Raw genomic sequence first — 55,840 nt, 5'->3', positions numbered from 1 at the left:
GATTTCTATGATGTTTGGAAGATTTACAGAAAGAGCACAGAAAGTATTAGCTTTATCTCAAGAGGAAGCGATTCGTATTGGGCATAACAATATTGGAACAGAACATATTTTACTTGGGCTTGTACGCGAAGGTGAAGGAATTGCAGCAAAAGCGTTGATTGCTCTTGGATTAAGCCCGGAGAAAGTTCAAAAAGAAGTAGAAGCGTTAATTGGACGCGGAACAGAAGCTTCTCAAACCGTACATTATACACCGCGTGCTAAAAAGGTTATTGAGCTGTCTATGGATGAAGCTCGTAAATTAGGTCATTCTTACGTTGGAACAGAACATATTTTACTTGGTTTAATCCGCGAGGGTGAAGGGGTAGCAGCACGTGTTTTAAATAACTTAGGTGTTAGCTTAAATAAGGCAAGACAACAAGTATTGCAACTTCTTGGCAGTAATGAAGCAAGTTCAGGTCATCAAGGTGGTTCTTCAACAAATGCAAATACACCAACACTTGATAGCTTAGCACGTGATTTAACAGTTGTTGCACGTGAAAATCGTTTAGACCCTGTTATTGGACGTGGTAAAGAAATTCAACGTGTAATTGAAGTTTTAAGCCGTAGAACGAAAAACAATCCTGTATTAATTGGGGAGCCTGGTGTAGGTAAAACGGCAATTGCAGAAGGATTAGCACAACAAATCGTAAATAATGAAGTTCCTGAAACTTTAAGAGATAAGCGTGTTATGACACTAGATATGGGTACAGTGGTAGCCGGAACGAAATACCGTGGTGAATTTGAAGACCGTTTGAAGAAAGTAATGGATGAAATCCGCCAAGCAGGAAATATCATTCTATTTATTGATGAACTTCATACATTAATTGGTGCAGGTGGAGCAGAAGGTGCTATTGACGCATCGAACATTTTAAAACCATCTTTAGCTCGTGGGGAATTACAATGTATTGGAGCGACAACGTTAGATGAATATCGCAAATATATTGAAAAAGATGCAGCTTTAGAGAGACGTTTCCAACCAATTCACGTTGATGAGCCAAGTTTAGATGAATCAACTCAAATTTTGAAAGGTTTACGTGATCGTTATGAGGCACATCACCGCGTATCTATTACAGATGATGCAATTGATGCAGCTGTAAAGCTTTCAGATCGTTATATTACAGATCGTTTCTTACCAGATAAAGCAATTGATTTAATTGATGAAGCTGCTTCAAAGGTTCGCTTACGCTCTTATACAACACCACCAAATCTAAAAGAGCTTGAAGTGAAGCTTGAGGAAATTAGAAAAGAAAAAGATGCAGCTGTACAAAGTCAAGAGTTTGAAAAAGCTGCTTCCTTACGTGATATGGAACAACGTTTACGTGAGAAGTTAGAAGATACGAAGCGTCAATGGAAAGAGCAACAAGGAAAAGAAAACTCAGAAGTGACAGTAGAAGATATTGCAAATGTTGTTTCTACGTGGACTCGTATCCCGGTTTCTAAGCTTGCACAAACAGAGACTGATAAATTATTAAACTTAGAATCGATTCTTCACGATCGTGTTATTGGTCAAGATGAAGCGGTAGTAGCTGTGGCGAAAGCTGTTCGTCGTGCTAGAGCAGGTTTGAAAGATCCGAAACGTCCGATTGGTTCATTTATTTTCTTAGGACCAACAGGTGTAGGTAAAACGGAGCTAGCAAGAGCGTTGGCAGAATCTATGTTCGGTGATGAGGATGCAATGATTCGCATCGATATGTCTGAGTACATGGAGAAGCATTCTACTTCTCGTTTAGTTGGATCTCCTCCAGGATATGTTGGATATGAAGAAGGTGGACAATTAACAGAAAAGGTTCGCCGTAAGCCATATTCAGTTGTCTTATTAGATGAAGTAGAGAAAGCTCATCCTGATGTGTTTAACATTTTACTACAAGTATTAGAAGATGGTCGCTTAACAGATTCTAAAGGGCGTACAGTTGATTTCCGTAATACAATTGTTATTATGACATCTAACGTTGGTGCAGAAGCGTTAAAACGTAATAAACATCTTGGATTTAACGTACAAGATGAGAGCCGCGATTATTCAGATATGAAAGGTAAAGTAATGGATGAACTGAAAAAGGCATTCCGTCCAGAATTCTTAAACCGTATTGATGAAATTATCGTGTTCCATATGCTTGAGAAAAAACATATTCAAGAGATTGTAACACTTATGGTAAATCAGTTAGTAAATCGCTTAAAAGAGCAAGAAATTGAATTGCATTTAACAGAAGGAGCGATTTCGGCTATTGCTGATAAAGGGTTTGACCGAGAGTACGGTGCTCGTCCGCTTCGTAGAGCAATTCAGAAACATGTAGAAGATAGACTATCGGAAGAACTTTTAAAAGGTGCTATTGAGAAAGGACAAAAAGTTATCTTTGATGTTGAAGGAGAATCATTTGTCATTCATAGTGCTGAAAAGGTAAAATAAGTATAGACAAACTAAGAGGGCTACGAGATAGCCCTCTTTCTTGTACGATAAGGATAAATTGTTTATAGATGAAAGTGAAGTGAGATATAAAACGATATGGCTAAAAAGAAAACAAAATTCACATGTCAAGAGTGTGGGTATCAGTCACCAAAATATATGGGGAAATGCCCTGGATGTGGTCAATGGAATACGCTTGTTGAAGAGATGGAACCGGTTGTATCATCAAGGCGCCTTAATTATGCGAATGCAATTCAAACAGAAGTAACAAAACCAAGACGTCTAACAGAAGTGGAAACAAAGTCTGAGGCGCGTATTGAAACAAAATTTCAAGAATTTAACCGTGTACTTGGTGGCGGGATTGTAGATGGATCCTTAGTACTGATTGGTGGAGACCCCGGGATTGGAAAATCAACGTTACTATTACAAATATCATCACAATTAGCGGATTCTTCATATGATGTCCTATATATATCGGGTGAAGAATCAGCAAAACAGATTAAACTGCGTGCGGATCGTTTACATGTAAATGGTAGTAATCTATTTGTTGTATCAGAGACGGACTTACAGCGAATTGCAACACATATTGAAGAGGTGAACCCAGCCTTTGTTGTTATTGATTCTATTCAAACAATACATCTACCTGAAGTAACATCAGCACCGGGAAGTGTGGCACAAGTTCGTGAATGTACAGCGGAATTAATGAAACTTGCAAAAACGAAAGGAATCCCTATTTTTATCGTTGGACATGTGACAAAAGAGGGAGCGATTGCAGGACCTCGTATGTTAGAACATATGGTCGATGCAGTTCTTTACTTTGAAGGAGACCGTCATCATACATACCGCATTTTGCGAGCAGTAAAGAATCGTTTTGGTTCTACGAATGAAATGGGTATTTTTGAAATGAAAGAGCTTGGCCTTGCAGAAGTATTAAACCCTTCTGAAATTTTTCTTGAGGAAAGACCAGTTGGGGTTGCAGGATCAACAGTGGTTGCCTCAATGGAAGGAACAAGACCAGTTTTAGTAGAAATACAAGCATTAATTTCCCCTACTAGTTTTGGAAACCCTCGAAGAATGGCAACGGGAATTGATCATAACCGTGTATCGCTTATTATGGCAGTGCTAGAAAAAAGAACAGGCTTATTATTGCAAAATCAGGATGCATATTTAAAAGTAGCAGGTGGTTTGAAGTTAGATGAACCAGCAATTGATTTAGCTGTCGCTTTAAGTATAGCTTCAAGTTTTAGAGATAAATCTACGGCACCAACCGATGCAGTAATAGGAGAAGTAGGATTAACTGGAGAAATAAGAAGGGTATCAAGAATTGAACAACGTGTACAAGAAGCAGCTAAATTAGGATTTCAACGCGCTATTATTCCTAGAAAAAATTTGGGAGGATGGACAATTCCAGATGGGATTGAGGTAGTTGGTGTATCTAATTTAGGAGAAGCACTTCGTTTGACATTAGGAGGCTAGGCTATGGAAGAAAACAAGCAACGTGTCAAAAGTATGATTAATATTTTACAACTTGTGGCCCCGGGAACACCACTGCGCGAAGGGATAGATAATGTACTTCGCGCACAAACAGGGGGATTAATTGTTCTTGGATATAATGAGCAGATTAAAAGTATTGTTGATGGAGGTTTTCATATTAATTGTGCATTCTCTCCAGCTAGTTTATATGAATTAGCAAAAATGGATGGGGCACTTATTTTAAATGAAACGGGAAGTAAAATTTTGATTTCGAACGCACAGTTAGTTCCAGAGTCATCTATTGACTCTATTGAGACAGGTATGCGCCACCGAACGGCGGAGCGTGTAGCAAAGCAGACAGGCAGCCTTGTTGTGGCTATTTCACAAAGACGTAACGTAATTACGCTATATCAAGGGAATTTACGTTATACACTAAAAGATATAGGCGTTATTTTAACAAAGGCGAATCAAGCTATCCAAACGTTAGAAAAATATAAGGCTGTATGGAATGATGGGATTACGAATTTGGGCATTCTAGAATTTGAAGAGGTTGTTACAATGTCCGAGGTAGTCCATGTTTTACATAGTGTTGAAATGGTACTACGTATTAAAAATGAAATATTGAGCTATATTCATGAATTGGGAACAGAAGGTAGGTTAATTCGTTTACAACTTACGGAACTATTAGCCGACTTAGAAGCAGAGGCAGCGCTATTAATTAAAGATTACTATCAAGAAAAAACACAAGACCATCATCAAATTTTGAAAAAGTTACAAGAACTTGCGAATACACAACTTCTAGAGGACAGTGATTTAGTTAAATTGCTTGGATACCCAGGACAAACGAGTTTAGAAGAAAGTGTGACGCCGAGAGGATACCGAATCACAAGCAAAATTTCGCGTGTTCCACCACTTATCATTGAAAATTTAATTAATCGATTTAAAACTTTGCAAGGTGTTTGTCGTGCAACTATTAATGAATTAGATGATGTGGAAGGAATTGGAGAAGTCAGGGCGAAGAAAATACGAGAAGGCCTAAAAAGAATTCAAGAGCATCTCTATATGAGTAGACACAATTAAGAATATTACATTGATTCCATAATATAACGACACTAGAACATTTTTGGTATATGATATGATATATTGGTAAATAAAACTATTTATAAAAAAACACGTCCGCTTTTGCATTCGGCGTTTTGATTAGCGAAACAATGGTTAATAATGAGTAGGAGGTGGTTGGATGTTAAAACGGATTGTACAGCTCTTCTTTTTAGTAATCGGGGGAGCGTTAGGGATTTACTTAATCCCAAAAGTTATTAATGTATTAGACATCGGTGCCGTTCCTTTATTGGAAGGATCGTATGTTCGTGCAATTATTGGTGCAATTATTTTATTTTTAACAACATTTTGGCTTGTAGATTATATTGTTCAACTTATTAAGCATATTGAAGAGGCTCTTGTAAAAGCGCCTGTAGCAGATGTTTTGTTTGGTACATTAGGTTTAATCTCTGGGCTTATTGTTGCGTATTTAATTTTAATACCAATTCGTGAATTTACAATTCCAGTTATTAGTACAGTGTTGCAAGTGTTCTTTACTCTTTTACTAGGATATTTAGGATTCCAAGTAGGGTTTAAAAAGAGGAATGAATTGCTAGGATTATTTACATTACCACAACGTGGGAAGAAGAAAAATAATAATAGTGAGAATGAAGAACCAGAAAATGAGGTAGAAGAATCTTTAGCGCATTGGAAAATTCTCGATACAAGTGTAATTATCGATGGACGTATTGCTGATATTTGCCAAACAAAGTTTTTAGAAGGAACAATTGTCATTCCGCAATTCGTGTTAGAAGAACTTCAGCACATTGCCGATTCTTCTGATGCTTTAAAACGTAATCGTGGTCGCAGAGGATTAGATATTTTAAATCGTATTCAAAAAGAGATGCCGATCCCGGTAGAAATTTATGAAGGCGATTTCGATGATATTCAGGAAGTGGATAGCAAACTTGTAAAGTTGGCGAAAATCACTGGTGGAACGGTAGTAACGAATGACTTCAACTTAAACAAAGTCTCTGAATTACAAGGGGTAACGGTGTTAAACATTAATGATTTAGCTAATGCAATTAAACCTGTTGTACTCCCAGGTGAAGAATTAAGTGTGTATGTTGTAAAAGATGGAAAAGAACAAAATCAAGGTGTAGCATATTTAGATGACGGCACGATGATTGTAGTAGAAGATGGTAGAGAATATGTAGGCTCACAACTCGATGTACTCGTTACGAGTGTGTTACAAACGTCGGCTGGGCGCATGATTTTTGCCAAACGTAAATTATTAGAAAAAGCATTATAAGTAGAGGATTATTAATATGTATACATTAATTATTCCAGCAGCTGGTCAAGGAAAGCGGATGGGTGCTGGCAAAAATAAGTTGTTCTTACTTATTAATGAAGTACCGATTATTGTGCATACGTTACGTGCTTTCGAACAGGATAAAGCATGTAAAAATATTATTATGGCAATTAACGAAGAAGAGCGTCCGTATTTTGAAGAGTTAATGCAAAAGTATCCGGTTGCAAAGCCAGTACAATTTATTCAAGGTGGAGCTGAAAGACAAGATAGTGTATATAATGCGATTCAGCATACGAGTGATGTTGAGTATGTTCTTGTACATGACGGTGCGCGCCCGTTCGTAACGAATAAAGTGATCCAAGATGTATTAACTGCAGCAGAAAAATATGGAGCTTCCATTTGTGCGGTGCCAGTGAAAGATACTGTTAAGAAAGTAGAGCAGGGTGTTGTTGTCGAAACGGTAGAAAGATCTCAACTTAAAGCTGTTCAAACACCGCAAGGGTTCTCTGTTTCTCTTTTGTTAGAAGCTCATAGAAGTGCGAAGCAGAGTTGTTTCCTTGGTACAGATGATGCAAGTCTCGTAGAACGTATCGGGAAGCAAGTAGGTGTAGTAGAGGGGAGTTACTATAATATTAAAGTGACGACCCCAGAGGATTTACTAATTGCTGAAAGTTTTCTTCACGTTCAAAAGAAATGATAGCAATGATTATAGCGAAGAGAAGCTCGGCAAAGGCCGGGCTTTTCTTTATAAGGATAGCGATATAATATAGAATCATAAAGCTCAGTAGTTTAGCTCGAGGAGGATGTAAAAAATGTTTCGAATTGGACAAGGTTTTGATGTGCATGAATTCGCGGAAGGTAGACCGTTAATTATTGGCGGAATTACAATTCCACATGAGAAAGGATTAATCGGTCACTCTGATGCAGATGTATTGTTACATACAATCGCGGATGCGTGTTTAGGTGCAATTGCAGCAGGAGATATTGGGAAACATTTTCCTGATACAGACCCTGCCTTTAAAGATGCTGATTCAGCTGTATTATTGCAAAAGGTTTGGGAGTTTGTGCGTGAACAAGGTTATGAATTAGGGAATTTAGATTGTACAATTATTGCTCAAAAGCCAAAAATGGCACCACATATTGAAAGTATGCGCAAACGTATTAGTGAGCTATTAGAAACGTCTATCGATAATATCAATGTAAAGGCAACAACAACAGAAAAATTAGGATTTACAGGTAGAGAAGAAGGAATTGCTTCTCAAGCAGTTGTTTTATTACAGAAAAAATAATGGTTTTTAATTCGTAAGATGGATAATCACATTTTTTTGGTGTACAATTATAGAATGTGTTGACATTAAGAATGGAAGGTGTACCAATTATGGAAAAGCAAGTGAGAGTGCGCTATGCGCCAAGTCCAACAGGACACTTACATATCGGAAATGCGCGTACGGCATTATTTAATTATTTATTTGCTCGTCATCAAGATGGTAAGTTTATTATTCGTATTGAAGATACTGATGTAAAACGTAATGTTGCTGGTGGAGAAGAAAGCCAATTAAAATACTTGAAATGGCTCGGTATGGACTGGGATGAAGGTGTTGATGTTGGTGGTGAATTTGGACCATATCGTCAAACAGAGCGTTTAGATATTTATAAAAAGTTATATGAAGATTTATTAGAGCGTGGTTTAGCTTACAAATGTTATATGACAGAAGAAGAGCTAGAAGCAGAACGCGAAGGGCAAATTGCTCGTGGTGAAACACCTCGTTACGCAGGTAACCACCGTGATTTAACTGAAGCGCAAGTGAAAGAATTTGAAGCTGAGGGACGTATTCCAAGTATTCGTTTCCGCGTACCAGCTGACCGTGATTACACATTTAAAGATATTGTAAAAGATGAAGTTGCATTCCATTCAAATGATTTCGGTGATTTCGTTATCGTGAAAAAAGATGGAATTCCAACTTATAACTTTGCAGTAGCAGTAGATGATCACTTAATGGAAATTACACACGTACTTCGTGGTGATGACCATATTTCAAACACGCCAAAACAAATGATGATTTATGAAGCTTTCGGTTGGGATATTCCGCAATTCGGTCATATGACTTTAATTGTAAATGAAAGCCGTAAAAAATTAAGTAAGCGTGATGAATCTATTATTCAATTTATTGAGCAATATAAAGAGCTTGGATATCTTCCAGAAGCAATCTTTAACTTTATTGCACTACTAGGTTGGTCGCCAGTAGGAGAAGAAGAAATCTTCTCTCAAGAAGAGTTTATCAAAATGTTTGATGCAGCTCGTTTATCAAAATCACCTGCATTATTTGATTCTCAAAAACTAAAATGGATGAACAACCAATATATGAAAAAGCAAGATTTAGATACGGTGGTAGAATTAAGCTTACCGCATTTAGTGAAGGCTGGACGTATAGGTGAAACTTTAAGTGAACAAGAACAAGCTTGGATTCGTGATGTAATTGCGTTATATCATGAACAAATGAGCTTTGGAGCTGAAATTGTAGAGCTTTCTGAAATGTTCTTCAAAGATCATGTTGATTATGAAGAAGAAGGACAAGAAGTATTAAAAGGTGAACAAGTACCAGAAGTACTTCGTGCATTTGCTGGTCAAGTAGAAGCACTAGAAGCTATGGAACCGGCAGCAATTAAGGCGGCTATTAAAGCAGTTCAAAAGGAAACAGGTCATAAAGGTAAAAACTTATTTATGCCAATCCGTGTTGCAACTACTGGTCAAACACACGGTCCAGAGCTTCCTAATGCTATTGCACTTCTTGGAAAAGAAAAAGTTTTAAATCGTCTTCAAAAAGTAATTGGTTAACATTTTCTAGGTTTAGAAATATAATAAGTATACTTAAAACCTAATAAGGAAAAGCGACGAGAAGGAGAAGTAGAAAATCAGGCTTTTTACAGAGAGAACCACCTTAGGCTGGAAGTGGTTTATAAGCGGATTTTTGAAATGCCCCTTCGAGTCTTCTGCTGAACAGCAAATTGTTTTGCGAAACGTCTTAGGACGTAAAGTAAGCAGAAGCGGTGTACACCGTTATCAGAGATGAGTTTGAGGCTTTTTTTAGCCTAAACAGAGTGGAACCGCGCTTATAAGGCGTCTCTGTCAATATGACAGAGACGCCTTTTTTTATACCGTAAAATTGGGTATGAGTATAAGTTTTATCCACGTGTATAAAGATTTAGGGGGATAAGTAGGGAGTTAGTTCACTCGAAAAAGCAGCCCATAAAGGGGAGGGAACGTCGATGTTTAAGAGGCTTCGGGAAGATATTGAAGTCGTTTTTGAACAGGATCCAGCGGCAAGAAGTTATTTCGAAGTCATTTTGACTTACTCTGGATTACATGCAGTTTGGGCCCATCGAATTGCACATGCTTTTTATAAAAAGAATTTCTTCTTTATTGCACGTTGGATCTCACAAGTTAGTCGTTTCTTTACTGGCATTGAGATTCATCCAGGAGCAACAATTGGTCGTCGTTTTTTCATTGACCATGGAATGGGAGTTGTAATTGGAGAAACGTGCGAAATTGGTGATAATGTAACGATCTATCAAGGAGTTACATTAGGTGGTACGGGTAAAGAAAAGGGAAAGAGGCACCCTACAATTCAGGATAATGTATTAATTGCCACAGGTGCTAAAGTACTGGGTTCTATTACAGTTGGAGAGAATTCTAAAATTGGAGCAGGTTCTGTCGTATTAAAAGAAGTCCCTGCACATTCTACAGTTGTAGGTATACCTGGCCGAGTCGTTATTCAAAATGGCGTAAAGATTGGTCAAGAATTGAATCATTCCGACCTTCCAGACCCAATTTTTGATAAATTAAAGGTCATGGAAGTAGAACTTGATAAATTGAAAAAACAACTTGAAGTAAAGGTAGAAAGGAAGGATAAAAATGACTATTCACATTTATAATACGTTAACACGTCAAAAGGAAGAGTTTATTCCATTAGAAGAAAATAAGGTAAAGATGTATGTATGCGGACCTACAGTTTATAACTATATTCACATCGGGAACGCAAGACCACCTATGGTATTTGATACAGTGCGCCGTTATTTAGAATATAAAGGATACGATGTGCAGTATGTATCTAACTTTACTGACGTAGATGATAAATTAATTAAAGCGGCAAATGAATTAGGTGAAGATGTGCCGACAATTGCGGACCGTTTCGTGGAAGCATATTTTGAAGATGTAACGGCACTAGGTTGCAAACATGCAACAGTTCATCCGCGTGTAACAGAAAATATGGATATCATTATTGAATTTATTCAAGAACTTGTGAATAAAGGATATGCATATGAATCAGAAGGGGATGTGTACTTTAGAACGAAGGAATTCGAAGGGTACGGTAAGTTATCACATCAACCGATCGCGGACTTACGTCACGGTGCGCGTATTGAAGTAGGAGAAAAGAAACAAGACCCTCTTGATTTTGCACTATGGAAAGCTGCGAAAGAAGGAGAAATCTTCTGGGAAAGCCCTTGGGGTCAAGGTCGCCCAGGCTGGCATATCGAGTGCTCGGCAATGGCGCGTAAATACTTAGGGGATACAATTGATATTCACGCTGGTGGTCAAGACTTGGCATTTCCTCATCACGAGAATGAAATCGCGCAGTCTGAGGCGTTAACAGGAAAAACATTTGCACGTTATTGGATGCACAATGGATATATTAATATTAATAATGAGAAAATGTCTAAGTCACTTGGGAACTTCATTTTAGTTCACGATATCATTAAGCAATATGATCCGCAGTTAATTAGATTCTTTATGCTATCAGTACACTACCGTCACCCAATTAATTTCAGTGAAGAGTTATTACGAAGCACAAATAACGGACTGGAAAGAATTAAAACAGCTTACGGTAATTTAAAACACCGTATGGAAAGTAGTACGGATTTAACAGATCATGATGAGAAGTGGTTAGCTGACCTGAAAAAATTCCAAACTGCATTTGAAGAAGCGATGAATGATGACTTCAATACTGCCAATGCAATCACTGAGTTATATAATGTAGCAAATCATGCAAATCAATATTTACTGGAAGAACATACGTCTACAGTGGTAATTGAAGCATACGTAAAACAACTTGAAACATTATTTGATATTCTAGGGTTAGAATTAGCGCAAGAAGAGTTACTAGATGAAGAAATTGAAGCGCTTATTCAAAAACGTATTGAAGCTCGTAAAAATCGTGATTTTGCATTATCAGATCAAATTCGCGATGATTTAAAAGATCGTAATATTATTTTAGAAGATACCGCTCAAGGTACAAGATGGAAAAGAGGATAAGAATGATTGATGCAAAGCAATTAAACAGCTTAGCGTTAGCATATATGGGTGATGCGGTATATGAACAATATATCCGCTATCACCTACTTCAAAAAGGGAAGGTTCGTCCTAATCAGTTGCATCGATTAGGGACAAGCTTTGTTTCGGCAAAAGCACAGGCGAAAGTTGTTTATCATTTATTAGAGACAGCGTTTTTAACTGAGGAAGAAGAGGCAGTACTAAGAAGAGGGCGTAATGCAAATTCAGGTACTGTTCCGAAAAATACAGATGTACAAACATATCGACATAGTACAGCCTTTGAAGCGTTAATTGGCTATCATCACTTATTAAATAATCGTGAAAGATTAGACGAAATTATATATAAGGCAATTGCTGTTCTAGAAGAAAAGGAAGGGGGCACATCATCATGAGTAGTGAATATATTATCGGACGTAACCCTGTAATTGAAGCGTTACGATCAGGGAGAGATATTAATAAAATTTGGATCGCAGAAGGTGCTGCCAAAGGACAAGTACAAATTGTACTAGCACTAGCGAAAGAAAATAAAATTATTTTGCAACATGCACCAAAAAAGAAGTTAGATCAATTAGTTGAGGGGAACCATCAAGGTGTAATTGCTCAAGTGGCCGCATATCAATATGCTGAGCTAGAAGATCTATTCAAAGTAGCAGAGAAGCGCAATGAAGATCCGTTCTTCTTAATTTTAGATGAAATTGAAGACCCGCATAACCTCGGTTCTATTATGCGTACTGCGGACGCGACAGGAGCTCATGGAATTATAATTCCGAAAAGAAGAGCTGTGGGACTTACTGCATCAGTTGCGAAAGCATCTACTGGGGCAATTGAATATATTCCTGTTGCACGTGTAACGAATTTATCTCGTACAATCGATGAATTAAAAGAACGTGGACTTTGGATTGCTGGTACAGATGCAAAAGGAAAAACGGATTACCGTAATTTAGATGGTAAAATGCCAATTGGATTAGTAATTGGAAGTGAAGGAAAAGGTATGAGTCGTATTATTGGTGAAAAATGTGATTTCTTAATTACTTTACCGATGGTTGGTAAAGTTACATCCTTAAATGCTTCAGTGGCCGCAAGTTTGTTAATGTATGAGGTATATCGTAAACGTAACGAAATTGGTAAATAAAAAATGAACGATATTTTAATCGTTGACGGTTACAACATTATTGGAGCTTGGGGAGACTTGAAAAAACTACGGGATGTAGATTTGCAATCATCAAGAGATGCACTGATTGATAAGATGGCGGATTACCAAGGTTACACAGGTACAAAGGTAATGATCGTTTTTGATGCTTATACAGTCCACGGTATTGAAAAAAAGATGAAACAATCACGTGTGGAAGTTATATTCACGAGGAAGAATCAAACTGCAGATGAAAAGATAGAGCAACTTGCAATTGAGCTTAGAAATATAAATACGCAAATATATGTTGCGACTTCTGATTATACGGAACAATGGGTTATATTTGCTCAAGGTGCGCTCCGGAAATCTGCGCGGGAATTAGAGTTGGAAGTACAAGCGATGGAGCAACAAGTAAGAAGGCGTACACAAGACACAAAAGAAAAGCAACCTGCTATGCGAAAGATATTTAGTAAAGATATTACAGAAAAGTTAGAAAAATTAAGAAGAGGAGAGCGTTGAAGCATTGACGCTCTTTGTCTTTTTACTGTATAATATTTCTAAATAAATAGCGGTCGGAGGGATCAAGGTGGAAGCAGGCTTCGTAAGTGTAGGCGACGTTACATTTCGTGATTTAGAAGATGAGGCAATCGTTGAGTTAGTTCGAAAAGGTAATACTGACGCTCTAGAATATTTGATTCACAAATATAAGAACTTTGTTCGCGCGAAATCGAGATCTTATTTCTTAGTGGGTGCCGATCGAGAAGATATTGTTCAAGAAGGTATGATTGGATTGTTTAAAGCGATTCGTGATTATAAAGAGGACAAGCTGTCTTCATTCAAAGCATTTGCTGAACTGTGTATCACTCGACAAATTATTACCGCTATTAAAACAGCAACCAGGCAAAAACATATTCCGTTAAATTCATATGTGTCTTTAGATAAACCGATTTATGACGAGGAATCTGATCGGACATTATTAGATGTTATTTCGGAAGCGAAGGTAACTGATCCTGAAGAAATGATTATAAGTCAGGAAGAATATACCGACATAGAATCTAAAATATCTGAATTATTAAGCGATTTAGAAAGGAAAGTGCTTTCTTTATATCTAGACGGTCGTTCTTATCAAGAGATTTCGGAACAGTTAAATAGACATGTGAAATCTATTGATAACGCTTTACAGAGAGTGAAGCGGAAATTGGAACGATATATGGAAATGAGAGAGAGTACCACTTCAAATTAATAACAAGAGCTACAGGTGTAAAAAATCACCTGTTTTCTTTTTGTAGCGAGTACAAAAGGCATGTCATTGACATTGTCTTTTATTGTATGATACATTTTTAGGGACATAATGTTACAAGGTTGGTGTAACTAATGAGGAAAAAAGTTGTACTCTCATGTGAAGAGTGTAAAAATCGAAACTACTCTACGATGAAAGATACGAGCTCAGTAGAGCGACTTGAAATAAAGAAATTTTGTAAAACATGCAATCAGCATACAGTTCACAAGGAAACAAAATAAATAATTGAAATAATACACTGGAGGTCCCGTAGATGCGTTTAACGAACTTTTTCGGCGATGTAGGTCGCGAAATGAAAAAAGTAAGTTGGCCTAAAAAAGATGAATTACTCCGTTCAACAGCGACTGTTATCGCTACAGTTGTCTTCTTTGCGATTTTCTTCGCAGTAGTTGATATGGGCATTTCTTCTTTAATTCGGTTAATTCTTGGTTAATTCTTGAATAAGAAGCACTTATCCATGATATAATGTTATTTATAAGAACTGTGTAAAAGCCCGGTGAACGGGTTTTTTCATTTGCGCAAAAAAATGTACGTCAGGGAGGGAAGGACGCTCGTCCTAAATGAATGGAAAAAAGTTGGTATGTTGTCCATACTTATTCTGGATATGAAAATAAAGTAAAAGCAAACCTAGAGAAACGTGTAGAATCAATGGGTATGCAAGATAAAATTTTCCGTGTTGTTGTCCCGGAAGAAGTAGAAGTAGAAATGAAAAACGGTAAAGAAAAATTAATGAAAAGAAAAGTGTTCCCAGGTTATGTATTAGTAGAATTAATCATGACTGATGACTCTTGGTATGTTGTACGTAACACGCCAGGTGTAACTGGGTTCGTTGGTTCTTCTGGTTCTGGATCTAAACCATCACCTCTATTAGAAGAGGAAGTTGTTACCATTATGAAACATATGGGAATGGACAACGAAGTGGTTGATTTCGACTTTGAACTTCATGAGACAGTACGTGTAAATGAGGGACCATTCGCAGATTATACAGGTGCTATCGAAGAAATTGATGTGGAGAAGAAGAAGGTTAGCGTGCTTGTGGACATGTTTGGTCGCGAGACTCCAGTTGAACTTGACTTCCATCAAATTGAAAAATTATAAAATGAAACTTGAAATGAATTGTAAAAAGTGATAATATCTTTTAAGTCAGTACGTCTTCGTTATCGGAGACGTTTTTTGAAAGATTTTATCCTTAGAGATAAAATATGACGTGGGAGGGCAAATCACTGTCCAATTGACCACATCACGGACTTAAGGAGGTGTGTCTCGTGGCTAAAAAGGTAATTAAAATGGTAAAGCTTCAAATTCCTGCAGGTAAAGCTAACCCAGCTCCACCAGTTGGTCCAGCATTAGGACAAGCAGGTGTTAACATCATGGGCTTCTGTAAAGAGTTTAACGCTCGTACAGCAGATCAAGCTGGTCTTATCATCCCTGTTGAAATTACGGTATTTGAGGACCGTTCATTCACTTTCATTACTAAAACTCCTCCTGCTGCTGTTCTTCTTAAGAAAGTAGCTGGTATTGAGTCTGGTTCTGGTGAACCAAACCGTAATAAAGTGGCAACTGTTAAGCGTGATAAAGTACGCGAAATCGCTGAAACTAAAATGCCTGACCTAAACGCTGCTAGCGTAGAAGCTGCAATGCGTATGGTTGAAGGTACTGCACGCAGTATGGGCATCGTTATCGAAGACTAATTCGATTTGTTTTTTAAAAAAGGTTGCGGGTCTGGAATTCCAATTCGCAACCTTTATTATCGTAAATGATTATCGTTTTTAAATAAATGGGTGGCGCGCATCCTCAGGTTATACCTGAAAATAAGCGTAAACGTGGGAGGTTATTCCGCTAAAACCACATTCGAGGAGGAAATAAAAATGGCTAAAAGAGGTAAAAAGTACGTAGAAGCTGCAAAGCTTGTTGATCGTGCAGCTGCTTACTCTGCAACAGAAGCAGTAGAATTAGTAAAGAAAACAAACACAGCTAAATTTGATGCAACTGTAGAAGCTGCATTCCGTTTAGGTGTTGACCCTAAGAAAGCTGACCAACAAATCCGTGGTGCAGTTGTTCTTCCACACGGTACTGGTAAAGTACAACGTGTATTAGTGTTCGCTAAAGGTGAAAAAGCTAAAGAAGCTGAAGCTGCTGGAGCTGACTTCGTAGGCGATGCTGATTACATCGGTAAAATCCAACAAGGTTGGTTCGATTTCGATGTAGTAGTAGCAACTCCTGACATGATGGGTGAAGTTGGTAAACTTGGTCGCGTATTAGGACCTAAAGGTTTAATGCCAAACCCTAAAACTGGAACAGTTACTTTCGATGTAACTAAAGCTGTTAACGAAATCAAAGCTGGTAAAGTTGAATACCGCGTTGATAAAGCTGGTAACATCCACGTTCCAATCGGTAAAGTATCTTTCGAAGATGCTAAATTAGTAGAAAACTTCAGAACAATCGCTGACACTTTACAAAAAGTTAAGCCAGCTGCTGCAAAAGGTACTTACATGAAGAACGTAACAGTTGCTTCTACAATGGGACCTGGCGTACGTGTAGACGTTTCTACATTAGCGTAAATTTTGGAAGTTGACTTCATAAAGAAGTTTTAATATAATCATTTATGTTGTGAATTTAATTAGTGTACCGTAGACAGTAGGTGTCAATAGACTTAATTTCCTACCTAGGTGTTAATATACGAAGCGGAATTTTTTTCTGTGACTATATGCCTCCATGTCTACAAGTTGGGCATGGAGGTTTTTAGTGCACTTTCGGTACATCTTCTATATAATCTACAGGAGGTGTAATAACATGAGCAAAGTAATCGAAACTAAACAACAAGTTGTAACTGAAATCGCGGACAAACTTCGCGCTAGTAAATCTACAATCGTTGTTGACTACCGTGGTTTAACAGTTTCTGAAGCAACAGAATTACGTAAGCAATTACGTGAAGCTGGCGTTGAGTTCAAAGTTTACAAAAACTCTCTAACTCGTCGTGCTGCAGAATCTGCTGAAATGGCTGAGTTAAATGAATTCTTAACAGGACCAAACGCAATCGCGTTCAGTAACGAGGATGTAGTTGCTCCTGCGAAAGTATTAAACGACTTCGCTAAAGATCATGAAGCTTTAGAAATTAAAGCAGGCGTAATCGAAGGTAAACTTGTAACACTTGATGAGGTTAAAGCTATCGCTACTCTTCCATCACGTGAAGGCTTACTTTCTATGCTTCTTAGCGTTCTTCAAGCTCCAATCCGTAACCTTGCACTTGCTACTAAAGCAGTTGCAGACCAAAAGGAAGAGCAAGGCGCTTAATTTTTTAAAAGATAATTACGTATTATCGATAAAACAATACAAACCTATTTAAGGGAGGATATTTACAATGACTAAAGAACAAATCATTGAAGCAGTTAAATCTATGACTGTATTAGAACTTAACGACTTAGTAAAAGCTATCGAGGAAGAATTCGGCGTAACTGCTGCTGCTCCTGTAGCTGTTGCTGGTGGCGCTGGAGAAGCTGCTGCTGAGAAAACTGAATTTGATGTGGAACTAACTAGCGCTGGTGCACAAAAAATTAAAGTTATCAAAGTTGTTCGTGAAATCACTGGTCTTGGCTTAAAAGAAGCTAAAGAATTAGTTGACAACACTCCAAAAGTAATCAAAGAAGCTGCTGCTAAAGAAGAAGCTGAAGAAATCAAAGCTAAACTTGAAGAAGTTGGCGCTGCTGTAGAAGTTAAGTAATTAACTTTTGATGCTTTAAAAAAAGCTCGCTCTCATGCGAGCTTTTTTTTTAACTGTAAAGAAAAGAGGTGGCCATATGGCAGACCATTATTTTTCTAATGACCCTTCTAGTAAAAGTGATCGTAAGCGATGGGAATTTACGCTTCGTGGATCTCAATTTACTTTCTTATCTGACCGTGGGGTGTTCTCGAAAAACGAAGTGGACTTTGGTTCTCGTCTTTTAATTGAAGCGTTTCAAGTGCCAGATATTAAAGGTGACATATTAGACGTAGGTTGTGGATATGGACCAATTGGTTTATCGTTGGCGAAAGAGTTTCAAGACCGTAAAGTTCACATGGTGGATGTGAATGAAAGGGCACTTGAGCTTGCGAAAGAAAATGCCGCTAACAATAGAATTGGAAATGTGCACATTTTTCAAAGTAGCGTCTATGAAAATGTAGATGGTATGTATGCTGCTATTCTATCTAATCCTCCAATTCGTGCAGGTAAAGATATCGTGCATGAGATTTTAGAAAAAGCTATAGAACATTTAGTTCCAGGTGGGGAGTTGTGGATTGTTATTCAAAAGAAACAAGGTGCACCATCTGCGCTGAAGAAACTAGAAGAAGTATTTTCTGAAGTCGAAGTTGTAGAAAAGAAAAAAGGATATTATATCATAAAATCAAAAAAACGTTGACGGTTATTTTTGGCTATGTTAACATTATACAATGCCAATATATGATTTTCTGCGTTGAGAAAGATGTATATTTTTGTTTCTCTTGGAAAAGATAGTAAAATCAGCAGATTATGAAACAGAATGATGGTTTTCTTATAGAAGCCATTTTTCTTTTTTGAACAGGTAGAAAGACTCAACGTATTTATCTTTAAGAGAAAAAGACTACGCTAAATAGCAGTAGTTGTATTTATTTGTGATTTTGCACAAATTTTTTTGTGCATTTATAATACTCATGATTTGAGGGGTGAAGCAGTTGACAGGTCAACTAGTTCAATACGGACGCCACCGCCAACGAAGAAGTTATGCCCGTATTAGTGAAGTATTAGAGTTACCAAATCTTATCGAAATTCAAACCTCTTCTTATCAGTGGTTTCTTGATGAGGGTTTGCGAGAAATGTTCCAAGACATTTCTCCGATTGAAGACTTTACGGGAAATCTATCGCTTGAATTTATCGACTACAGCTTAGGTGAACCTAAATACTCTGTAGACGAATGCAAAGAGCGTGATGTGACGTATGCAGCACCACTTCGTGTAAAAGTGCGTCTAATCAACAAGGAAACTGGTGAAGTAAAAGAACAAGATGTGTTCATGGGAGATTTCCCACTCATGACAGAGACTGGAACATTCGTAATTAACGGTGCAGAACGTGTTATCGTTTCCCAGTTAGTTCGCTCTCCAAGCGTATACTATAGTGGCAAAGTGGATAAAAACGGAAAACGTGGTTTTACTGCTACTGTAATTCCAAACCGCGGAGCTTGGTTAGAGTATGAGACAGATGCTAAGGATGTTGTATATGTGCGTATTGACCGTACGCGTAAACTTCCTGTAACTGTTTTGTTACGCGCATTAGGGTTTGGCTCTGATCAAGAAATCACCGAGCTTTTAGGTGATAACGAATACTTAAGCAACACATTAGAAAAAGACAACACAGATAGCACAGAAAAAGCATTGCTTGAAATTTATGAGCGTCTACGTCCTGGTGAGCCACCAACAGTAGAAAATGCTAAGAGCTTACTTGTGTCTCGTTTCTTTGATCCAAAGCGCTACGATTTAGCAAATGTAGGTCGCTACAAGATCAACAAAAAGTTACACATTAAAAACAGATTGTTTAATCAACGTTTAGCTGAAACATTAGTGGATCCAGAAACTGGTGAAATTTTAGCGGCAGAAGGAACAATCTTAGATCGTCGTACACTTGATCGCATTTTACCTTACTTAGAGAAAAACATTGGATTCAAAACAGCGAAACCAATGGGTGGAGTGGTAGAAGGCGATGTTGAGCTGCAATCTATTAAGATTTATGCTCCTGAGTCAGAAGGCGAGCGCGTAATTAACGTAATTGGTAATGCAAATATTACTCGCGATGTAAAACACATCACACCAGGTGATATCCTTGCTTCTATCAGTTACTTCTTCAACCTACTATACAAAGTAGGGGATACAGATGATATCGACCACTTAGGAAACCGTCGTCTGCGTTCTGTTGGAGAACTATTACAAAATCAATTCCGTATCGGTCTTTCTCGTATGGAACGTGTTGTTCGTGAGAGAATGTCGATCCAAGATACAAATGCAATTACACCACAGGCATTAATTAATATTCGTCCTGTTATTGCATCTATTAAAGAGTTCTTCGGAAGTTCTCAGTTATCTCAGTTCATGGACCAAACAAACCCATTAGCAGAGTTAACTCACAAACGAAGACTATCTGCATTAGGACCTGGTGGTTTAACGCGTGAGCGCGCAGGCTTTGAAGTACGTGACGTTCACTACTCTCACTATGGTCGTATGTGTCCGATTGAAACACCAGAGGGACCAAACATCGGTTTGATTAACTCATTATCTTCATTCGCGAAAGTAAATGAGTTTGGTTTCATTGAAACACCATACCGTCGTGTTGACCCAGAAACTGGTCTTGTAACAGGGCATGTTGATTATTTAACAGCAGATGAAGAAGATAATTATGTTGTAGCCCAAGCGAATATGAAATTATCTGAAGAAGGAGAATTCCTTGATGAAGATATCGTAGCTCGTTTCCGTGGTGAAAACATTGTCACAAATAAAGAACGCATCGACTACATGGATGTATCACCAAAACAAGTAGTGTCGGCAGCGACAGCTTGTATTCCGTTCTTAGAAAACGATGACTCTAACCGCGCACTTATGGGAGCGAACATGCAACGTCAGGCGGTTCCGTTAATGAATCCGGAATCACCGATTGTAGGTACAGGTATGGAGTACGTATCAGCAAAAGACTCAGGTGCTGCAGTAATCTGTAAACACCCTGGTATTGTTGAGCGCGTAGAAGCACGTGAAGTTTGGGTACGTCGCTATGTAGAAGTTGACGGTCAAACAGTAAAAGGCGACTTAGATCGCTACAAAATGCAAAAATTCATTCGTTCTAACCAAGGAACTTGCTACAACCAACGTCCAATCGTAAGTGTTGGAAATGAAGTTGTAAAAGGTGAAATCCTTGCGGATGGTCCTTCTATGGAATTAGGTGAACTAGCACTTGGACGTAACGTGCTTGTTGGCTTCATGACTTGGGACGGTTATAACTACGAGGATGCGATCATTATGAGTGAGCGCCTTGTAAAAGATGATGTGTATACTTCTATTCATATTGAAGAATATGAGTCAGAAGCTCGTGATACGAAGCTTGGACCAGAAGAAATCACACGTGATATTCCAAACGTTGGGGAAGATGCATTACGTAACCTTGACGAGCGCGGTATCATTCGCGTTGGTGCGGAAGTAAAAGATGGAGATTTACTTGTTGGTAAAGTAACACCTAAAGGTGTAACAGAATTAACAGCTGAAGAACGTCTATTACATGCTATCTTTGGAGAAAAAGCGCGTGAAGTACGTGATACATCACTACGTGTACCACACGGTGGTGGCGGTATTATCTTAGACGTAAAAGTATTCAACCGTGAAGATGGCGACGAATTGCCACCAGGCGTGAATCAACTTGTGCGTGCATATATCGTTCAAAAACGTAAAATCTCTGAAGGTGACAAGATGGCCGGACGTCACGGTAACAAAGGTGTTATCTCTCGTATTTTACCAGAAGAAGATATGCCTTACTTACCAGACGGTACGCCAATCGATATCATGTTAAACCCATTAGGGGTACCATCTCGTATGAATATCGGTCAGGTATTAGAGCTTCATCTTGGTATGGCAGCAAGATACCTTGGCATTCACATTGCAACACCAGTATTCGATGGTGCTCGTGAGGAAGATGTTTGGGGCACAATTGAAGAAGCTGGTATGGCAAATGACGCGAAAACAATCCTGTATGACGGACGTACTGGTGAACCATTCGATAACCGTGTATCTGTTGGTGTCATGTATATGATCAAACTTGCGCACATGGTTGACGATAAACTTCATGCTCGTTCTACTGGACCATACTCACTTGTAACGCAGCAGCCTCTTGGAGGTAAAGCTCAGTTCGGTGGACAGCGTTTCGGTGAGATGGAGGTTTGGGCACTTGAAGCTTACGGTGCTGCTTATACTCTTCAAGAAATCTTAACAGTGAAGTCTGATGATGTTGTTGGACGTGTTAAGACGTATGAAGCAATTGTTAAAGGCGAAAATGTTCCAGAACCAGGCGTTCCTGAATCATTCAAAGTATTGATTAAAGAGCTGCAAAGTTTAGGTATGGACGTTAAAATGATGTCTAGCGACGATACAGAAATTGAAATGCGTGATACGGAAGATGACGATGATCATCAATCAGCAGACAAATTGAATGTCGAAGTTGAGACAACTAAGGAATAATTGGGATAACCTGTAGACTAAAAGGGAGGTAGGCCCCTTGATAGATGTAAATAACTTTGAATATATGAAGATTGGACTTGCTTCACCTGACAAGATTCGTTCTTGGTCATACGGTGAAGTTAAGAAACCAGAAACAATTAACTATCGTACGTTAAAGCCTGAAAAAGATGGCTTGTTCTGTGAGCGTATTTTCGGACCACAAAAGGACTGGGAATGTCATTGCGGAAAATACAAACGTGTACGTTATAAAGGTGTAGTTTGTGATCGATGTGGTGTTGAAGTAACGCGTGCGAAAGTACGTCGTGAACGTATGGGTCATATCGAATTAGCTGCTCCTGTATCTCATATTTGGTATTTCAAAGGTATCCCGAGCCGCATGGGACTTGTCTTAGACATGTCCCCTCGCGCGCTTGAAGAAGTAATTTATTTCGCTTCTTATGTTGTAACAGAAAGTGGAGATACACCACTTGATAAGAAGCAATTACTTTCTGAAAAAGAATACCGTGCATATCGTGATCGATATGGTAGCACATTCCAAGCTGCTATGGGTGCAGAAGCGATTAAAAAGCTATTACAAGACATCGATTTAGATAAAGAAGTAGACTTCTTAAAAGAAGAATTAAAAACAGCACAAGGACAACGCCGTACTCGTGCTATTAAACGTCTAGAAGTATTAGAAGCATTCCGTAACTCTGGAAATGAGCCATCTTGGATGATCTTAGATGTTCTACCAGTAATCCCACCAGAACTACGCCCAATGGTACAGTTAGATGGTGGACGTTTTGCTACTTCTGACTTAAACGACTTATACCGTCGTGTAATTAACCGTAACAACCGTTTAAAACGTCTATTGGACTTAGGTGCACCAAGCATTATCGTTCAAAACGAAAAACGTATGTTACAAGAAGCTGTAGACGCATTAATCGATAATGGTCGTCGTGGCCGTCCAGTTACTGGACCAGGTAACCGTCCATTAAAATCACTATCTCACATGCTTAAAGGTAAACAAGGACGTTTCCGTCAAAACTTATTAGGTAAACGTGTTGACTACTCTGGTCGTTCTGTAATCGTTGTAGGACCGAACTTAAAGATGTATCAATGTGGATTACCGAAAGAGATGGCGCTTGAATTGTTCAAACCTTTCGTAATGAAAGAGTTAGTTGAAAAAGGATTAGCACACAACATTAAGAGTGCGAAACGTAAAATCGAGCGTGTACAACCTGAAGTTTGGGACGTTTTAGAATCTGTGATTAAAGAACATCCAGTACTTCTAAACCGCGCACCAACACTTCACCGTCTTGGTATTCAGGCGTTTGAACCTACATTAGTAGAAGGTCGCGCAATCCGTCTTCACCCACTTGTATGTACTGCATACAACGCGGACTTTGACGGTGACCAAATGGCCGTTCACGTACCTTTATCATCAGAAGCACAAGCAGAAGCTCGTCTTCTTATGTTAGCGGCACAAAACATCTTGAACCCGAAAGACGGTAAACCAGTTGTTACTCCATCTCAGGATATGGTATTAGGTAACTACTACTTAACACTTGAGCGTGAAGGTGCAATCGGTGAAGGTATGGTCTTCAAAGATGCGAACGAAGCATTACTTGCATACCAAAATGGATATGTACATCTTCATACACGTGTTGCAGTAGCTGCAAGCGCAGTAAACAACGCAACATTTACTGAAGAGCAGAAGAGTATGCTTCTATTAACAACAGTTGGTAAATTAATATTTAACGAAATCTTACCAGAGTCGTTCCCTTATATTAATGAACCAACAAATTCAAACCTTGAAAAAGAAACACCAGCGAAATATTTCGTTGAAAAAGGTGCGAACATTAAAGAGATTATTGCTAGTCGCGAAGAAGTGGCGCCATTCAGCAAGAAAATCCTTGGTAACATCATTGCGGAAGTGTTTAAACGTTTCAAAATTACAGAAACGTCTCGCATGCTTGACCGTATGAAAAACTTAGGATTCAAGTACTCTACAAAAGCTGGTATTACAGTTGGGGTATCTGACATTCTTGTATTAGGTGAAAAAGATGAAATTCTCCACGAAGCACAAGCAAAAGTAGATAATGTAATTAAACAATTCCGTCGCGGTTTAATCACGGAAGAAGAACGTTACGATCGCGTTATCTCTATTTGGAGTAATGCAAAAGATGTTATCCAAGGAAAACTGATGAAGTCCTTGAATAAACGCAACCCAATCTTCATGATGAGTGATTCCGGTGCCCGTGGTAACGCATCGAACTTTACTCAGCTTGCTGGTATGCGTGGTCTGATGGCCAATCCATCTGGTCGTATCATCGAACTTCCAATCAAATCAAGTTTCCGTGAAGGTTTAACAGTACTTGAGTACTTCATCTCTACGCATGGTGCGCGTAAAGGTCTTGCCGATACAGCACTGAAAACTGCCGATTCTGGTTACTTAACACGTCGTCTTGTTGACGTTGCACAAGATGTAATCGTTCGTGAAGATGATTGTGGAACAGATCGCGGTTTATTAATTGGTGCGATTAAAGAGGGTAATGAAGTTATTGAGTCATTATATGATCGTCTTGTTGGACGTTTTGCAAGAAAAACTGTAAAACATCCTGAAACAGGTGAAGTATTAGTTGCTGAAAATCAATTAATTACTGAAGATATCGCTCATATCGTTGAAAATTCGGGTGTTGAAACTGTAAACATTCGTTCAGCGTTTACGTGTAACACTCGCCATGGTGTATGTAAGAAGTGTTACGGTCGTAACTTAGCAACTGGAACAGACGTAGAAGTAGGGGAAGCGGTAGGTATTATCGCAGCTCAATCTATCGGTGAGCCAGGTACACAGTTAACGATGCGTACGTTCCATACAGGTGGGGTTGCCGGAGATGATATCACTCAAGGTTTACCTCGTATCCAAGAGATCTTCGAAGCTCGTAATCCGAAAGGTCAGGCTGTTATCAGTGAAATCGACGGTGTTATCGCAGCGATCAACGATGTTAAAGATCGCCAAGAAGTAGTTGTACAGGGTGAAGTTGAAGCTCGTACGTATGCTATTCCTTACGGTGCTCGTCTGAAAGTAATTCCAGGACAGAAAATTAGCCACGGTAAAGAGTTAACAGAAGGTTCTATCGATCCGAAAGAATTACTAAAAGTAACGGACATTACGGCAGTTCAAGAATACTTATTACGTGAAGTTCAAAAAGTATACCGTATGCAAGGGGTAGAAATTGGTGACAAACACGTAGAAGTAATGGTACGCCAAATGTTACGTAAAGTACGTGTGAGTGATGCAGGTGAAACAGATGTATTACCAGGAACATTACTAGATATCCATCAGTTTACTGATGCGAATGCGAAGGTGTTACTGCAAGGTAAACAACCAGCAACAGCTAGACCAGTTCTACTTGGTATTACAAAAGCTTCACTTGAAACAGATTCATTCTTATCTGCAGCATCGTTCCAAGAAACAACTCGTGTCTTAACTGATGCAGCGATTAAGGGTAAACGCGATGAGCTTCTAGGATTGAAAGAAAATGTTATTATCGGTAAACTTGTTCCTGCTGGAACAGGTATGAATCGTTATCGCAAAGTGGATCTTGTTAAAACAACACAAGATGACATGAATGTAGAAAACGATGAAGTTTATGTGGAACAGTAAAATTTTCCGTCGTAAATTTTGTATAAAAACAGTTAATCCTAGTTGACATTGTATGAGTCAAAATGTTACTATAAGCAAGGTTGCTCCTGAACGATGCTTTGGAGGATATTTATATGTCTTATCAAAAAGTGTCAAATGCTGAAAATGTAGTCGTTGGTCATAAACGTACATTGGAAGCAATCAAAAATGGTATAGTTAAAGAAGTTGTCATTGCAGAAGATGCTGATATGCGGTTAACCCATGTTATCATTCGCACTGCATTGCAACATAACATACCCATAACCAAAGTTGAATCAGTTCGTAAACTTGGAAAAGTTGCGGGGATTCAAGTGGGAGCTTCAGCAATAGGAATAATAAGTTAAAACTGTTTTTGTGAGGAGAGAGCATTTGCTCTCCCTTGCAAAAACTTTGTTTTCAACTAATAATGAACCACCTGGATATGTGGTCATACAAACATGCGAAGGGAGGATAATCAAATGCCTACTATTAACCAATTAGTGAGAAATGGTCGTACTGATAAAGTATGGAAATCTAAATCACCTGCGTTAAACAAAGGTTTTAACTCTTTAAAGAAAAAATCAACTGATATCTCTGCACCTCAAAAACGTGGTGTATGTACTCGTGTTGGTACAATGACTCCAAAGAAACCTAACTCAGCGTTACGTAAATATGCTCGTGTTCGTTTAACAAATGGTATTGAGGTAACAGCATACATCCCAGGTATTGGTCACAACTTACAAGAGCACAGCGTAGTATTAATTCGCGGTGGTCGTGTAAAAGACTTACCAGGGGTACGTTACCACATCGTTCGTGGTGCGCTTGATACAGCTGGTGTTGACAAGCGTATGCAAGGCCGTTCTAAATACGGTACTAAAAAGCCTAAAGCGGCTAAGAAATAATAACTTTTTAATGAAAGGAGGAACTCAATATGCCTCGTAAAGGACCTGTTGCAAAACGTGACGTGTTACCAGATCCAATGTACAATTCGAAGCTAGTAACACGCCTTATCAACAAAATGATGGTTGACGGTAAAAAAGGTAAATCTCAAACAATTCTTTATAATGCGTTCGATATCGTAAGCGAACGTACTGGTAAAGAGCCAATGGAAGTATTCGAGCAAGCTCTTAAGAACATTATGCCTGTTCTTGAAGTACGCGCTCGTCGTGTTGGTGGTGCTAACTACCAAGTTCCAGTTGAGGTTCGTCCAGAACGCCGTACAACTTTAGGTCTTCGTTGGTTAGTAAACTACGCTCGTCTTCGTGGTGAAAAAACTATGGAAGAGCGTCTTGCTAACGAAATCTTAGATGCAGCTAACAACGCTGGTGCATCTGTTAAGAAACGTGAAGACACTCATAAAATGGCAGAAGCTAACAAAGCATTTGCTCATTACCGTTGGTAGGATTCAACGTAAAATAAATGTAAGCATAAACCGCTTTATTTGTCGCTTATGGAAGTGTGGAGAGGGAGAATGCCTCTCCCTTTCGTTGGGCGCTCGTTTTACATAATGAGGGTACTGGACATACTGACATGTGTAACAATATAAAGTGGCTTTTTTGCTACTTAAAATAAAAAATCCAATCCATATATGGAAGGAGCAAGACACCAAATGGCAAGAGAGTTCTCTTTAGAAAACACTCGTAATATTGGTATCATGGCTCACATCGATGCTGGTAAAACAACAGCTACTGAGCGTATTCTGTACTACACAGGACGTATTCACAAAATCGGTGAAACTCACGAAGGTGCATCTCAGATGGACTGGATGGAGCAAGAGCAAGAGCGTGGTATCACAATTACTTCTGCTGCAACTACAGCACAATGGAAAGGTCACCGTGTAAACATCATTGACACTCCAGGTCACGTAGATTTCACAGTAGAAGTAGAACGTTCTTTACGCGTACTTGATGGCGCAGTAGCAGTACTTGATGCACAATCTGGTGTAGAACCACAAACAGAAACTGTTTGGCGTCAGGCTACTACTTACGGCGTACCTCGTATCGTATTCGTTAACAAAATGGATAAAATCGGTGCAGATTTCTTATACTCTGTAGGAACAATCCACGATCGTTTACAAGCAAACGCACACCCAATTCAGTTACCAATCGGTGCTGAAGATGAGTTCAATGGTATCATTGATCTTGTTGAAGAATGTGCTTACATGTACGGTAACGATTTAGGAACAGACATTCAACGTGTTGAAATTCCTGAAGAGCATAAAGAACTAGCTGAAGAATACCGTGGAAAACTTATTGAAGCGGTAGCTGAGCTTGATGAAGAAATGATGATGAAGTACCTAGAAGGTGAAGAAATCACTGTAGAAGAGCTTAAAGCTGGTATCCGTAAGGCTACAACTTCTGTAGAATTCTTCCCAGTAATCTGTGGTTCTGCATTCAAAAACAAAGGTGTTCAAATTCTGTTAGACGCAGTTATCGACTACCTACCATCTCCATTAGATGTACCTGCAATCAAAGGTACTCTTCCGGATACAGATGAAGAAGTAGAACGTAAGTCTAGCGATGAAGAGCCTTTCTCAGCTCTAGCATTCAAAATCATGACTGACCCTTATGTTGGTAAGTTAACATTCTTCCGTGTGTACTCTGGTGTGTTAAACTCTGGATCATACGTGAAAAACTCAACTAAAGGTAAGCGTGAGCGTGTAGGTCGTATCCTACAAATGCACGCTAACAGCCGTGAAGAGATCTCAACAGTTTACGCTGGTGATATCGCTGCTGCTGTAGGTTTAAAAGATACTACTACTGGTGATACTCTTTGTGACGAGAAGAGCCTTGTTATCCTTGAGTCTATGGAATTCCCAGAGCCAGTTATCTCTGTAGCTATCGAACCAAAATCAAAAGCTGACCAAGATAAAATGGGTACAGCATTATCTAAGCTTTCTGAAGAAGATCCAACATTCCGTGCTCACACTGACCAAGAAACTGGCCAAACAATCATCGCTGGTATGGGTGAACTTCACCTTGATATCATCGTTGACCGTATGCGCCGTGAGTTCAAAGTTGAAGCAAACGTTGGTGCTCCTCAGGTAGCATACCGTGAGACTTTCCGCTCTGCTGCGAAAGTTGAAGGTAAGTTCGCTCGTCAATCTGGTGGACGTGGACAATTCGGTCACGTTTGGATTGAGTTTGAACCTAATGAAGAAGGTAAAGGATTCGAATTCGAAAACAAGATCGTCGGTGGTGTTGTTCCACGTGAATACATCCCAGCTGTAGGCGCAGGTCTTGAAGATGCACTTAAAAATGGTGTACTTGCTGGATATCCAGTAGTAGACATTAAAGCTGCATTAGTTGACGGATCTTACCATGATGTCGATTCATCTGAGATGGCGTTCAAAATCGCTGCATCTATGGCACTTAAAGCTGCGGTTTCTAAATGTAACCCAGTAATTCTTGAGCCAATGATGAAAGTTGAAGTTGTAATTCCTGAAGAGTACATGGGTGACATTATGGGTGACGTAACATCTCGTCGTGGACGTGTAGAAGGTATGGAAGCTCGCGGTAACGCTCAAGTTGTTCGCGCTATGGTTCCACTTTCTGAAATGTTCGGTTATGCAACGTCATTACGTTCTAACACTCAAGGACGCGGAACATTCTCTATGGTGTTTGATCACTATGAAGAAGTACCAAAGTCTGTTTCTGAAGAAATTATCAAAAAAAATAAAGGTGAATAATTGATTTTTATCGATTCTTCACGTATAACTACTTATGTAAGCTTAGAAAGTGGGACGCAAGTTTCGCTTTCTAGCCTAAATATAAAATAACCTATATAAACTAAGGAGGAATTTAGAATGGCTAAAGCTAAATTCGAACGTTCTAAACCCCATGTTAACATCGGTACAATCGGCCACGTTGACCATGGTAAAACTACATTAACTGCTGCGATCACTACAGTACTTGCAAAAGCTGGTGGTGCTGAAGCACGCGGATACGATCAAATCGATGCTGCTCCAGAAGAAAGAGAGCGCGGTATCACAATCTCAACTGCACACGTTGAGTACGAAACTGAAACTCGTCACTATGCACACGTTGACTGCCCAGGTCACGCTGACTATGTTAAAAACATGATCACTGGTGCTGCTCAAATGGACGGCGGTATCTTAGTAGTATCTGCTGCTGATGGCCCAATGCCTCAAACTCGTGAGCACATCCTTCTTTCTCGTCAAGTAGGTGTACCTTACATCGTTGTATTCTTAAACAAATGCGACATGGTAGACGACGAAGAATTATTAGAATTAGTAGAAATGGAAGTTCGCGACCTATTATCTGAATACGGATTCCCAGGCGATGACATTCCTGTAATCAAAGGTTCTGCTCTTAAAGCTCTTCAAGGAGAAGCTGATTGGGAAGCAAAAATCATTGAATTAATGGCTGAAGTTGATGCTTACATCCCAACTCCAGAACGTGAAACTGACAAACCATTCTTAATGCCTGTAGAGGATGTATTCTCTATCACAGGTCGTGGTACAGTTGCTACTGGTCGTGTTGAGCGCGGTATCGTTAAAGTTGGTGACGTTGTAGAAATCATCGGTCTTGCTGAAGAAAATGCTTCTACAACTGTAACTGGTGTAGAAATGTTCCGTAAACTTCTTGACCAAGCTCAAGCTGGTGACAACATCGGTGCTTTACTTCGTGGGGTTGCTCGTGAAGACATCCAACGTGGACAAGTACTTGCAAAAAGCGGTTCTGTAAAAGCTCACGCTAAATTCAAAGCTGAAGTTTTCGTATTATCTAAAGAAGAAGGTGGACGTCACACTCCATTCTTCGCTAACTACCGTCCACAGTTCTACTTCCGTACAACTGACGTAACTGGTATCATCCAATTACCAGAAGGTACTGAAATGGTAATGCCTGGTGACAACGTAGAAATGACTATCGAACTTATCGCTCCAATCGCTATCGAAGAGGGAACTAAATTCTCTATTCGTGAAGGTGGACGTACAGTAGGTTACGGCGTAGTTGCTACTATCGTTGAGTAATCTTAACTGATATAAAAAACCCCGAGGGATTTTCCCTTGGGGTTTTTGTTTGCATTTATATAATGAACAAAATGATTGTTTCATGTTTTGACGAGTTTCTTCTATAATAATGTGAAATCATTAAAACCGAAATCCAGAAACTGTAAAATGAATTCTGCTAGATGAAAACTTGAAATTCTTTAAAGTGCCATGTATAATAGCAAAAGTAGAGAAAAGCAGATGCAAACAAAAAGATGCTTGCATCTAGACGAATAACATTGTATAATAGACAATGTTGGTCTTTGACTGCGATGAAGTGGAAGGTTGCTGACACACCCGGCCGCTTTGCCATGGCATGGTGTGAGGAAATTTCCATGGAGAAGGTCTATTTTAGAAATAGGCGAACGAAGGAGGGAAAATAATGGCAAAAGAAAAAATTCGTATCCGTTTAAAAGCTTACGATCACCGTATTCTTGATCAGTCAGCTGAGAAAATTGTAGAAACAGCTAAGCGTTCTGGGGCAACAGTTTCTGGTCCGATCCCATTACCAACTGAAAAAACTGTTTACACAATTCTTCGTGCTGTTCATAAGTACAAAGATTCTCGTGAGCAATTCGAAATGCGCACGCACAAACGTCTAATCGACATCGTGAGTCCTACTCCACAAACAGTAGATTCATTAATGCGTTTAGACTTACCATCTGGTGTAGATATCGAAATCAAACTATAATTTATATAACTTAAAAATGTAGGAGGTGTAACTCATGACCAAAGGAATCTTAGGAAGAAAGATCGGTATGACTCAAGTATTTGCTGAGAACGGTGAGTTAATCCCAGTAACAGTTATCGCTGCTAATCCAAACGTTGTTCTTCAAAAGAAAACAACTGAAACTGATGGCTACAACGCAATTCAGTTAGGATTTGAAGATAAGCGTGAAAAGTTAACTAACAAACCTGAACAAGGCCACACTGCTAAAGCATCTACAACTCCTAAGCGCTTCATTCGCGAAATCCGCGATGCAGACGTGGACGGATTAGAGGTTGGTCAAGAGGTAAAAGTTGACGTATTCGCTACAGGTGAAATCGTTGATGTAACAGGAATTTCTAAAGGTAAAGGTTTCCAAGGTGTTATCAAACGCCACGGACAATCTCGCGGACCTATGTCTCATGGTTCTCGCTATCACCGTCGTCCAGGTTCAATGGGCCCAGTTGCTCCGAACCGTGTATTCAAAGGCAAAAAACTTGCTGGACGTATGGGTGGAGACCAAGTTACTATCCAAAACTTAGAAATCATTCAAGTTGACACTGAGCGCAACTTATTACTAGTAAAAGGTAACGTTCCAGGTGCTAAGAAATCTCTTGTAGTTGTTCAAGGCGCTGTGAAGGTTAGCAAATAATTCACAATAGGAAGGAGGAATTCCAATGCCAAAAGTTACTGTATATAACCAAACTGGTTCACAGGTTGGTGAAATCGAATTAGCTGAAGCTATTTTCGGTATCGAACCAAATGAAGCTGTACTTTTCGAAGCTGTAATGATGCAACGTGCATCTTTACGTCAAGGTACACACAAAGTAAAAACTCGCTCTGAAGTTCGCGGTGGTGGTCGTAAACCATGGCGTCAAAAAGGAACTGGACGTGCTCGTCAAGGGTCTATCCGCTCTCCTCAATGGCGTGGTGGTGGTACGGTATTCGGACCTACACCAAGAAGCTATGCGTACAAACTTCCTAAGAAAGTTCGTCGTTTAGCAATCAAATCTGCATTAGCTACTAAAGTAGTTGAGAACAACATTGTAGTTCTTGAAGACCTAGTGTTAAATGCACCAAAAACAAAAGATATGCTAGCAGTACTTAAAGGATTAACTGTTGAGAAGAAAGCTCTTATCGTAACTGCTGATGCAAACGAATCTGTAGAGTTATCTGCTCGCAATATCCCTGGAGTAACAGTAATCACTGCTGATGGCGTAAACGTTTTAGACGTGCTTCATCATGATAAGCTAATCATGACAAAAGCGGCAGTGGAAAAAGTAGAGGAGGTGCTTGCATAATGAGAGATCCTCGTGATATCATTAAGCGCCCAGTTATCACTGAACGTTCTATGGAAATGATGGCTGAAAAAAAATACACGTTCGATGTGGACGTTAAATCTAATAAAACAGAAGTTAAAGATGCTCTAGAAGCGATCTTTGGTGTTAAAGTAGAAAAAGTGAACATCATGAACTACAAGCCGAAAGCAAAACGCGTTGGTCGTCACGCTGGTTTTACTAGCCGTCGTCGTAAAGCAATCGTTAAGCTAACTGCTGACAGCAAAGAAATCGAAATCTTCCAAGGCGTTTAATTCTTACTAAAGAAGGAGGGAAATTGAGATGGGAATTAAAAAGTATAATCCAACTACTAACGGTCGTCGTAACATGACTACGAATGATTTCGCTGAAATCACGACTGACAGACCCGAAAAGTCTTTACTTGCTCCTTTAAGCAAAAAGGCTGGTCGTAATAACCAAGGTAAAATCACTGTACGTCATCAAGGTGGCGGACATAAGCGTCAATACCGTATCATCGACTTCAAACGTAACAAAGATGGAATTCCAGGACGCGTTGCTACGATCGAATACGATCCAAACCGCTCTGCGAATATCGCATTAATTAACTACGTTGACGGTGAAAAACGTTACATTCTTGCTCCTAAGAACTTAGAAGTAGGTATGGAAATTATGTCTGGCGCTGAAGCTGACATTAAAATTGGTAACGCATTACCATTAATCAACATTCCAGTAGGTACTGTTGTTCATAACATCGAGCTTAAACCAGGTCGTGGTGGACAATTAGTTCGTTCTGCTGGTACATCTGCACAAGTACTTGGTAAAGAAGGTAAATACGTTCTTGTACGTTTAACTTCTGGTGAAGTGCGTCTTGTATTATCTGCTTGCCGTGCAACTGTAGGTCAAGTTGGTAACGAGTCACACGAACTTATCAAGATCGGTAAAGCTGGTCGCTCTCGCTGGTTAGGTAAGCGCCCAACTGTTCGTGGTTCTGTAATGAACCCAGTTGATCACCCACACGGTGGTGGTGAAGGACGTTCACCAATTGGACGTAAGTCTCCAATGTCTCCATGGGGTAAACCAACTCTTGGATTCAAAACTCGTAAGAAAAACAAAGCGTCTGACAAATTCATCGTTCGTCGTCGTAAAAAATAATGGGATTGTAGTACGGTTCACTTTGAGAACCGTACGGCAATCACGAAGGGAGGCACCAAAATGGCTCGTAGCTTGAAAAAAGGACCATTTGTCGATGATCATTTAATGAGTAAAATTGCAAAGCTAAATGAAACTGAGCAAAAGCAAGTTGTTAAAACTTGGTCTCGTCGTTCAACGATCTTCCCTCAGTTCATCGGTCACACAATCGCTGTATATGACGGTCGTAAACATGTACCTGTATATGTTACTGAAGACATGGTAGGCCACAAGTTAGGTGAATTCGCACCAACTCGTACGTATAAAGGTCATGATGCTGACGATAAGAAAACTAGAAGATAATGAGAGGAGGCACTTCAATGCAAGCTAAAGCAGTAGCGAGAACAGTTCGTATTGCTCCTCGTAAAGTTCGTTTAGTTGTAGACTTAATCCGAGGTAAGCAAGTGGGTGAAGCGATTGCTATCCTTAACCACACACCAAAAACTGCTTCTCCAGTTGTAGAAAAAGTTTTAAAATCTGCAATCGCAAATGCAGAGCACAATTATGAAATGGACATTAACAACCTAGTTGTTGAGAAAGTTTTCGTTGACGAAGGTCCAACGTTAAAACGTTTCCGTCCACGTGCAATGGGTCGTGCAAGCCAAATTAACAAACGCACAAGCCACATCACAGTTGTGGTATCAGAAAAGAAGGAGGGATAATCGATGGGTCAAAAGGTTAATCCAATTGGTCTTCGTGTCGGCGTTATCCGTGACTGGGAATCTCGTTGGTTCGCTGAGAAAGATTACGCTACATTATTACATGAAGACATCAAAATCCGTGAGTACATTAATGTACGCTTAAAAGATTCTGCTGTTGCTAAAGTAGAAATCGAACGTGCAGCAAATCGTGTAAATGTTACAATTCACACTGCAAAACCTGGTATGGTAATTGGTAAAGGTGGTACTGAAGTTGAAGCACTTCGTAAAGCTCTTAACCAATTAACAGGCAAGCGTGTACACATCAACATTTTAGAAGTTAAGAGAGCTGATCTTAACGCTAAATTAGTAGGCGAAAACATCGCTCGTCAATTAGAAAACCGTGTATCATTCCGTCGTGCACAAAAGCAAGTTATTCAACGTGCTATGCGTGCAGGTGCTAAAGGTATTAAAACACAGGTTTCTGGTCGTCTTGGCGGAGCTGATATCGCTCGTGCAGAATCTTACAGTGAAGGAACTGTTCCACTTCATACACTTCGCGCTGATATTGACTATGCAGCAGTTGAAGCTGATACAACATATGGTAAATTAGGCGTAAAAGTATGGATCTACCGTGGAGAAGTCCTTCCTACAAAAAAGAAAGCTTCTGAGGAAGGAGGAAAATAATATGTTAATGCCAAAACGCGTAAAATATCGTAGAGAGCATCGTGGTAAAATGCGTGGTCGTGCTAAAGGTGGAACTGAAGTAGCTTTCGGTGAATTCGGTTTACAAGCACAAGCTGCTTCATGGATTACAAACCGTCAAATCGAAGCTGCTCGTCGTGCAATGACTCGTTACATGAAACGTGGCGGTAAAGTATGGATTAAAATTTTCCCTTCTAAACCTTACACTGCAAAACCTCTAGAAGTACGTATGGGTTCCGGTAAAGGGGCACCAGAAGGCTGGGTAGCAGTAGTAAAACCTGGGAAAATTATGTTCGAAATCGCGGGTGTATCTGAAGAGGTAGCACGCGAAGCATTACGTCTTGCAGCTCACAAGTTACCTGTGAAATGTAAATTCGTAAAACGTGAAGAAAATGGTGGTGAATCTAATGAAAACTAATGATATTCGTGAATTAACCACTGCCGAAATCGAAACAAAAGTTAAAGCTTTAAAGGAAGAGTTGTTTAATCTTCGCTTCCAACTTGCTACAGGACAATTAGAGAATCCAACTCGCATTCGTGAAGTGCGTAAGGCAATTGCTCGTATGAAAACTGTAGTTCGTGAAAGAGAGATCGGAATTAATCGATAAATTGAGGGGAGGTTTGCATAGTGAGCGAACGTAACCAACGCAAAGTTTATACTGGTCGTGTAGTGTCTGACAAAATGGACAAAACGATTACAGTTTTAGTTGAAACTTACAAAACTCATTCCTTGTACGGAAAACGTGTTAAGTATTCTAAGAAGTACAAAGCCCATGATGAGCAAAACCAAGCGAAACTTGGCGATATCGTAAAAATCATGGAAACTCGCCCGCTTTCTGCTACTAAGCGTTTCCGTTTAGTTGAAATCGTTGAAGAAGCGGTTATTATCTAAATAGACGAATCGGAATTTTTAGTCCGAAGGGAGGTTTCATAACATGATCCAACAAGAATCTCGTTTGAAAGTTGCTGACAACTCTGGTGCACGTGAACTTTTAACAATTAAAGTATTAGGCGGCTCTGGTCGTAAATATGCTAACATTGGTGACATTATCGTTGCTACGGTAAAACAAGCAACACCAGGTGGCGTTGTTAAAAAAGGTGACGTTGTTAAAGCAGTAGTAGTACGTACGAAGAGCGGTGCTCGTCGTCCGGATGGTTCTTACATCAAATTTGATGAAAACGCAGCGGTTATCATTAAAGACGATAAGAGCCCACGTGGTACTCGTATCTTCGGACCAGTAGCTCGTGAATTACGTGATAGCAACTTCATGAAGATCGTTTCTTTAGCTCCAGAAGTTCTATAATTTAAGGTATTGCCTTGCTAAGGAGGTGCAGAATTAAGATGCATGTAAAAAAAGGTGATAAAGTACAGGTAATCACTGGTAAAGACAAAGGAAAACAAGGCGTTATCCTTGTGGCTTTCCCAAAGCAAAACCGTGTTATCGTTGAGGGTGTTAACATCGTTAAGAAGCACTCTAAGCCATCTCAATTAAATCCACAAGGTGGAATTATTACTAAAGAGGCACCTATTCACGTTTCTAACGTTATGATTTTAGATCCGAAAACAGGTGAACCTACTCGCGTAGGCTTCAAGGTAGAAGATGGTAAAAAAGTTCGTATTGCAAAAAAATCTGGTGAATTATTAGATAAATAATTTTCTTAAGAAAGGAGGTCACTTCATTGAATCGCCTTAAAGAGAAGTTCCAAAAGGAAATTACTCCTGCTCTAATGAGCAAGTTTAACTATAAATCTGTAATGCAGGTACCAAAAATCGAAAAGATCGTAATCAACACTGGTGTTGGTGACGCGGTATCTAACTCAAAAGCTTTAGACAACGCAGTAGAAGAATTAACACAAATCGCAGGTCAAAAACCTGTTGTAACTCGTGCTAAAAAATCAATCGCTGGTTTCCGTCTTCGTGAAGGTATGCCAATCGGTGCGAAAGTAACTTTACGCGGCGAGCAAATGTATGAGTTCTTCGATAAATTAGTATCAGTTTCTTTACCACGTGTACGTGATTTCCGTGGTGTTTCTAAGAAATCATTCGATGGTCGTGGAAACTATACATTAGGTGTTAAAGAGCAACTTATTTTCCCTGAGATTGATTATGATAAAGTAAGCAAAGTCCGCGGTATGGACATCGTAATCGTTACTACAGCGAACACTGATGAAGAAGCTCGTGAACTTTTAACACAATTCGGTATGCCATTCCAAAAATAATGGAAGCCAACGCTAAGTAGAGGAGGCGAAAACGTGGCTAAAAAATCTATGATTGCGAAACAAAAGCGTACTCCTAAGTTTAAAGTACAAGAGTATACACGTTGCGAACGCTGCGGTCGTCCGCATTCTGTATACCGCAAATTTAAACTTTGCCGTATTTGTTTCCGTGAACTTGCATATAAAGGTCAAATTCCTGGTGTTAAAAAAGCTAGTTGGTAAAACCCACAAATGGGAAGGAGGTAAAACACATGGTGATGACAGATCCAATTGCAGACATGCTTACTCGCATCCGTAATGCGAACATGGTACGTCATGAGAAATTAGAGGTTCCTGCTTCTAAAATCAAAAAAGAGATCGCTGAACTTTTAAAACGTGAAGGTTTCATTCGTGATGTAGAATACATCGAGGATAACAAACAAGGTATCCTTCGTATTTTCCTGAAATATGGTGCAAACAACGAACGTGTAATCACTGGATTAAAACGTATCAGTAAACCTGGCTTACGCGTTTACGCTAAAGCTGACGAAGTACCACGTGTACTTAACGGATTAGGTATCGCTCTTGTTTCTACATCTAAGGGAGTAATGACAGACAAAGACGCTCGTCAATTACAAACTGGTGGAGAAGTAGTAGCATACGTTTGGTAATATATATTTAAAACGAACGGAGGTGTGACCACATGTCTCGTATTGGTAAAAAGATTCTTGAAATCCCTGCAGGTGTTACTATTACAGTTGCAGAAGACAATACTGTAACAGTAAAAGGCCCTAAAGGTGAATTAACTCGTACTTTCAATGCTGATATGCTTATCAAAATTGAAGAGAATACATTAACAGTTGAGCGTCCATCTGAACAGAAGGAACACCGTGCATTACACGGTACAACTCGTGCTTTAATCGGAAACATGGTTGAAGGTGTAACTGAAGGTTTCGCACGCGGACTTGAATTAGTCGGTGTTGGTTACCGTGCTCAAAAACAAGGTGATAAACTTGTATTAAGCGTAGGTTATTCTCATCCAGTAGAAATGACTCCGGAAGCAGGTCTTGAAGTTGAAGTACCTGCACCAACTAAGATCGTAATCAAAGGTATCGACAAGCAACGTGTTGGCGAATTCGCTGCTAACATCCGCGCTGTACGTGCTCCTGAGCCTTACAAAGGTAAAGGTATTCGTTACGAAGGCGAAGTTGTTCGTCGTAAAGAAGGTAAAACTGCTAAGTAAACCCGTTAGGTGAGAGAAAGGAGTGACAAGAATGATCACTAAAGCTGATAAAAATGCGACTCGTAAGAAAAGACATGCGCGTGTACGTGCTAAACTTACTGGTACTGCAGAACGTCCACGTTTAAACGTGTTCCGTTCTAACCAACATATTTACGCTCAAGTTATTGATGATGTAAATGGTGTAACGTTAGTAAGTGCATCTACTCTTGATAAAGACCTTGCTCTTAACGGTACTAGCAATATTGAAGCTGCTACGAAAGTTGGAGAATCAGTTGCTAAGCGTGCTGTAGAGAAAGGCGTTAAAGAAGTAGTATTTGATCGCGGTGGTTACTTATACCATGGCCGTGTTAAAGCTCTAGCTGAAGCTGCTCGTGAGGCTGGATTACAATTTTAATGGTCAAAGGAGGGAAAATTGATGCATCGCATTGACCCAAGTAAATTAGAACTTGAAGAACGTGTAGTTACGATAAATCGTGTCGCGAAAGTTGTTAAGGGTGGTCGTCGTTTCCGCTTTGCTGCACTAGTTGTAGTTGGCGATAAAAACGGTCATGTTGGATTCGGTACTGGTAAAGCACAAGAGGTACCAGACGCAATCCGCAAAGCTATCGAAGACGCTAAGAAAAACTTAATCGCTGTACCATTAGTTGGTACAACAATTCCACACACAATCAACGGTCATTTTGGAGCTGGTGAAGTATTCTTAAAGCCTGCTGCTGAGGGTACTGGTGTTATTGCTGGTGGACCTGTTCGTGCGGTCCTTGAATTAGCAGGTGTACAAGATATTCTTTCGAAATCTCTTGGTTCTAACACACCAATCAACATGATTCGCGCTACTGTGAACGGATTAAGCGAACTTAAGCGCGCTGAAGATGTTGCAAAATTACGCGGTAAATCTGTAGAAGAGCTACTAGGTTAAGGAGGGAAAACAAATGGCGAAAAAGTTAGAAATTACCCTCACTCGTAGTGTAATTGGTCGTCCACAAGATCAACGTGCGACGGTAGAAGCTTTAGGTCTTAAAAAGTTGAATTCAACTGTAGTTAAGGAAGAAACTCCTGCTATTCTTGGTATGATCAACAAAGTTTCTCACCTTGTAACTGTAAAAGAAGCTTAAGGATAACTCATTAATATAAGGAGGTGCCTGGGAATGAAACTTCATGAATTAAAACCTGCAGAAGGTTCTCGTAAAGTACGTAACCGTGTCGGTCGTGGTATCGGTTCTGGTAACGGTAAAACTGCTGGTAAAGGTCATAAAGGACAAAACGCACGTTCTGGCGGCGGTGTTCGTCTTGGCTTCGAAGGTGGTCAAACTCCATTATTCCGTCGTTTACCAAAACGCGGCTTCACAAACATTAACCGTAAAGAGTTTGCTATTGTAAACTTATCAACGTTAAATCGTTTTGAAGATGGTACAGAAGTAACACCTGAATTATTGCTGGAAACTGGCGTTATCAGCAAATTAAACGACGGTGTTAAAATTCTTGCAAGCGGCGCAGTAGAGAAAAAACTAACTGTTAAAGCGCACAAGTTCTCTTCAAGTGCTAAAGAAGCAATTGAAGCAGCTGGCGGATCAGTTGAGGTGATCTAATGTTTCGTACAATCTCCAACTTTATGCGCGTTGCTGAGATAAGACGTAAAATATTATTCACTTTAGCGATGTTAATCGTATTCAGGATTGGCACGTTTATCCCCGTGCCATTTACAAATGGAGACGTACTGAAGGCACAAGATCAATTAAATGCTTTAGGTATTCTAAATACATTTGGCGGTGGAGCCTTGAAAAACTTCTCCATCTTTGCGATGGGAATCATGCCGTATATTACAGCATCCATCATCGTGCAATTATTGCAGATGGATGTTGTTCCTAAATTTTCGGAATGGGCGAAGCAAGGTGAAATGGGCCGTCGTAAATTAACGCAATTCACGCGTTATTTTACAATTGTTCTTGCGTTTATTCAGGGGTTTGGTATGTCAATCGGTTTTAACGGTATGGTAGGTGGACAATTAATTTTGAATCCTGGTTGGAGCACTTATTTATACATTGCTACGGTACTGACTGCTGGTACTGCATTTTTAATGTGGTTAGGTGAACAGATTACAGCTAAAGGTGTAGGTAATGGTATTTCCATCCTAATCTTTGGTGGTATTGCCGCAGCGATCCCAAGTGTTATATCTCAAGTGTATCAGCAACAGTTTCAAAATATCGGAGATCAATTGTTCATGAGTATCGTTAAAGTTGCATTGATTTTACTAGCTGTGTTAGCAGTTATTGTGGGTGTTATTTTCATTCAACAGGCTGTTAGAAAGATCCCAATTCAATATGCGAAGCGTGTAACAGGAGGAAATGGTGGTTATGCTGGAGCACAAAACACACATTTACCGCTTAAGGTAAATAGTGCTGGTGTTATTCCAGTAATTTTTGCTGTTTCATTCTTAATTACTCCTCCGACTATTGCGCAGTTCTTCCCGAAACATGATGTATCGCAGTGGATTATTGCAAACTTTAACTATTCTCACCCAGTGGGAATGATCATATATGTTGCGCTCATTGTAGCCTTCACATATTTCTATGCGTTTGTTCAGGTTAATCCAGAGCAAATGTCAGAGAATCTAAACAAACAAGGTGGATATGTTCCAGGTATTCGTCCGGGTAAGAATACAGAACAATATCTAACAAAAATCTTGTATCGTTTGACCTTTGTAGGATCAATTTTCCTAGCAGCGATTGCAATCTTACCAGTTATCTTTACGAAGCTGGGAAATCTTCCTCCATCTGCACAGATCGGTGGAACGAGTATGTTAATCGTTGTCGGCGTTGCTTTAGAAACAATGAAGCAACTAGAAAGCCAACTGGTAAAACGCCATTACAAAGGGTTTATCAAGCAGTGAGTAAGTGGGAAGTATTGTCTTCCCTACATGCTCATGTACTCTGAGGGGGAACAAGGATGAACTTAATTTTAATGGGGCTTCCTGGTGCTGGTAAAGGTACACAAGCCGAACAGATTGTTGCCAAGTATAACATCCCTCACATCTCAACAGGAGATATGTTCCGTGCAGCTATGAAGGCTGAAACTGAAATGGGTTTACAAGCAAAATCCTTTATTGATAAAGGTGCACTTGTTCCAGATGAAGTTACAATCGGAATCGTTCGTGAACGTTTAAGTCAAGAAGACTGCGTAAGAGGCTTCTTATTAGACGGTTTCCCACGAACTGTTGCACAAGCATCAGCTCTTGAAGAGATTATGAAAGATCTTGGCAAAAAAATCGACTATGTTTTAAACATTAATGTGGATTCAGGATTGTTATTAAAACGCCTTACAGGCCGTCGCATTTGTAAAGAGTGCGGTGCGACTTACCACTTAGAATTCAATCCGCCAGCAAAAGCTGACGTGTGCGATAAATGTGGTGGCGAGTTATATCAACGCTCTGATGACAATGAAGAAACTGTAGCAAATCGCTTAGATGTAAATATTAAGCAAACTAAACCTTTGCTTGATTTCTACGAGGAGCTTGGTTACTTACAAAGCATTAATGGTGAGCAAGATATCAATAAAGTATTTGCTGATATCGATGTTCTCATCGGAGGCTTAGCGTAATGATAATCTGCAAAACTCCTCGCGAGATAGAAATCATGCGAGAAGCGGGCAGGATCGTTGCTTTGACTCATCAAGAGTTAAAACAGCACATTACTCCAGGAATTACAACGAAAGAGCTCGATCAAATAGCGGAAAAGACGATTCAAAAATATGGTGCTACGCCATCTTTTAAAGGATACAACGGATTTCCGGGGAGCATATGTGCTTCTGTAAATGAAGAGCTTGTACACGGAATTCCAGGGAAGCGCAAGCTCAAAGAGGGCGATATCATCAGTATCGATATTGGTGCGAAATACAATGGGTACCATGGAGATTCTGCATGGACGTATCCAGTTGGAAACATTTCTGAATCTGTTCAAAAGCTACTTGATGTCACAGAAAAATCGTTGTATCTTGGTCTAGAACAAGTAAAACCAGGCGAGAGATTATCAAATATCTCACATGCGGTTCAAACCCATGCTGAAGAGAATGGATTCTCGATCGTTAGGGAGTATGTTGGTCACGGAATCGGGCAAGACTTACATGAGGACCCTCAAATCCCGCACTATGGTCCACCAAATAGAGGCCCTAGATTAAAGCCGGGAATGGTCATCTGTGTTGAGCCGATGGTGAATCAAGGAAGACGATATGTAAAAACACTATCTGATGACTGGACAGTGGTAACGGTAGATGGTAAATGGTGTGCCCATTTTGAGCACACGATTGCTCTTACAGAAGCAGGATACGAAATCCTTACCACTTTATAAGTAGCTGGCTCTCCGGGATTTCAGAGCAGTGTAAAATGTTACTGATTTGAAGAAGGGAGAACTATTGAATGGCTAAAGATGATGTAATTGAAGTCGAAGGTACCGTTCTTGAAACGTTGCCAAATGCTATGTTCAAAGTAGAATTAGAGAATGGGCATGTCGTATTGGCTCACGTTTCTGGTAAAATCCGTATGAACTTCATTCGTATTTTACCAGGAGACAAAGTTACGGTAGAATTATCTCCGTACGATTTAAATCGTGGTCGTATTACGTACCGTTTTAAATAATATAGCACTCCGTAATCTTTAAGGAGGTTCGAGACATGAAAGTAAGACCGTCAGTTAAACCAATCTGCGAAAAATGTAAAGTTATTCGTAGACGTGGAAAAGTAATGGTTATTTGTGAAAACCCTAAACATAAACAAAAACAAGGTTAATCAGAAGGAGGTGCATTCGGAATGGCACGTATCGCAGGTGTAGATATTCCTCGTGACAAACGCGTTGTTATTTCTTTAACTTACGTATTCGGCATTGGTCGCACAACTGCTGAAAAAATTCTTGCTGAAGCTGGTGTTTCTGAAGAAACACGAGTTCGTGATTTAACGGAAGACGAATTAGGACGTATCCGTGATATCATCGATCGTATTAAAGTTGAGGGAGACCTTCGTCGTGAAGTATCTCTTAACATCAAACGTCTAATGGAGATCGGTTCTTACCGTGGTCTTCGTCACCGTCGTGGTTTACCAGTTCGTGGTCAAAACTCTAAAAACAATGCTCGTACACGTAAAGGTCCACGTCGTACAGTAGCAAATAAAAAGAAATAATAAGTAAAGGAGGTTGAACTAACAATGGCACGTAAAACAAACACTCGTAAAAAACGTGTGAAAAAGAATATTGAAGCTGGTGTAGCTCATATTCGTTCTACTTTCAACAACACAATCGTAACACTTACAGATACTCACGGTAACGCGCTTTCTTGGTCTAGTGCTGGTGCACTTGGTTTCCGTGGATCTCGTAAATCTACTCCATTCGCTGCGCAAATGGCTGCTGAAACTGCTGCTAAAGCTGCAATGGAGCACGGTTTAAAAACTTTAGAGGTTACTGTTAAAGGTCCTGGTGCTGGTCGTGAAGCTGCAATTCGTGCTCTTCAAGCTGCAGGTCTAGAAGTAACAGCAATTAGAGATGTTACTCCAGTTCCTCATAATGGATGTCGTCCACCAAAACGTCGTCGTGTGTAATTTTTCTGTATAGAATTTTCCCTTTTGTCTATAATGGATATGATGCATTATCGAGAAATTTCGTACAGAAACATCGCTTGTTGTGCACAATCGGGAACTGCCTAAGGGGGACTTTCGGTTAGACAGGGGTTATACCTTTGTTTAACCGGGGTTTCGACGTTTTGAAGGAGGGTTTAGTTAATGATTGAAATCGAAAAGCCGAAAATCGAAACGGTTGAACTTAACGAAGATGCTAAATATGGTAAATTCGTAATTGAACCGCTTGAGCGTGGATATGGTACTACGTTGGGTAACTCCTTACGTCGTATTCTTTTATCTTCACTCCCTGGTGCCGCTGTTACTGCTATCCAAATCGATGGCGTATTACATGAATTTTCAACAGTTGAGGGCGTAGTAGAAGACGTTACAACGATCATCTTAAACTTGAAAAAGTTAGCTCTTAAAATCTACTCTGAAGAAGAGAAGACGTTGGAAATTGATGTGCAGGGCGAAGGTATTGTCACAGCTGCTGATATTACTCACGATAGTGATGTAGAAATCTTAAATCCAGATTTACACATTGCAACGTTAGCAAAAGATGCGCATTTCCGCGTGCGTTTAACTGCAAAGCGTGGCCGTGGGTATACGCCAGCTGATGCAAATAAAAGCGAAGATCAACCAATAGGAGTAATTCCTATTGATTCTATTTATACTCCAGTATCACGTGTGACTTACCAAGTGGAAAAGACACGTGTCGGACAAGTGGCTAATTATGATAAGCTTACGCTTGATGTATGGACGGATGGAAGCATCGGGCCAAAAGAAGCTATCTCTTTAGGTGCCAAAATCTTAACTGAGCATTTAAATATCTTTGTTGGTTTAACTGATGAAGCACAAAATGCTGAGATTATGGTCGAGAAGGAAGAAGATCAAAAAGAGAAAGTTCTTGAGATGACTATCGAAGAACTAGACCTTTCTGTTCGTTCTTATAATTGCCTAAAACGTGCAGGAATTAATACTGTACAAGAGCTTGCGAACAAAACAGAAGAAGATATGATGAAAGTTCGTAACTTAGGACGTAAATCCTTAGAAGAAGTTAAACATAAACTTGAGGAATTAGGTTTAGGTTTACGTAAAGACGACTGAGGATTTAAACCCATCAACAAAGGAGGGAACTACGAATGGCATACAGAAAATTAGGCCGTACAAGTGCGCAACGTAAAGCTATGTTACGTGACTTAGCTACTGATTTAATTATCAACGAGCGCATCCAAACGACAGAAACTCGTGCAAAAGAACTTCGTTCTGTAGTGGAAAAAATGATCACTTTAGGTAAACGCGGAGATCTTCATGCTCGTCGTCAAGCAGCAGCTTTCATTCGCAATGAAGTAGCTAACGCTGAGACTGGTCAAGATGCACTTCAAAAACTATTCGCTGATGTAGCTCCACGCTATGCTGAGCGCCAAGGCGGATACACTCGTATTGCAAAAATTGGTCCACGTCGCGGAGACGCAGCACCAATGGTAATTATCGAGTTAGTATAATGATAATTAAAAGGGCAGGACAGTTCTTTTCAAGAAACTGGTCATGGCCCTTTTTTTTAAATATAAAAATAGGCTTACTTGGCGAAGGAAAGGGTGCCTTGTATTGAAAAAAGAGAAACTTCGGACAGAAAATATATCATTTCAATATCCTGGTGCAGCCACTTATGCATTAAAAGATGTTTCATTCTCCTTATATGAAGGAGAATGGGTATCTGTTATTGGACAAAACGGTTCTGGGAAGTCTACACTTGCAAAATTATTGAATGGTTTGTTTTTGCCGGAAGCAGGGACAATTACAGTAAATGATACAATGGTTTTGTCAGAGGAAACGGTATGGGATGTTCGAAAACAAATTGGGATGGTATTTCAAAATCCAGATAATCAATTTGTTGGAACGACAGTGCAAGATGACGTTGTCTTTGGTTTAGAGAATATCGGAATGCCAAGAGAGCAAATGGTAGAAAGATTAGATCAGGCCTTACGACTAGTCCGTATGGAAGATTTTCTTAATGATGAGCCACATTCGTTATCTGGTGGGCAAAAGCAGCGAGTAGCAATAGCAGGCGTTTTAGCACTTCAACCGTCTATTTTGATATTAGATGAAGCAACGTCAATGCTAGACCCTCAAGGGAGACGTGAAGTGGTAGAAACGGTTAGACAACTTGTTAATGAAAAAGGTATTACCGTGTTATCAATTACGCACGATTTAGAAGAAGCGGCACAGTCAGACCGTGTCATTATTTTAAATAAGGGAGAGATATTAGAGGAAGGGACTCCAGAACAAATTTTCAAGTCCTCTCATATGCTCCAAGAAATTGGATTAGATGTACCATTTTCAGTGAAAATAGCAGAATTATTAAAAAGAAATGAAATTCTCTTGCAAAATACGCATCTTACAATGGAAAGCTTGGTGAACGAACTTTGGAGATTACATTCCAAAAAGTAGAACATCGTTATCAATATAAAACTCCATTTGAAAGACGCGCACTTTATGATGTAGACGTGTCGTTTCCAAGTGGGGGCTATTATGCCATTATCGGTCATACTGGTTCAGGTAAGTCGACGATGATTCAACATTTAAATGGTTTATTGCAGCCGACAAATGGCACAGTTCAAATCGGTGAACATTTCATTTCGGCAGGAAAGAAAGAAAAAAAGCTAAAGCCACTACGTAAAAAGGTAGGGGTTGTCTTTCAATTCCCAGAACATCAGTTATTTGAAGAGACTGTGGAGAAAGATATTTGCTTCGGACCTACTAATTTTGGGGTATCGGAAGAAGAAGCGAAGCAAAAGGCAAGAGAAGCAATTGAACTTGTAGGGTTAGAACCAGAACTGTTAACGCGTTCACCATTTGAGTTAAGTGGTGGGCAAATGAGGCGTGTTGCGATAGCAGGCGTATTAGCGATGGAACCCGAAGTGCTTGTATTAGATGAACCTACAGCAGGACTAGACCCAAAAGGGCAAAATGAACTTATGGAGATGTTTTATAAGCTACATAAGGAGAAAGGCCTTACAGTTATCCTTGTAACGCATAATATGGAGGATGCTGCTAAATATGCCGAGCAGATTGTAGTCATGCATAAAGGAACGGTCTTTTTGCAAGGAAGTGCAGAGGAAGTATTTTCACATGCTGATGAACTAGAGAAAATTGGTGTGGATCTTCCTATGTCTTTAAAGTATAAACGTGCAATTGAAGAGAAGTTTGGCATTTCAATCCCAAAGGCTACCTTATCTTTAGAGGATCTTACTCATGAAGTTGTGCAGGTGTTACGAAAAGGTGGTCATGAATCATGCAGCAGTTGATTATTGGAAGATATATTCCAGGGAATTCTCTTATTCATCAACTTGATCCACGTACGAAGCTGCTGATTGTCTTTTTATATGTATTTGTTGTTTTCTTAGCAAATAATGCGATTTCATATGGATTTTTATTTTTATATGCACTCATTGCTTTATTTTTTGCAAAAGTGCCGATTCGTTATGTACTTTCGGGCTTAAAACCAATTCTATGGATTTTTCTTTTTACATTTTTCCTGCATATTTTAACAAATAAAGAAGGGGAAGTATTATTCCAGCTTGGTTGGTTTTCGATACATGAAAAAGGATTAGAGCAAGGAATATACATTTCTATACGATTCTTCGTTATTATTTTAATGACGACATTATTAACGTTAACGACGACACCTATTGAGATTACAGATGGTTTGGAGACGTTATTAAAGCCGTTGAAGCGTATAAAAGTTCCTGTTCATGAAATCGCATTAATGATGTCAATTTCTCTTCGTTTTATCCCGACATTAATGGATGAAACGAGTAAAATAATGAAGGCACAATCGTCACGTGGTATTGATTTTGCAGGGGGACCGATAAAAGATAGGATGAAAGCTATCATTTCACTACTCGTTCCTCTATTTATCAGTGCTTTTAAGCGTGCAGAGGACTTAGCAATTGCTATGGAAGCCCGTGGATATCAAAGTGGCGAAGGACGTACTAAATTTAGGCAACTACGCTGGAAAACAAGCGATACAGTAACGATTATAAGCTTACTTTGTTTAGCTTGTATTTTGGCATGGGTGCGATCGTAATGGAGAATAAAGAAATGGATAGAATAAAATGTACGGTTGCATATGATGGCATGCATTTTTGTGGTTATCAAATTCAACCGCAGCATCGTACTGTTCAACAAGAGATAGAGAAAGCTTTGCAGAAATTGCATAAAGGGGAACTTGTTCGTGTTCAGGCATCGGGCAGAACGGATTCTACCGTTCATGCTAAAGGACAAGTGATACACTTTGATACACCGTTGTCTCTTGAAGAGTGGCAATGGAGCAATGCATTAAACACTATGTTACCAGATGATATTGTTATCACACAGGTAGAGAAAAAAACAGAAGAATTTCACGCACGTTACGGTGTCGAGAGAAAAGAATATCGTTATCGTGTATTATTATCAAAGACTGCGGATGTATTCCGTAGAAATTACGTATATCAATATCCATATCCGCTCGAAATAAATGCTATAAGAAAAGCGATCCCTTATTTTATTGGAACGCATGATTTCACTTCTTTTTGTTCGGCAAAAACTGACAAAAAAGATAAAGTGAGAACAATTTATGAAATCGAGCTAATTGAGCAGGACGACGAATTAATTTTTCGTTTTGTAGGTAATGGATTTTTATATAATATGGTCAGGATTATTGTTGGTACGTTACTGAGCGTAGGGCAAGGAAAGCTTGATCCGGATAGCATTCCAGAGATTTTAGCGAAACAAAATCGTCAGTTTGCTGGAAAGATGGCTCCTGGTCATGGGCTTTATTTATGGCAGGTAAACTATAACAACTAATCCTGGTGTAACATTTGCTTGACATTAGAAACTCAAAAGTATATCATAACATATGGTATTGTTTCTAAAACCACGATTAGCCCCGGAAGGAAATCGTGTTTAAGATAAACAATAGATTTTTTCTATGGAAAAGATAACGAGGAGGGAAACACATGCGTACGACTTTTATGGCAAAAGCTAACGAAGTTGAGCGTAAATGGTATGTGGTTGATGCTGAAGGTCAAACTTTAGGTCGCCTTGCTAGTGAAGTAGCATCCATTTTACGTGGTAAAAACAAACCTACATTTACACCACACGTTGACACGGGTGATCATGTAATTATTATTAACGCTGAGAAAATTCATTTAACAGGTAATAAATTAAACGATAAAATTTACTACCGTCACACTAACCACCCAGGTGGACTTAAACAAAGAACAGCTCTTGAAATGCGTACAAACTACCCTGTACAAATGTTAGAGCTTGCAATTAAAGGCATGCTTCCAAAAGGACGCTTAGGCCGTCAAGTTTCTAAGAAACTAAACGTGTATGCTGGAGCAGAGCATCCACACCAAGCACAAAAACCAGAAGTTTACGAACTTCGCGGATAATCAATTAAAGGAGGGCTTACTTTGGCACAGGTTCAATACTATGGCACTGGACGTCGTAAGAGTTCAGTAGCGCGCGTACGCCTAGTTCCAGGCGAAGGACGCGTTATCATTAACGGTCGTGATTTTGAAAACTATATCCCATTTGCTGCATTACGTGAAGTAGTGAAACAACCTCTAGTTGCAACAGAAACTTTAGGTAACTACGATGTACTTGTAAACGTAAATGGTGGTGGATACACTGGTCAAGCTGGTGCTATTCGTCACGGTATTTCTCGCGCTTTATTAAAAGCTGATCCAGAATACCGTCTAACACTAAAACGTGCAGGTCTATTAACTCGTGACGCACGTATGAAAGAGCGTAAAAAATACGGTCTTAAAGGCGCACGTCGTGCACCTCAGTTCTCAAAACGTTAATTTTTGCGAACTACAAACCCCAACCATTTTGGTTGGGGTTTTTTATGTTTCATTCCTCTTTTGAAATTTTTGTAGTTTGGAATATTTTAGTGCTATCCTCTCGCGTATGCTTCTTCTTTAGAAGTTTAGACTAATACGTATTAGGGAGGTTTATAAGTACTATGAATGTCATTGTCAGCTTACAAGAAAAACAAAAAGAAAAGCAGTTGAAATATGAGCGGAAGATGCTGCGGGAATTATCATTAAAAACATTACGTTCAAATATTAGAGATGCCTTTCAGATGCAGGAACTTCATCGTCAGTATGAAGATTACTGCATTGAATTAGGGATAGAATCGTATTTATTAGGAGCGAGATATAGCAAATTTGGTTATTATGGCGAATCGTTCTTTGATGTGAAATATAGGGCCTTAGAAGAAGAGCAACAATTAACGGAAACACTATTTCAATTTTTAACGAGCATGACTATGCGGGAGATTAAGTTACAAGATGAGGAATTACTTTTTGAATCTTGCCAGCAGTTTATCGGCTTATGGTGGCAGGAAGGATATGAAAAAGGTGAAAGAAGATATCGATTAAAGCTTCATTAAGACAAGCATAAACTTTCCTCTTGTCCCATATAAGTAATTAGAGGGACTAGCTGGAGGAGGAAAGGTATGAAGAGAATTCGAATTATCTCTTTTGCACTCGCTGCGGTTATTTTATTTTTTTTAGTCAAACAAGAATTTCAAATTACAAAATCGTGGCGAGCTTGGAATTTACCCTTATCAGGGAAAGTAATCGTATTAGATGCTGGGCATGGTGGACCAGATGGAGGAGCTGTTGGTGGCAAGGATATTGTAGAAAAAGATATTACGCTTGAGATTACAAAGAAGGTGCAAGATTATTTACAAGAGCAAGGTGCACTAGTTATTTTAACGCGTGAGGGAGATTATGATTTAGCCCAGAAAGATACAAAGTCATATAGTAGACGTAAAGCAGAAGATTTAAAAAAACGTGTAGAGATTATTAATAAACCCGATGTAGATTTTTTTGCAAGTATCCATTTAAATGCTTTAACTAGTAGTGGATCAAAAGGCGCACAAACGTTCTATTACCGTTCTTCAATTGAAAATGAACGTGCTGCGAAATTTATACAAGCTGAGTTGAGAACGAGTTTAGAGAATACAAATCGTTCTGCTAAAACAATTTCTCATGTGTATTTATTAAAGTATGCGAAAAACCCAGGTGCTTTAATTGAAGCTGGCTTTTTATCGAATGTAAATGAAAGGTATATGTTAAATTCGGAGAAATATCAGCAAAAGGTAGCAGCTGCTGTATATCGTGGTATATTACGTTATTTCACGGAAAAAGGAAATCCTCCAGAATAAGGAGGATTTTTTTGCGTTTCTCTCGTTAACGAAGTTTTCCGAAAATATGTTATACTGGAAATGTAAACGCATTTATTTCAAAAGTAAAGAGAGATATATTTAATTAACATTATGTTATTTTTCATACAGGGGGCTGGGCTAATTATGGTAACGAAAGAGCAAGTAGTGGAAGCGTTAGAAGGGATTGTAGATCCGTTTTTACATAAAACGTTAAAAGAAACAGGGGCAATTAAAGAGGTAACAGTCAAGCCTGAGAAGGAACATGTAAGTGTTAAAATTGCAATCGTAAAAACTGGTACCGCGGAACAAATGCAATTGCAATCTGGAATTGTAAAGTTAGTAAAAGAACTAGGAGCAGCAACAGTAGGGCTTCGCTTTGCAGAATTTACAGAAGAGGAATTAGCTCAGTTTGCACCAGAACAAGAAGAAGAGCAAACTGAATCTTTATTGTCACCAAATTCGAAAACGACATTTTTAGCAGTGGCGAGTGGAAAAGGTGGAGTAGGGAAATCAACAGTTTCTGTTAACCTTGCTATTGCTTTAGCTCGTCTAGGGAAAAAAGTTGGTATCATTGATGCTGATATTTATGGTTTTAGCGTACCTGATATGATGGGGATAGAAAAACGCCCTGTAGTAAGAGGAGATAAAATCATTCCAGTGGAGCGTCTAGGTGTAAAGGTAATCTCAATGGGATTCTTTGTAGAAGATAATGCACCGGTTATTTGGAGAGGGCCTATGCTCGGGAAAATGTTAAATCACTTCTTTACGGAAGTAGAGTGGGGCGATTTAGATTATTTAGTTTTAGATTTACCACCAGGTACAGGTGATGTTGCGCTAGACTTACATTCGATGTTGCCGGCTTGTAAAGAGATTATTGTCACAACACCGCATCCAACAGCGGCATTTGTAGCAGCACGTGCTGGAGCAATGGCTTTACGTACAGAACATAGTATTCTTGGTGTTGTTGAAAATATGGCTTATTTTGAAAGTAAAACAACTGGCGAAAAAGAATATGTGTTTGGAAGAGGTGGTGGAGATAAATTAGCTACAGAACTTCAAACAGAAGTACTTGGCCGAATCCCGCTTCAACAACCTGATTGGAATAAAGAAGATTTTGCGCCGTCAGTATATGAAGATACGCATACGACAGGTCTTATTTATCGCACAATAGCTGAAGCGGTAATTGATAAAACAACTGTTGCGCAAAAATAAAATAATAATGAGTGGATGATACATGTATTGTCCACTCATTATTATCGTTATTATTTTTACTGCTGTTCCTTTTTACCTTCTTGGGAACCACCTTCACCGCCGGCTTCCTTTTTATCAGAACCACTTTTTTCGGCTTTTTGGACACCTTTACTAATAATATCAATCATCTTAGCTTGGAAGAGTGGGCTTTCAGCAGTTTCTGTTAATACTTGTTGTAAATATTGACGGTATTCTTTGCTCTTCATTGTTTGTAACATCATTTTTTCTACTTCAGGGTTTTTCATAATTTCTATAACGCCTGCTTGGTATTCAGGGTCTTTTAGTAATGTTTTCATTAAGGCTGTTTGTTCTTTTCCCATACTTTTAGCGAATTTCGATGAGAACTCAGGGTCTTTAAAGAGCTTTTCCCAGAATTGTTGCCCTTTATCGGATACCATTGCATCTTCAATCGTTTTCTTTACTACTGTTTCATCTAGTATGAGTGCTTGTTTCATTTTTTCATCAGTTAACACATCTTGAATGGCTTTCTTACCTTGATCGGTTTTTAAAATATCAACAATCATTTTCTTCGTTTGATCATAATCAAGTTCGGACTTTGCTTCTTTTTCTTGTGCACATGCTACAAGTACAAGAAATAGAAAAGAAGAAGTCAAAACGAGCAGCATCCGTTTCATAAGTTGGAACTCCTTTCAGCACAGTTCTCTCTTTTTAATATAAATATCTTTAAGGAATTTATACATGAACATGGCTAGCTTTTTGAAATTGTCATTGATACAATTTAATTAGAAATATAAGGATAATGGGGGATGTGTTGTGAATAGCCGCAAGTGGGTTCGACTATTTTTTACGACGTTGTTTCTTGGTGGGGTTAGTACAGTCATTATTGGATTTGTTTTAGAGTGGGACAAGTACGTTAAATTTTTTCAAAATTTCGACGGAAAGGAAATTTTGGCAGTTTCCTTCTGGTTGATGGGTGTAGGATTTATTTTTAGTGTGATAAGTCAAATGGGGTTCTTTGCCTATTTAACAATCCATCGTTTTGGATTAGGGATGTTCAGGTCACCTTCTTTATGGAATATAGTCCAGCTCTTCTTCATTGCATTCGTTTTATTTGATTTTGTGTATTTAAGATCGGTATTGATTGCAAATGGGGAAATTTCATTAGGGAATAACATACTTGTTGCTGGTGTGTTATTTATGTTTGGTGCCATCGTTGCTTATATAAAAAGTAAGGAAACGAATAAAAAGGCATTTGTGCCAGCTTTGTTCTTTATGGTGGTTGTAACAATTCTTGAGTGGGTACCAGCACTTCGAATTAATGATACAGATTGGTTATATTTAATGGTGATACCACTTTTATTATGTAATGCATATCAGTTACTTATATTACATCGTTTAATTGGAAAGACGAGTAAGTCGGCCTAATTAAGAGAGTTTTTACGCAGGGTAGTTGTACGAATGAAAATATCGGGATAAAAAAAGCTCTATTACCTGAACGAAAGGTAGTAGAGCTTTTTATGTGTAAAAAATTATTGGACATCTTTACTTTTCGTACTTGTGTTGGAAATAAGTTGTGATACGGATATTTGCTCATAGCCGTCACTCTTTAATTTCTGTAGAAGCAGTGGTAAAGCTTTATTTGTTTGAAGAGCAGAATCGGATGCATGTAATAAGACGATATCTCCACCTTTTAAATTATTAGAGACGGTGGAAACGATATTGTTTACGCCAGGGTTTTTCCAATCGTTTGAGTTATTACTCCAATGAACGACAGTGTATCCGAGTGATTCTGCTATTTTAAGTGTTGCCTTGTTAAAGTCTCCACTAGGTGGACGCAATAGTTTAATTTGTTTCACACCGAGTTTTGTAAAAACATCTTGTGCTCGCAGAAGATCTCTTCGTATTTCATTTGCCTCTAGAGAAGTGTAGGACGTGTAATTATAACCCATACTACCGATTTCATGTCCATCTTTTATGATACGTTCAACAACATCAGGGTGTCTTTCTGCCCATGCAGCAGAAAGGAAGAAGGTTGCATTCTTAATATCTCTTTCTTTAAGTGTATCAAGGATTGGAATTGCTTTTTTGTCTCCCCAACTAATATCAAACGTGAATGCAACTTGTTTTTTAGAGGTGTCGCCTTTGTAAATAACTTTAGGTCCTGTAGCGGTTGAAAAAGCAGACTCGTGTGAATATGTTTTCAAAAAGAGTAGCCATGCTGTAAATAAGGAAAGTATCACTATTAAGCTAATGTGTTTAAAGTTTCTTTTACTCGTAATAAAAAAGAAAAACATAATATTACGCCCCTTTGTCCAATCCTTTTCAGTTACATATATGCTGTAAATATAAAAAAGAGAACAAGGGATTAATATCGTAAGTAGTGGATATAATGGATGGTAGGATTTTGTTAAATGGAAATGGGCTTAATTTTTATTGCTCTGGAAGAAATGATTGAGGTGATGATTTGCTTGGGTTTATGTTAACGAAAGAAGAGAAAAAAGAAATGGAATACATATTGAAGAGAGAGTTAGAAGAACTTTTATTTGATTTTGAAGATGAACGTATTCATGACGTTGTAAAAAAGGCAATGGAAGAAAGATATAAAATCATTTTTTGTTTGTTTCGAAGAGTCGCTAATGCAGAAGAATGTATTCGTTATGTAAGAAAAAGAACTTTTTATTAAAAAGTGTTGACGTCGATAGATATTATATGATAAATTAATAACCGTCGCTGATGCGGAAACGCAAAAAACGACAAAAAGAAATTGAAAAACTTAGTTGACATTAAAAAACGAAGATGTTAACATAAGGAAGTCGCAAATGAGCGACCAAGTAGTTCTTTGAAAACTGAACGAAACAAACAACGTGAAACGTCAATTTTTATTTTAGATGCTAGACAAACTAACTTTATTGGAGAGTTTGATCCTGGCTCAGGAT

Annotated in this window: 71 protein-coding genes and 2 other annotated features; of the genes, 69 read left to right on the top strand and 2 right to left on the bottom strand. The window is 39.1% G+C overall.

Translation table 11 applies throughout. The features are described 5' to 3' along the window. The first annotated feature begins 7 nt into the window (after window positions 1–7). The 67 genes from clpC to ACTFR9_RS26185 all read left to right on the top strand — a co-directional run bounded on the left by clpC (window position 8) and on the right by ACTFR9_RS26185 (window position 52,904). Window positions 8–2,443, top strand: a complete 2,436-nt coding sequence (clpC, locus tag ACTFR9_RS26515) for an ATP-dependent protease ATP-binding subunit ClpC (RefSeq protein WP_000971179.1) — start codon at window positions 8–10, stop codon at window positions 2,441–2,443. Window positions 2,444–2,539: 96 nt separating this feature from the next. After that, a complete protein-coding gene (gene radA, locus ACTFR9_RS26510) occupies window positions 2,540–3,916 on the top strand; it encodes a DNA repair protein RadA (RefSeq protein ID WP_001085212.1) in 1,377 nt (458 codons plus the stop codon). 3 nt (window positions 3,917–3,919) lie between these two features. Beyond that, on the top strand, window positions 3,920–4,993 hold the full coding sequence (gene disA, locus ACTFR9_RS26505) for a DNA integrity scanning diadenylate cyclase DisA (RefSeq protein WP_000392171.1): 1,074 nt from the start codon (window positions 3,920–3,922) through the stop codon (window positions 4,991–4,993). A 160-nt stretch (window positions 4,994–5,153) separates the two neighbouring features. Then, entirely contained in the window at window positions 5,154–6,263 is a 1,110-nt protein-coding gene (locus tag ACTFR9_RS26500; protein ID WP_000919684.1) for a PIN/TRAM domain-containing protein, read from the top strand. A gap of 16 nt (window positions 6,264–6,279) precedes the next feature. Next, window positions 6,280–6,960 (top strand): 2-C-methyl-D-erythritol 4-phosphate cytidylyltransferase, encoded by a 681-nt coding sequence (gene ispD, locus ACTFR9_RS26495; protein WP_000288304.1) that lies wholly within the window; start codon window positions 6,280–6,282, stop codon window positions 6,958–6,960. A 115-nt stretch (window positions 6,961–7,075) separates the two neighbouring features. Further along, entirely contained in the window at window positions 7,076–7,552 is a 477-nt protein-coding gene (ispF, locus tag ACTFR9_RS26490) for a 2-C-methyl-D-erythritol 2,4-cyclodiphosphate synthase (protein WP_000488386.1), read from the top strand. An 89-nt stretch (window positions 7,553–7,641) separates the two neighbouring features. Continuing rightward, complete coding sequence (gene gltX, locus ACTFR9_RS26485) at window positions 7,642–9,099, top strand: glutamate--tRNA ligase (RefSeq protein ID WP_000415154.1); 1,458 nt, start codon at window positions 7,642–7,644, stop codon at window positions 9,097–9,099. Between the two features lie 47 nt (window positions 9,100–9,146). Next, window positions 9,147–9,392: a binding site (T-box leader), on the top strand. 138 nt (window positions 9,393–9,530) lie between these two features. Continuing rightward, complete coding sequence (gene cysE, locus ACTFR9_RS26480; RefSeq protein WP_000476500.1) at window positions 9,531–10,196, top strand: serine O-acetyltransferase; 666 nt, start codon at window positions 9,531–9,533, stop codon at window positions 10,194–10,196. Continuing rightward, window positions 10,177–11,574, top strand: coding sequence for a cysteine--tRNA ligase (gene cysS / locus ACTFR9_RS26475; protein ID WP_000152257.1), 1,398 nt, complete (start codon window positions 10,177–10,179; stop codon window positions 11,572–11,574). The genes cysE and cysS overlap by 20 nt, the downstream gene beginning before the upstream one ends. 2 nt (window positions 11,575–11,576) lie before the next feature. Continuing rightward, window positions 11,577–11,984, top strand: a complete 408-nt coding sequence (locus tag ACTFR9_RS26470; RefSeq protein WP_000564260.1) for a Mini-ribonuclease 3 — start codon at window positions 11,577–11,579, stop codon at window positions 11,982–11,984. Beyond that, window positions 11,981–12,724, top strand: a complete 744-nt coding sequence (gene rlmB, locus ACTFR9_RS26465) for a 23S rRNA (guanosine(2251)-2'-O)-methyltransferase RlmB (RefSeq protein ID WP_000093759.1) — start codon at window positions 11,981–11,983, stop codon at window positions 12,722–12,724. Before ACTFR9_RS26470 ends, rlmB begins: the two co-directional genes overlap by 4 nt. 3 nt (window positions 12,725–12,727) lie before the next feature. Further along, window positions 12,728–13,240, top strand: coding sequence for an NYN domain-containing protein (locus tag ACTFR9_RS26460; protein ID WP_000997883.1), 513 nt, complete (start codon window positions 12,728–12,730; stop codon window positions 13,238–13,240). Window positions 13,241–13,307: 67 nt separating this feature from the next. Further along, window positions 13,308–13,964, top strand: a complete 657-nt coding sequence (locus tag ACTFR9_RS26455; RefSeq protein ID WP_000387199.1) for an RNA polymerase sporulation sigma factor SigH — start codon at window positions 13,308–13,310, stop codon at window positions 13,962–13,964. Window positions 13,965–14,095: 131 nt separating this feature from the next. Next, window positions 14,096–14,242 carry a 50S ribosomal protein L33 gene (gene rpmG / locus ACTFR9_RS26450; protein ID WP_002070160.1) on the top strand — a complete coding sequence of 49 codons (147 nt, stop codon included), beginning with the start codon at window positions 14,096–14,098 and terminating at the stop codon, window positions 14,240–14,242. Between the two features lie 32 nt (window positions 14,243–14,274). Then, a complete protein-coding gene (gene secE, locus ACTFR9_RS26445; RefSeq protein ID WP_001241321.1) occupies window positions 14,275–14,454 on the top strand; it encodes a preprotein translocase subunit SecE in 180 nt (59 codons plus the stop codon). Between the two features lie 131 nt (window positions 14,455–14,585). Next, on the top strand, window positions 14,586–15,119 hold the full coding sequence (gene nusG, locus ACTFR9_RS26440; RefSeq protein ID WP_000415794.1) for a transcription termination/antitermination protein NusG: 534 nt from the start codon (window positions 14,586–14,588) through the stop codon (window positions 15,117–15,119). Between the two features lie 167 nt (window positions 15,120–15,286). Beyond that, window positions 15,287–15,712 carry a 50S ribosomal protein L11 gene (rplK, locus tag ACTFR9_RS26435; RefSeq protein ID WP_001085872.1) on the top strand — a complete coding sequence of 142 codons (426 nt, stop codon included), beginning with the start codon at window positions 15,287–15,289 and terminating at the stop codon, window positions 15,710–15,712. Window positions 15,713–15,889: 177 nt separating this feature from the next. Next, window positions 15,890–16,582, top strand: coding sequence for a 50S ribosomal protein L1 (gene rplA / locus ACTFR9_RS26430; protein ID WP_002020168.1), 693 nt, complete (start codon window positions 15,890–15,892; stop codon window positions 16,580–16,582). Window positions 16,583–16,631: 49 nt separating this feature from the next. Further along, window positions 16,632–16,775: a sequence feature (ribosomal protein L10 leader region), on the top strand. 39 nt (window positions 16,776–16,814) lie between these two features. Continuing rightward, a complete protein-coding gene (gene rplJ, locus ACTFR9_RS26425) occupies window positions 16,815–17,315 on the top strand; it encodes a 50S ribosomal protein L10 (protein WP_000048716.1) in 501 nt (166 codons plus the stop codon). Window positions 17,316–17,382: 67 nt separating this feature from the next. After that, window positions 17,383–17,742, top strand: coding sequence for a 50S ribosomal protein L7/L12 (gene rplL / locus ACTFR9_RS26420; RefSeq protein WP_000159736.1), 360 nt, complete (start codon window positions 17,383–17,385; stop codon window positions 17,740–17,742). Between the two features lie 76 nt (window positions 17,743–17,818). Continuing rightward, window positions 17,819–18,418 (top strand): class I SAM-dependent methyltransferase, encoded by a 600-nt coding sequence (locus ACTFR9_RS26415; protein WP_000763281.1) that lies wholly within the window; start codon window positions 17,819–17,821, stop codon window positions 18,416–18,418. 292 nt (window positions 18,419–18,710) lie between these two features. Next, complete coding sequence (gene rpoB / locus ACTFR9_RS26410) at window positions 18,711–22,244, top strand: DNA-directed RNA polymerase subunit beta (RefSeq protein ID WP_000147554.1); 3,534 nt, start codon at window positions 18,711–18,713, stop codon at window positions 22,242–22,244. Between the two features lie 37 nt (window positions 22,245–22,281). Beyond that, window positions 22,282–25,893: a DNA-directed RNA polymerase subunit beta' gene (rpoC, locus tag ACTFR9_RS26405; RefSeq protein WP_000567937.1), complete on the top strand. Its 3,612-nt coding sequence runs from the start codon at window positions 22,282–22,284 to the stop codon at window positions 25,891–25,893. A gap of 113 nt (window positions 25,894–26,006) precedes the next feature. After that, the gene (locus ACTFR9_RS26400; protein WP_000121830.1) at window positions 26,007–26,255 is read left to right on the top strand and encodes a 50S ribosomal protein L7ae-like protein; all 249 of its coding nucleotides are present in this window, start codon (window positions 26,007–26,009) and stop codon (window positions 26,253–26,255) included. Between the two features lie 114 nt (window positions 26,256–26,369). Then, window positions 26,370–26,792, top strand: coding sequence for a 30S ribosomal protein S12 (rpsL, locus tag ACTFR9_RS26395; RefSeq protein WP_001142340.1), 423 nt, complete (start codon window positions 26,370–26,372; stop codon window positions 26,790–26,792). A 29-nt stretch (window positions 26,793–26,821) separates the two neighbouring features. Next, on the top strand, window positions 26,822–27,292 hold the full coding sequence (rpsG, locus tag ACTFR9_RS26390; protein WP_001137493.1) for a 30S ribosomal protein S7: 471 nt from the start codon (window positions 26,822–26,824) through the stop codon (window positions 27,290–27,292). A 207-nt stretch (window positions 27,293–27,499) separates the two neighbouring features. Then, the gene (gene fusA, locus ACTFR9_RS26385) at window positions 27,500–29,578 is read left to right on the top strand and encodes an elongation factor G (RefSeq protein ID WP_000090373.1); all 2,079 of its coding nucleotides are present in this window, start codon (window positions 27,500–27,502) and stop codon (window positions 29,576–29,578) included. 117 nt (window positions 29,579–29,695) lie between these two features. Next, a complete protein-coding gene (gene tuf, locus ACTFR9_RS26380) occupies window positions 29,696–30,883 on the top strand; it encodes an elongation factor Tu (protein WP_001029615.1) in 1,188 nt (395 codons plus the stop codon). 400 nt (window positions 30,884–31,283) lie between these two features. After that, window positions 31,284–31,592, top strand: coding sequence for a 30S ribosomal protein S10 (rpsJ, locus tag ACTFR9_RS26375; protein WP_001040596.1), 309 nt, complete (start codon window positions 31,284–31,286; stop codon window positions 31,590–31,592). 34 nt (window positions 31,593–31,626) lie between these two features. Continuing rightward, the gene (gene rplC / locus ACTFR9_RS26370) at window positions 31,627–32,259 is read left to right on the top strand and encodes a 50S ribosomal protein L3 (protein ID WP_229136861.1); all 633 of its coding nucleotides are present in this window, start codon (window positions 31,627–31,629) and stop codon (window positions 32,257–32,259) included. Window positions 32,260–32,284: 25 nt separating this feature from the next. Continuing rightward, complete coding sequence (rplD, locus tag ACTFR9_RS26365) at window positions 32,285–32,908, top strand: 50S ribosomal protein L4 (RefSeq protein ID WP_001127258.1); 624 nt, start codon at window positions 32,285–32,287, stop codon at window positions 32,906–32,908. Next, window positions 32,908–33,198 carry a 50S ribosomal protein L23 gene (gene rplW, locus ACTFR9_RS26360; protein ID WP_001205558.1) on the top strand — a complete coding sequence of 97 codons (291 nt, stop codon included), beginning with the start codon at window positions 32,908–32,910 and terminating at the stop codon, window positions 33,196–33,198. The genes rplD and rplW overlap by 1 nt, the downstream gene beginning before the upstream one ends. Window positions 33,199–33,226: 28 nt before the next feature. After that, window positions 33,227–34,057, top strand: coding sequence for a 50S ribosomal protein L2 (gene rplB / locus ACTFR9_RS26355; protein ID WP_000511580.1), 831 nt, complete (start codon window positions 33,227–33,229; stop codon window positions 34,055–34,057). 60 nt (window positions 34,058–34,117) lie between these two features. Continuing rightward, on the top strand, window positions 34,118–34,396 hold the full coding sequence (gene rpsS / locus ACTFR9_RS26350; protein WP_000124453.1) for a 30S ribosomal protein S19: 279 nt from the start codon (window positions 34,118–34,120) through the stop codon (window positions 34,394–34,396). A gap of 17 nt (window positions 34,397–34,413) precedes the next feature. After that, window positions 34,414–34,755 carry a 50S ribosomal protein L22 gene (gene rplV / locus ACTFR9_RS26345; protein WP_001148024.1) on the top strand — a complete coding sequence of 114 codons (342 nt, stop codon included), beginning with the start codon at window positions 34,414–34,416 and terminating at the stop codon, window positions 34,753–34,755. A 3-nt stretch (window positions 34,756–34,758) separates the two neighbouring features. Continuing rightward, window positions 34,759–35,418 carry a 30S ribosomal protein S3 gene (gene rpsC / locus ACTFR9_RS26340; protein ID WP_000529956.1) on the top strand — a complete coding sequence of 220 codons (660 nt, stop codon included), beginning with the start codon at window positions 34,759–34,761 and terminating at the stop codon, window positions 35,416–35,418. Window position 35,419: 1 nt separating this feature from the next. Then, window positions 35,420–35,854 (top strand): 50S ribosomal protein L16, encoded by a 435-nt coding sequence (rplP, locus tag ACTFR9_RS26335; RefSeq protein WP_000928971.1) that lies wholly within the window; start codon window positions 35,420–35,422, stop codon window positions 35,852–35,854. Then, complete coding sequence (gene rpmC, locus ACTFR9_RS26330) at window positions 35,844–36,044, top strand: 50S ribosomal protein L29 (protein ID WP_000855718.1); 201 nt, start codon at window positions 35,844–35,846, stop codon at window positions 36,042–36,044. The genes rplP and rpmC overlap by 11 nt, the downstream gene beginning before the upstream one ends. Before the next feature lie 20 nt (window positions 36,045–36,064). Next, complete coding sequence (gene rpsQ, locus ACTFR9_RS26325; protein WP_000004106.1) at window positions 36,065–36,328, top strand: 30S ribosomal protein S17; 264 nt, start codon at window positions 36,065–36,067, stop codon at window positions 36,326–36,328. 43 nt (window positions 36,329–36,371) lie between these two features. Then, entirely contained in the window at window positions 36,372–36,740 is a 369-nt protein-coding gene (gene rplN, locus ACTFR9_RS26320) for a 50S ribosomal protein L14 (RefSeq protein WP_000615912.1), read from the top strand. Between the two features lie 38 nt (window positions 36,741–36,778). Further along, the gene (rplX, locus tag ACTFR9_RS26315) at window positions 36,779–37,090 is read left to right on the top strand and encodes a 50S ribosomal protein L24 (RefSeq protein WP_000558200.1); all 312 of its coding nucleotides are present in this window, start codon (window positions 36,779–36,781) and stop codon (window positions 37,088–37,090) included. 26 nt (window positions 37,091–37,116) lie between these two features. Then, window positions 37,117–37,656, top strand: coding sequence for a 50S ribosomal protein L5 (gene rplE, locus ACTFR9_RS26310; protein ID WP_001080827.1), 540 nt, complete (start codon window positions 37,117–37,119; stop codon window positions 37,654–37,656). Between the two features lie 33 nt (window positions 37,657–37,689). After that, window positions 37,690–37,875 carry a 30S ribosomal protein S14 gene (gene rpsN / locus ACTFR9_RS26305; RefSeq protein ID WP_001085700.1) on the top strand — a complete coding sequence of 62 codons (186 nt, stop codon included), beginning with the start codon at window positions 37,690–37,692 and terminating at the stop codon, window positions 37,873–37,875. A 29-nt stretch (window positions 37,876–37,904) separates the two neighbouring features. Then, a complete protein-coding gene (gene rpsH / locus ACTFR9_RS26300; protein ID WP_000245511.1) occupies window positions 37,905–38,303 on the top strand; it encodes a 30S ribosomal protein S8 in 399 nt (132 codons plus the stop codon). A 32-nt stretch (window positions 38,304–38,335) separates the two neighbouring features. Then, window positions 38,336–38,875 (top strand): 50S ribosomal protein L6, encoded by a 540-nt coding sequence (gene rplF, locus ACTFR9_RS26295; protein WP_000086558.1) that lies wholly within the window; start codon window positions 38,336–38,338, stop codon window positions 38,873–38,875. A gap of 31 nt (window positions 38,876–38,906) precedes the next feature. After that, on the top strand, window positions 38,907–39,269 hold the full coding sequence (gene rplR, locus ACTFR9_RS26290) for a 50S ribosomal protein L18 (protein WP_000628816.1): 363 nt from the start codon (window positions 38,907–38,909) through the stop codon (window positions 39,267–39,269). Between the two features lie 21 nt (window positions 39,270–39,290). Further along, a complete protein-coding gene (rpsE, locus tag ACTFR9_RS26285) occupies window positions 39,291–39,791 on the top strand; it encodes a 30S ribosomal protein S5 (protein WP_000554646.1) in 501 nt (166 codons plus the stop codon). Between the two features lie 13 nt (window positions 39,792–39,804). Continuing rightward, entirely contained in the window at window positions 39,805–39,987 is a 183-nt protein-coding gene (gene rpmD / locus ACTFR9_RS26280) for a 50S ribosomal protein L30 (protein ID WP_001085234.1), read from the top strand. Between the two features lie 33 nt (window positions 39,988–40,020). Continuing rightward, a complete protein-coding gene (gene rplO / locus ACTFR9_RS26275; protein ID WP_000766080.1) occupies window positions 40,021–40,461 on the top strand; it encodes a 50S ribosomal protein L15 in 441 nt (146 codons plus the stop codon). Continuing rightward, a complete protein-coding gene (secY, locus tag ACTFR9_RS26270) occupies window positions 40,461–41,762 on the top strand; it encodes a preprotein translocase subunit SecY (RefSeq protein ID WP_000490114.1) in 1,302 nt (433 codons plus the stop codon). Before rplO ends, secY begins: the two co-directional genes overlap by 1 nt. A gap of 56 nt (window positions 41,763–41,818) precedes the next feature. Then, complete coding sequence (locus ACTFR9_RS26265; protein ID WP_001048996.1) at window positions 41,819–42,469, top strand: adenylate kinase; 651 nt, start codon at window positions 41,819–41,821, stop codon at window positions 42,467–42,469. Continuing rightward, window positions 42,469–43,215 carry a type I methionyl aminopeptidase gene (gene map / locus ACTFR9_RS26260; RefSeq protein ID WP_000582539.1) on the top strand — a complete coding sequence of 249 codons (747 nt, stop codon included), beginning with the start codon at window positions 42,469–42,471 and terminating at the stop codon, window positions 43,213–43,215. Before ACTFR9_RS26265 ends, map begins: the two co-directional genes overlap by 1 nt. 68 nt (window positions 43,216–43,283) lie before the next feature. Continuing rightward, window positions 43,284–43,502, top strand: coding sequence for a translation initiation factor IF-1 (gene infA / locus ACTFR9_RS26255; protein WP_001029884.1), 219 nt, complete (start codon window positions 43,284–43,286; stop codon window positions 43,500–43,502). Window positions 43,503–43,537: 35 nt separating this feature from the next. Continuing rightward, entirely contained in the window at window positions 43,538–43,651 is a 114-nt protein-coding gene (rpmJ, locus tag ACTFR9_RS26250) for a 50S ribosomal protein L36 (RefSeq protein WP_000868344.1), read from the top strand. A 21-nt stretch (window positions 43,652–43,672) separates the two neighbouring features. After that, window positions 43,673–44,038, top strand: a complete 366-nt coding sequence (gene rpsM / locus ACTFR9_RS26245; RefSeq protein WP_000090789.1) for a 30S ribosomal protein S13 — start codon at window positions 43,673–43,675, stop codon at window positions 44,036–44,038. A gap of 24 nt (window positions 44,039–44,062) precedes the next feature. Then, entirely contained in the window at window positions 44,063–44,452 is a 390-nt protein-coding gene (rpsK, locus tag ACTFR9_RS26240) for a 30S ribosomal protein S11 (RefSeq protein WP_000101799.1), read from the top strand. Between the two features lie 180 nt (window positions 44,453–44,632). Beyond that, window positions 44,633–45,577 carry a DNA-directed RNA polymerase subunit alpha gene (locus tag ACTFR9_RS26235; protein ID WP_000569643.1) on the top strand — a complete coding sequence of 315 codons (945 nt, stop codon included), beginning with the start codon at window positions 44,633–44,635 and terminating at the stop codon, window positions 45,575–45,577. 35 nt (window positions 45,578–45,612) lie between these two features. After that, window positions 45,613–45,975, top strand: coding sequence for a 50S ribosomal protein L17 (gene rplQ, locus ACTFR9_RS26230; protein WP_000331490.1), 363 nt, complete (start codon window positions 45,613–45,615; stop codon window positions 45,973–45,975). A 103-nt stretch (window positions 45,976–46,078) separates the two neighbouring features. Further along, window positions 46,079–46,921 carry an energy-coupling factor ABC transporter ATP-binding protein gene (locus ACTFR9_RS26225; RefSeq protein WP_000711783.1) on the top strand — a complete coding sequence of 281 codons (843 nt, stop codon included), beginning with the start codon at window positions 46,079–46,081 and terminating at the stop codon, window positions 46,919–46,921. Then, window positions 46,897–47,778, top strand: coding sequence for an energy-coupling factor ABC transporter ATP-binding protein (locus ACTFR9_RS26220; RefSeq protein ID WP_000406517.1), 882 nt, complete (start codon window positions 46,897–46,899; stop codon window positions 47,776–47,778). Before ACTFR9_RS26225 ends, ACTFR9_RS26220 begins: the two co-directional genes overlap by 25 nt. Continuing rightward, window positions 47,766–48,560: an energy-coupling factor transporter transmembrane component T family protein gene (locus ACTFR9_RS26215; protein WP_001186536.1), complete on the top strand. Its 795-nt coding sequence runs from the start codon at window positions 47,766–47,768 to the stop codon at window positions 48,558–48,560. The genes ACTFR9_RS26220 and ACTFR9_RS26215 overlap by 13 nt, the downstream gene beginning before the upstream one ends. Before the next feature lie 14 nt (window positions 48,561–48,574). Next, window positions 48,575–49,318: a tRNA pseudouridine(38-40) synthase TruA gene (gene truA / locus ACTFR9_RS26210; RefSeq protein WP_002163776.1), complete on the top strand. Its 744-nt coding sequence runs from the start codon at window positions 48,575–48,577 to the stop codon at window positions 49,316–49,318. A gap of 152 nt (window positions 49,319–49,470) precedes the next feature. Beyond that, the gene (gene rplM, locus ACTFR9_RS26205) at window positions 49,471–49,908 is read left to right on the top strand and encodes a 50S ribosomal protein L13 (protein WP_001260793.1); all 438 of its coding nucleotides are present in this window, start codon (window positions 49,471–49,473) and stop codon (window positions 49,906–49,908) included. A 21-nt stretch (window positions 49,909–49,929) separates the two neighbouring features. Further along, the gene (rpsI, locus tag ACTFR9_RS26200) at window positions 49,930–50,322 is read left to right on the top strand and encodes a 30S ribosomal protein S9 (RefSeq protein ID WP_000079986.1); all 393 of its coding nucleotides are present in this window, start codon (window positions 49,930–49,932) and stop codon (window positions 50,320–50,322) included. A 161-nt stretch (window positions 50,323–50,483) separates the two neighbouring features. Further along, window positions 50,484–50,912, top strand: coding sequence for a YbaK family protein (locus ACTFR9_RS26195; RefSeq protein ID WP_001101006.1), 429 nt, complete (start codon window positions 50,484–50,486; stop codon window positions 50,910–50,912). Between the two features lie 66 nt (window positions 50,913–50,978). Then, window positions 50,979–51,692: an N-acetylmuramoyl-L-alanine amidase CwlD gene (cwlD, locus tag ACTFR9_RS26190; protein WP_000822435.1), complete on the top strand. Its 714-nt coding sequence runs from the start codon at window positions 50,979–50,981 to the stop codon at window positions 51,690–51,692. A 144-nt stretch (window positions 51,693–51,836) separates the two neighbouring features. Beyond that, entirely contained in the window at window positions 51,837–52,904 is a 1,068-nt protein-coding gene (locus tag ACTFR9_RS26185) for an Mrp/NBP35 family ATP-binding protein (RefSeq protein WP_000256607.1), read from the top strand. A 56-nt stretch (window positions 52,905–52,960) separates the two neighbouring features. On the opposite strand, the gene gerD is transcribed toward ACTFR9_RS26185, so the two are convergent. Continuing rightward, window positions 52,961–53,578, bottom strand: coding sequence for a spore germination protein GerD (gerD, locus tag ACTFR9_RS26180; protein WP_000827519.1), 618 nt, complete (start codon window positions 53,576–53,578; stop codon window positions 52,961–52,963). Window positions 53,579–53,717: 139 nt separating this feature from the next. Between gerD and kbaA the strand changes: the two genes are divergently transcribed. Then, complete coding sequence (kbaA, locus tag ACTFR9_RS26175; protein ID WP_001088520.1) at window positions 53,718–54,329, top strand: KinB signaling pathway activation protein KbaA; 612 nt, start codon at window positions 53,718–53,720, stop codon at window positions 54,327–54,329. A 104-nt stretch (window positions 54,330–54,433) separates the two neighbouring features. Here the strand turns inward: kbaA and pdaB are convergent, their stop codons facing one another. Further along, window positions 54,434–55,198, bottom strand: a complete 765-nt coding sequence (pdaB, locus tag ACTFR9_RS26170; protein ID WP_000464707.1) for a polysaccharide deacetylase family sporulation protein PdaB — start codon at window positions 55,196–55,198, stop codon at window positions 54,434–54,436. Between the two features lie 170 nt (window positions 55,199–55,368). On the opposite strand from pdaB, the gene ACTFR9_RS26165 reads away from it, so the two are divergent. Next, the gene (locus ACTFR9_RS26165) at window positions 55,369–55,587 is read left to right on the top strand and encodes a hypothetical protein (RefSeq protein WP_000900296.1); all 219 of its coding nucleotides are present in this window, start codon (window positions 55,369–55,371) and stop codon (window positions 55,585–55,587) included. The last annotated feature ends 253 nt before the right edge of the window (window positions 55,588–55,840 follow it).

This window comes from Bacillus cereus group sp. MYBK222-1, from assembly GCF_051916425.1.
GTDB classification, from domain to species: Bacteria; Bacillota; Bacilli; order Bacillales; family Bacillaceae_G; genus Bacillus_A; species Bacillus_A paranthracis.
The sequence above is the reverse complement of the archived record's forward strand: the minus strand, read 5'-3'. Positions and strand labels throughout refer to the sequence as shown.

Excerpts from the sequence above, each read along its gene's own strand:
- clpC (WP_000971179.1), top strand. The coding sequence starts at position 8 with ATGATGTTTGGAAGATTTACAGAAAGAGCACAGAAAGTATTAGCTTTA.
- radA (WP_001085212.1), top strand. The coding sequence starts at position 2,540 with ATGGCTAAAAAGAAAACAAAATTCACATGTCAAGAGTGTGGGTATCAG.
- disA (WP_000392171.1), top strand. The coding sequence starts at position 3,920 with ATGGAAGAAAACAAGCAACGTGTCAAAAGTATGATTAATATTTTACAA.
- ACTFR9_RS26500 (WP_000919684.1), top strand. The coding sequence starts at position 5,154 with ATGTTAAAACGGATTGTACAGCTCTTCTTTTTAGTAATCGGGGGAGCG.
- ispD (WP_000288304.1), top strand. The coding sequence starts at position 6,280 with ATGTATACATTAATTATTCCAGCAGCTGGTCAAGGAAAGCGGATGGGT.
- ispF (WP_000488386.1), top strand. The coding sequence starts at position 7,076 with ATGTTTCGAATTGGACAAGGTTTTGATGTGCATGAATTCGCGGAAGGT.
- gltX (WP_000415154.1), top strand. The coding sequence starts at position 7,642 with ATGGAAAAGCAAGTGAGAGTGCGCTATGCGCCAAGTCCAACAGGACAC.
- cysE (WP_000476500.1), top strand. The coding sequence starts at position 9,531 with ATGTTTAAGAGGCTTCGGGAAGATATTGAAGTCGTTTTTGAACAGGAT.
- cysS (WP_000152257.1), top strand. The coding sequence starts at position 10,177 with ATGACTATTCACATTTATAATACGTTAACACGTCAAAAGGAAGAGTTT.
- ACTFR9_RS26470 (WP_000564260.1), top strand. The coding sequence starts at position 11,577 with ATGATTGATGCAAAGCAATTAAACAGCTTAGCGTTAGCATATATGGGT.
- rlmB (WP_000093759.1), top strand. The coding sequence starts at position 11,981 with ATGAGTAGTGAATATATTATCGGACGTAACCCTGTAATTGAAGCGTTA.
- ACTFR9_RS26460 (WP_000997883.1), top strand. The coding sequence starts at position 12,728 with ATGAACGATATTTTAATCGTTGACGGTTACAACATTATTGGAGCTTGG.
- rpmG (WP_002070160.1), top strand. The coding sequence starts at position 14,096 with ATGAGGAAAAAAGTTGTACTCTCATGTGAAGAGTGTAAAAATCGAAAC.
- secE (WP_001241321.1), top strand. The coding sequence starts at position 14,275 with ATGCGTTTAACGAACTTTTTCGGCGATGTAGGTCGCGAAATGAAAAAA.
- nusG (WP_000415794.1), top strand. The coding sequence starts at position 14,586 with ATGGAAAAAAGTTGGTATGTTGTCCATACTTATTCTGGATATGAAAAT.
- rplA (WP_002020168.1), top strand. The coding sequence starts at position 15,890 with ATGGCTAAAAGAGGTAAAAAGTACGTAGAAGCTGCAAAGCTTGTTGAT.
- rplJ (WP_000048716.1), top strand. The coding sequence starts at position 16,815 with ATGAGCAAAGTAATCGAAACTAAACAACAAGTTGTAACTGAAATCGCG.
- rplL (WP_000159736.1), top strand. The coding sequence starts at position 17,383 with ATGACTAAAGAACAAATCATTGAAGCAGTTAAATCTATGACTGTATTA.
- ACTFR9_RS26415 (WP_000763281.1), top strand. The coding sequence starts at position 17,819 with ATGGCAGACCATTATTTTTCTAATGACCCTTCTAGTAAAAGTGATCGT.
- ACTFR9_RS26400 (WP_000121830.1), top strand. The coding sequence starts at position 26,007 with ATGTCTTATCAAAAAGTGTCAAATGCTGAAAATGTAGTCGTTGGTCAT.
- rpsL (WP_001142340.1), top strand. The coding sequence starts at position 26,370 with ATGCCTACTATTAACCAATTAGTGAGAAATGGTCGTACTGATAAAGTA.
- rpsG (WP_001137493.1), top strand. The coding sequence starts at position 26,822 with ATGCCTCGTAAAGGACCTGTTGCAAAACGTGACGTGTTACCAGATCCA.
- fusA (WP_000090373.1), top strand. The coding sequence starts at position 27,500 with ATGGCAAGAGAGTTCTCTTTAGAAAACACTCGTAATATTGGTATCATG.
- tuf (WP_001029615.1), top strand. The coding sequence starts at position 29,696 with ATGGCTAAAGCTAAATTCGAACGTTCTAAACCCCATGTTAACATCGGT.
- rpsJ (WP_001040596.1), top strand. The coding sequence starts at position 31,284 with ATGGCAAAAGAAAAAATTCGTATCCGTTTAAAAGCTTACGATCACCGT.
- rplC (WP_229136861.1), top strand. The coding sequence starts at position 31,627 with ATGACCAAAGGAATCTTAGGAAGAAAGATCGGTATGACTCAAGTATTT.
- rplD (WP_001127258.1), top strand. The coding sequence starts at position 32,285 with ATGCCAAAAGTTACTGTATATAACCAAACTGGTTCACAGGTTGGTGAA.
- rplW (WP_001205558.1), top strand. The coding sequence starts at position 32,908 with ATGAGAGATCCTCGTGATATCATTAAGCGCCCAGTTATCACTGAACGT.
- rplB (WP_000511580.1), top strand. The coding sequence starts at position 33,227 with ATGGGAATTAAAAAGTATAATCCAACTACTAACGGTCGTCGTAACATG.
- rpsS (WP_000124453.1), top strand. The coding sequence starts at position 34,118 with ATGGCTCGTAGCTTGAAAAAAGGACCATTTGTCGATGATCATTTAATG.
- rplV (WP_001148024.1), top strand. The coding sequence starts at position 34,414 with ATGCAAGCTAAAGCAGTAGCGAGAACAGTTCGTATTGCTCCTCGTAAA.
- rpsC (WP_000529956.1), top strand. The coding sequence starts at position 34,759 with ATGGGTCAAAAGGTTAATCCAATTGGTCTTCGTGTCGGCGTTATCCGT.
- rplP (WP_000928971.1), top strand. The coding sequence starts at position 35,420 with ATGTTAATGCCAAAACGCGTAAAATATCGTAGAGAGCATCGTGGTAAA.
- rpmC (WP_000855718.1), top strand. The coding sequence starts at position 35,844 with ATGAAAACTAATGATATTCGTGAATTAACCACTGCCGAAATCGAAACA.
- rplN (WP_000615912.1), top strand. The coding sequence starts at position 36,372 with ATGATCCAACAAGAATCTCGTTTGAAAGTTGCTGACAACTCTGGTGCA.
- rplX (WP_000558200.1), top strand. The coding sequence starts at position 36,779 with ATGCATGTAAAAAAAGGTGATAAAGTACAGGTAATCACTGGTAAAGAC.
- rpsH (WP_000245511.1), top strand. The coding sequence starts at position 37,905 with ATGGTGATGACAGATCCAATTGCAGACATGCTTACTCGCATCCGTAAT.
- rplF (WP_000086558.1), top strand. The coding sequence starts at position 38,336 with ATGTCTCGTATTGGTAAAAAGATTCTTGAAATCCCTGCAGGTGTTACT.
- rplR (WP_000628816.1), top strand. The coding sequence starts at position 38,907 with ATGATCACTAAAGCTGATAAAAATGCGACTCGTAAGAAAAGACATGCG.
- rpsE (WP_000554646.1), top strand. The coding sequence starts at position 39,291 with ATGCATCGCATTGACCCAAGTAAATTAGAACTTGAAGAACGTGTAGTT.
- rpmD (WP_001085234.1), top strand. The coding sequence starts at position 39,805 with ATGGCGAAAAAGTTAGAAATTACCCTCACTCGTAGTGTAATTGGTCGT.
- rplO (WP_000766080.1), top strand. The coding sequence starts at position 40,021 with ATGAAACTTCATGAATTAAAACCTGCAGAAGGTTCTCGTAAAGTACGT.
- secY (WP_000490114.1), top strand. The coding sequence starts at position 40,461 with ATGTTTCGTACAATCTCCAACTTTATGCGCGTTGCTGAGATAAGACGT.
- ACTFR9_RS26265 (WP_001048996.1), top strand. The coding sequence starts at position 41,819 with ATGAACTTAATTTTAATGGGGCTTCCTGGTGCTGGTAAAGGTACACAA.
- map (WP_000582539.1), top strand. The coding sequence starts at position 42,469 with ATGATAATCTGCAAAACTCCTCGCGAGATAGAAATCATGCGAGAAGCG.
- infA (WP_001029884.1), top strand. The coding sequence starts at position 43,284 with ATGGCTAAAGATGATGTAATTGAAGTCGAAGGTACCGTTCTTGAAACG.
- rpmJ (WP_000868344.1), top strand. The coding sequence starts at position 43,538 with ATGAAAGTAAGACCGTCAGTTAAACCAATCTGCGAAAAATGTAAAGTT.
- rpsM (WP_000090789.1), top strand. The coding sequence starts at position 43,673 with ATGGCACGTATCGCAGGTGTAGATATTCCTCGTGACAAACGCGTTGTT.
- rpsK (WP_000101799.1), top strand. The coding sequence starts at position 44,063 with ATGGCACGTAAAACAAACACTCGTAAAAAACGTGTGAAAAAGAATATT.
- ACTFR9_RS26235 (WP_000569643.1), top strand. The coding sequence starts at position 44,633 with ATGATTGAAATCGAAAAGCCGAAAATCGAAACGGTTGAACTTAACGAA.
- rplQ (WP_000331490.1), top strand. The coding sequence starts at position 45,613 with ATGGCATACAGAAAATTAGGCCGTACAAGTGCGCAACGTAAAGCTATG.
- ACTFR9_RS26215 (WP_001186536.1), top strand. The coding sequence starts at position 47,766 with ATGCAGCAGTTGATTATTGGAAGATATATTCCAGGGAATTCTCTTATT.
- truA (WP_002163776.1), top strand. The coding sequence starts at position 48,575 with ATGGATAGAATAAAATGTACGGTTGCATATGATGGCATGCATTTTTGT.
- rplM (WP_001260793.1), top strand. The coding sequence starts at position 49,471 with ATGCGTACGACTTTTATGGCAAAAGCTAACGAAGTTGAGCGTAAATGG.
- ACTFR9_RS26195 (WP_001101006.1), top strand. The coding sequence starts at position 50,484 with ATGAATGTCATTGTCAGCTTACAAGAAAAACAAAAAGAAAAGCAGTTG.
- cwlD (WP_000822435.1), top strand. The coding sequence starts at position 50,979 with ATGAAGAGAATTCGAATTATCTCTTTTGCACTCGCTGCGGTTATTTTA.
- ACTFR9_RS26185 (WP_000256607.1), top strand. The coding sequence starts at position 51,837 with ATGGTAACGAAAGAGCAAGTAGTGGAAGCGTTAGAAGGGATTGTAGAT.
- gerD (WP_000827519.1), bottom strand. The coding sequence starts at position 53,578 with ATGAAACGGATGCTGCTCGTTTTGACTTCTTCTTTTCTATTTCTTGTA.
- pdaB (WP_000464707.1), bottom strand. The coding sequence starts at position 55,198 with ATGTTTTTCTTTTTTATTACGAGTAAAAGAAACTTTAAACACATTAGC.